The organism is Rugosimonospora acidiphila (assembly GCF_039543385.1).
Lineage (GTDB): Bacteria > Actinomycetota > Actinomycetes > Mycobacteriales > Micromonosporaceae > Rugosimonospora > Rugosimonospora acidiphila.
This window is the reverse complement of record NZ_BAABJQ010000014.1, coordinates 55987-113657: the sequence shown is the minus strand read 5'-3', so window position 1 is coordinate 113657 and position 57671 is coordinate 55987. Positions and strand designations below refer to the sequence as shown.

At 72.2% G+C, this 57671-nt stretch carries 50 protein-coding genes (2 of these 50 only partly in view); 23 read left to right on the top strand and 27 right to left on the bottom strand.

Annotated features, from left to right (window positions below; genetic code table 11):
• The 3 genes from ABEA87_RS23105 to ABEA87_RS23095 form a co-directional block, all read right to left on the bottom strand.
• Window positions 1-3042: the 5' portion of an ABC transporter ATP-binding protein gene (locus ABEA87_RS23105; RefSeq protein WP_345632741.1), read on the bottom strand. Its footprint begins 852 nt before the window's first position; 3042 of the gene's 3894 nt are visible here — the first part of the coding sequence; the start codon lies at window positions 3040-3042; the stop codon falls past the left edge of the window.
• A gap of 76 nt (window positions 3043-3118) precedes the next feature.
• Window positions 3119-3685, bottom strand: a complete 567-nt coding sequence (locus ABEA87_RS23100; RefSeq protein WP_345632739.1) for a GNAT family N-acetyltransferase — start codon at window positions 3683-3685, stop codon at window positions 3119-3121.
• 3 nt (window positions 3686-3688) lie between these two features.
• Complete coding sequence (locus ABEA87_RS23095; RefSeq protein ID WP_345632738.1) at window positions 3689-4267, bottom strand: DinB family protein; 579 nt, start codon at window positions 4265-4267, stop codon at window positions 3689-3691.
• A 93-nt stretch (window positions 4268-4360) separates the two neighbouring features.
• Here ABEA87_RS23095 and ABEA87_RS23090 point away from each other — a divergent pair, with 93 nt between their 5' ends.
• The gene (locus ABEA87_RS23090) at window positions 4361-4936 is read left to right on the top strand and encodes a TetR/AcrR family transcriptional regulator (protein WP_345632736.1); all 576 of its coding nucleotides are present in this window, start codon (window positions 4361-4363) and stop codon (window positions 4934-4936) included.
• Window positions 4933-5772 (top strand): alpha/beta fold hydrolase, encoded by an 840-nt coding sequence (locus ABEA87_RS23085; protein WP_345632734.1) that lies wholly within the window; start codon window positions 4933-4935, stop codon window positions 5770-5772. The genes ABEA87_RS23090 and ABEA87_RS23085 overlap by 4 nt, the downstream gene beginning before the upstream one ends.
• An 11-nt stretch (window positions 5773-5783) precedes the next feature.
• Here ABEA87_RS23085 and ABEA87_RS23080 read toward each other — a convergent pair whose 3' ends face one another.
• Together ABEA87_RS23080 and ABEA87_RS23075 are read right to left on the bottom strand one after the other, a co-directional pair.
• Window positions 5784-6110, bottom strand: coding sequence for a VOC family protein (locus ABEA87_RS23080; protein ID WP_345632732.1), 327 nt, complete (start codon window positions 6108-6110; stop codon window positions 5784-5786).
• Between the two features lie 151 nt (window positions 6111-6261).
• Complete coding sequence (locus ABEA87_RS23075) at window positions 6262-6909, bottom strand: TetR/AcrR family transcriptional regulator (RefSeq protein WP_345632730.1); 648 nt, start codon at window positions 6907-6909, stop codon at window positions 6262-6264.
• 130 nt (window positions 6910-7039) lie between these two features.
• On the opposite strand from ABEA87_RS23075, the gene ABEA87_RS23070 reads away from it, so the two are divergent.
• Entirely contained in the window at window positions 7040-8038 is a 999-nt protein-coding gene (locus ABEA87_RS23070; RefSeq protein ID WP_345632728.1) for an NADPH:quinone oxidoreductase family protein, read from the top strand.
• 43 nt (window positions 8039-8081) lie between these two features.
• Here ABEA87_RS23070 and efeB read toward each other — a convergent pair whose 3' ends face one another.
• The 7 genes from efeB to ABEA87_RS23035 form a co-directional block, all read right to left on the bottom strand.
• Entirely contained in the window at window positions 8082-9419 is a 1338-nt protein-coding gene (efeB, locus tag ABEA87_RS23065; RefSeq protein WP_345632726.1) for an iron uptake transporter deferrochelatase/peroxidase subunit, read from the bottom strand.
• Window positions 9416-10591: an EfeM/EfeO family lipoprotein gene (locus tag ABEA87_RS23060; protein WP_345632922.1), complete on the bottom strand. Its 1176-nt coding sequence runs from the start codon at window positions 10589-10591 to the stop codon at window positions 9416-9418. The genes efeB and ABEA87_RS23060 overlap by 4 nt, the downstream gene beginning before the upstream one ends.
• A 106-nt stretch (window positions 10592-10697) precedes the next feature.
• Complete coding sequence (locus ABEA87_RS23055; RefSeq protein ID WP_345632724.1) at window positions 10698-11579, bottom strand: alkaline phosphatase family protein; 882 nt, start codon at window positions 11577-11579, stop codon at window positions 10698-10700.
• 235 nt (window positions 11580-11814) lie between these two features.
• Entirely contained in the window at window positions 11815-12033 is a 219-nt protein-coding gene (locus tag ABEA87_RS23050; RefSeq protein ID WP_345632722.1) for a hypothetical protein, read from the bottom strand.
• 157 nt (window positions 12034-12190) lie between these two features.
• Complete coding sequence (locus ABEA87_RS23045) at window positions 12191-12703, bottom strand: MarR family winged helix-turn-helix transcriptional regulator (protein WP_345632721.1); 513 nt, start codon at window positions 12701-12703, stop codon at window positions 12191-12193.
• 177 nt (window positions 12704-12880) lie between these two features.
• Complete coding sequence (locus tag ABEA87_RS23040) at window positions 12881-16444, bottom strand: choice-of-anchor D domain-containing protein (RefSeq protein WP_345632719.1); 3564 nt, start codon at window positions 16442-16444, stop codon at window positions 12881-12883.
• Window positions 16445-16769: 325 nt separating this feature from the next.
• On the bottom strand, window positions 16770-17297 hold the full coding sequence (locus ABEA87_RS23035) for a TetR/AcrR family transcriptional regulator (RefSeq protein ID WP_345632717.1): 528 nt from the start codon (window positions 17295-17297) through the stop codon (window positions 16770-16772).
• A 188-nt stretch (window positions 17298-17485) separates the two neighbouring features.
• Here ABEA87_RS23035 and ABEA87_RS23030 point away from each other — a divergent pair, with 188 nt between their 5' ends.
• Entirely contained in the window at window positions 17486-19087 is a 1602-nt protein-coding gene (locus ABEA87_RS23030; RefSeq protein WP_345632715.1) for a beta-N-acetylhexosaminidase, read from the top strand.
• Here the strand turns inward: ABEA87_RS23030 and ABEA87_RS23025 are convergent.
• The gene (locus tag ABEA87_RS23025; protein WP_345632713.1) at window positions 19046-19954 is read right to left on the bottom strand and encodes a helix-turn-helix domain-containing protein; all 909 of its coding nucleotides are present in this window, start codon (window positions 19952-19954) and stop codon (window positions 19046-19048) included. The genes ABEA87_RS23030 and ABEA87_RS23025 overlap by 42 nt on opposite strands.
• 109 nt (window positions 19955-20063) lie before the next feature.
• On the opposite strand from ABEA87_RS23025, the gene ABEA87_RS23020 reads away from it, so the two are divergent.
• A complete protein-coding gene (locus ABEA87_RS23020; protein WP_345632711.1) occupies window positions 20064-21473 on the top strand; it encodes a hypothetical protein in 1410 nt (469 codons plus the stop codon).
• Here ABEA87_RS23020 and ABEA87_RS23015 read toward each other — a convergent pair.
• From ABEA87_RS23015 to ABEA87_RS22995, 5 genes are all read right to left on the bottom strand, one after another.
• Window positions 21460-23265 (bottom strand): glycoside hydrolase family 36 protein, encoded by a 1806-nt coding sequence (locus ABEA87_RS23015; RefSeq protein WP_345632709.1) that lies wholly within the window; start codon window positions 23263-23265, stop codon window positions 21460-21462. The genes ABEA87_RS23020 and ABEA87_RS23015 overlap by 14 nt on opposite strands.
• A gap of 226 nt (window positions 23266-23491) precedes the next feature.
• Entirely contained in the window at window positions 23492-24811 is a 1320-nt protein-coding gene (locus ABEA87_RS23010) for an ABC transporter substrate-binding protein (protein ID WP_345632707.1), read from the bottom strand.
• An 86-nt stretch (window positions 24812-24897) separates the two neighbouring features.
• A complete protein-coding gene (locus ABEA87_RS23005; RefSeq protein ID WP_345632705.1) occupies window positions 24898-25737 on the bottom strand; it encodes a carbohydrate ABC transporter permease in 840 nt (279 codons plus the stop codon).
• 12 nt (window positions 25738-25749) lie between these two features.
• On the bottom strand, window positions 25750-26796 hold the full coding sequence (locus tag ABEA87_RS23000; RefSeq protein ID WP_345632704.1) for a carbohydrate ABC transporter permease: 1047 nt from the start codon (window positions 26794-26796) through the stop codon (window positions 25750-25752).
• A gap of 385 nt (window positions 26797-27181) precedes the next feature.
• A complete protein-coding gene (locus ABEA87_RS22995; protein ID WP_345632702.1) occupies window positions 27182-28042 on the bottom strand; it encodes a CDP-alcohol phosphatidyltransferase family protein in 861 nt (286 codons plus the stop codon).
• A gap of 94 nt (window positions 28043-28136) precedes the next feature.
• Here ABEA87_RS22995 and ABEA87_RS22990 point away from each other — a divergent pair, with 94 nt between their 5' ends.
• The 9 genes from ABEA87_RS22990 (at window position 28137) to ABEA87_RS22950 (ending at window position 37435) form a co-directional block, all read left to right on the top strand.
• Complete coding sequence (locus tag ABEA87_RS22990) at window positions 28137-29117, top strand: zinc-dependent alcohol dehydrogenase (protein ID WP_345632701.1); 981 nt, start codon at window positions 28137-28139, stop codon at window positions 29115-29117.
• A 3-nt stretch (window positions 29118-29120) separates the two neighbouring features.
• Entirely contained in the window at window positions 29121-29519 is a 399-nt protein-coding gene (locus ABEA87_RS22985) for a 6-pyruvoyl trahydropterin synthase family protein (protein WP_345632700.1), read from the top strand.
• Between the two features lie 77 nt (window positions 29520-29596).
• The gene (locus ABEA87_RS22980) at window positions 29597-30658 is read left to right on the top strand and encodes a glycosyltransferase family 4 protein (RefSeq protein ID WP_345632920.1); all 1062 of its coding nucleotides are present in this window, start codon (window positions 29597-29599) and stop codon (window positions 30656-30658) included.
• 134 nt (window positions 30659-30792) lie between these two features.
• Window positions 30793-31674, top strand: a complete 882-nt coding sequence (locus ABEA87_RS22975; protein ID WP_345632699.1) for an SAM-dependent methyltransferase — start codon at window positions 30793-30795, stop codon at window positions 31672-31674.
• Window positions 31675-32005: 331 nt separating this feature from the next.
• Window positions 32006-33028: a lysylphosphatidylglycerol synthase transmembrane domain-containing protein gene (locus ABEA87_RS22970; RefSeq protein WP_345632918.1), complete on the top strand. Its 1023-nt coding sequence runs from the start codon at window positions 32006-32008 to the stop codon at window positions 33026-33028.
• A complete protein-coding gene (locus tag ABEA87_RS22965) occupies window positions 33021-33713 on the top strand; it encodes a RibD family protein (RefSeq protein WP_345632697.1) in 693 nt (230 codons plus the stop codon). Before ABEA87_RS22970 ends, ABEA87_RS22965 begins: the two co-directional genes overlap by 8 nt.
• Before the next feature lie 15 nt (window positions 33714-33728).
• Window positions 33729-34415 carry a GTP cyclohydrolase II gene (locus ABEA87_RS22960; protein WP_345632695.1) on the top strand — a complete coding sequence of 229 codons (687 nt, stop codon included), beginning with the start codon at window positions 33729-33731 and terminating at the stop codon, window positions 34413-34415.
• A gap of 259 nt (window positions 34416-34674) precedes the next feature.
• On the top strand, window positions 34675-36150 hold the full coding sequence (locus ABEA87_RS22955) for a M28 family peptidase (RefSeq protein ID WP_345632693.1): 1476 nt from the start codon (window positions 34675-34677) through the stop codon (window positions 36148-36150).
• A gap of 286 nt (window positions 36151-36436) precedes the next feature.
• On the top strand, window positions 36437-37435 hold the full coding sequence (locus tag ABEA87_RS22950; protein WP_345632691.1) for an aldo/keto reductase: 999 nt from the start codon (window positions 36437-36439) through the stop codon (window positions 37433-37435).
• A 292-nt stretch (window positions 37436-37727) separates the two neighbouring features.
• Here the strand turns inward: ABEA87_RS22950 and ABEA87_RS22945 are convergent, their stop codons facing one another.
• The 5 genes from ABEA87_RS22945 to ABEA87_RS22925 form a co-directional block, all read right to left on the bottom strand.
• Entirely contained in the window at window positions 37728-39008 is a 1281-nt protein-coding gene (locus tag ABEA87_RS22945) for an MFS transporter (protein ID WP_345632690.1), read from the bottom strand.
• Window positions 39009-39277: 269 nt separating this feature from the next.
• A complete protein-coding gene (locus ABEA87_RS22940) occupies window positions 39278-39640 on the bottom strand; it encodes a hypothetical protein (RefSeq protein WP_345632688.1) in 363 nt (120 codons plus the stop codon).
• 76 nt (window positions 39641-39716) lie between these two features.
• Window positions 39717-40580, bottom strand: a complete 864-nt coding sequence (locus tag ABEA87_RS22935) for a DODA-type extradiol aromatic ring-opening family dioxygenase (RefSeq protein WP_345632686.1) — start codon at window positions 40578-40580, stop codon at window positions 39717-39719.
• A gap of 12 nt (window positions 40581-40592) precedes the next feature.
• Window positions 40593-41564, bottom strand: a complete 972-nt coding sequence (locus ABEA87_RS22930; protein WP_345632684.1) for a citrate/2-methylcitrate synthase — start codon at window positions 41562-41564, stop codon at window positions 40593-40595.
• A complete protein-coding gene (locus ABEA87_RS22925) occupies window positions 41546-42700 on the bottom strand; it encodes a CaiB/BaiF CoA transferase family protein (protein WP_345632683.1) in 1155 nt (384 codons plus the stop codon). The genes ABEA87_RS22930 and ABEA87_RS22925 overlap by 19 nt, the downstream gene beginning before the upstream one ends.
• Before the next feature lie 526 nt (window positions 42701-43226).
• Between ABEA87_RS22925 and ABEA87_RS22920 the strand changes: the two genes are divergently transcribed.
• The 3 genes from ABEA87_RS22920 to ABEA87_RS22910 all read left to right on the top strand — a co-directional run bounded on the left by ABEA87_RS22920 (window position 43227) and on the right by ABEA87_RS22910 (window position 46683).
• Window positions 43227-44687, top strand: a complete 1461-nt coding sequence (locus ABEA87_RS22920; protein WP_345632681.1) for an amidohydrolase family protein — start codon at window positions 43227-43229, stop codon at window positions 44685-44687.
• A gap of 86 nt (window positions 44688-44773) precedes the next feature.
• Window positions 44774-45691, top strand: a complete 918-nt coding sequence (locus ABEA87_RS22915) for an IclR family transcriptional regulator domain-containing protein (protein ID WP_345632679.1) — start codon at window positions 44774-44776, stop codon at window positions 45689-45691.
• Window positions 45692-45972: 281 nt separating this feature from the next.
• Entirely contained in the window at window positions 45973-46683 is a 711-nt protein-coding gene (locus ABEA87_RS22910) for a VOC family protein (RefSeq protein WP_345632678.1), read from the top strand.
• Between the two features lie 185 nt (window positions 46684-46868).
• Here ABEA87_RS22910 and ABEA87_RS22905 read toward each other — a convergent pair whose 3' ends face one another.
• Together ABEA87_RS22905 and ABEA87_RS22900 are read right to left on the bottom strand one after the other, a co-directional pair.
• Window positions 46869-47855 carry a threonine ammonia-lyase gene (locus ABEA87_RS22905; protein WP_345632676.1) on the bottom strand — a complete coding sequence of 329 codons (987 nt, stop codon included), beginning with the start codon at window positions 47853-47855 and terminating at the stop codon, window positions 46869-46871.
• A 66-nt stretch (window positions 47856-47921) separates the two neighbouring features.
• Window positions 47922-49055: a glycosyltransferase gene (locus ABEA87_RS22900; RefSeq protein ID WP_345632675.1), complete on the bottom strand. Its 1134-nt coding sequence runs from the start codon at window positions 49053-49055 to the stop codon at window positions 47922-47924.
• 544 nt (window positions 49056-49599) lie between these two features.
• Here ABEA87_RS22900 and ABEA87_RS22895 point away from each other — a divergent pair.
• Window positions 49600-50553: a sulfotransferase gene (locus tag ABEA87_RS22895; RefSeq protein WP_345632673.1), complete on the top strand. Its 954-nt coding sequence runs from the start codon at window positions 49600-49602 to the stop codon at window positions 50551-50553.
• 89 nt (window positions 50554-50642) lie between these two features.
• On the opposite strand, the gene lgt is transcribed toward ABEA87_RS22895, so the two are convergent.
• Window positions 50643-51644, bottom strand: coding sequence for a prolipoprotein diacylglyceryl transferase (gene lgt, locus ABEA87_RS22890; protein ID WP_345632671.1), 1002 nt, complete (start codon window positions 51642-51644; stop codon window positions 50643-50645).
• Between the two features lie 273 nt (window positions 51645-51917).
• Between lgt and ABEA87_RS22885 the strand changes: the two genes are divergently transcribed.
• From ABEA87_RS22885 to ABEA87_RS22875, 3 genes are read left to right on the top strand one after another with little or no spacing between them, the layout of a single operon-like run.
• Window positions 51918-52541, top strand: coding sequence for a TetR/AcrR family transcriptional regulator (locus ABEA87_RS22885; RefSeq protein ID WP_345632669.1), 624 nt, complete (start codon window positions 51918-51920; stop codon window positions 52539-52541).
• Window positions 52538-52993, top strand: a complete 456-nt coding sequence (locus ABEA87_RS22880; RefSeq protein ID WP_345632667.1) for an SRPBCC domain-containing protein — start codon at window positions 52538-52540, stop codon at window positions 52991-52993. Before ABEA87_RS22885 ends, ABEA87_RS22880 begins: the two co-directional genes overlap by 4 nt.
• Before the next feature lie 26 nt (window positions 52994-53019).
• On the top strand, window positions 53020-53763 hold the full coding sequence (locus ABEA87_RS22875; protein WP_345632665.1) for a hypothetical protein: 744 nt from the start codon (window positions 53020-53022) through the stop codon (window positions 53761-53763).
• Between the two features lie 41 nt (window positions 53764-53804).
• On the opposite strand, the gene ABEA87_RS22870 is transcribed toward ABEA87_RS22875, so the two are convergent.
• Window positions 53805-54701, bottom strand: a complete 897-nt coding sequence (locus tag ABEA87_RS22870) for a DUF3419 family protein (RefSeq protein ID WP_345632663.1) — start codon at window positions 54699-54701, stop codon at window positions 53805-53807.
• Between the two features lie 251 nt (window positions 54702-54952).
• Between ABEA87_RS22870 and ABEA87_RS22865 the strand changes: the two genes are divergently transcribed.
• Together ABEA87_RS22865 and ABEA87_RS22860 are read left to right on the top strand one after the other, a co-directional pair.
• The gene (locus tag ABEA87_RS22865; RefSeq protein WP_345632661.1) at window positions 54953-55492 is read left to right on the top strand and encodes a (2Fe-2S)-binding protein; all 540 of its coding nucleotides are present in this window, start codon (window positions 54953-54955) and stop codon (window positions 55490-55492) included.
• On the top strand, window positions 55489-57671 hold the 5' portion of the coding sequence (locus tag ABEA87_RS22860; RefSeq protein ID WP_345632659.1) for a xanthine dehydrogenase family protein molybdopterin-binding subunit. The gene runs 214 nt beyond the window's last position; the window shows 2183 of its 2397 coding nt (coding positions 1-2183); its start codon is at window positions 55489-55491; its stop codon lies beyond the right edge, outside the window. The genes ABEA87_RS22865 and ABEA87_RS22860 overlap by 4 nt, the downstream gene beginning before the upstream one ends.

Below are 57671 nucleotides of genomic sequence, written 5' to 3'. Positions count from 1 at the left end.
GTAGCCGTCGAACACCTGGGACAGCTGCTGCACCGGGGCGAAGAACATGTCGATGTAGAGCAGGTACGCGATGAGCGCACCGGCGGACAGCGTCCCGGCGCGTACCAGCGGGCCGCCCGCGACCATCACCAGCGCCGCCGCCACGCTGGACAGGAACTGCACGAACGGGAAGTACATCGCGATGTAGCGCTGCGCCCGGGCGCGCGAGACGCGGTAGTCGTCGCTGCGCCGGGCGAACCGTCGCCGGTTGTGCTCCTCCCTGCGGTACGCCTGGGTGATGCGCATGCCCGCGACGTTCTCCTGCAGGTCGGCGTTGACGATGCCGACCTTTTCCCGGGCGTCCAGGTAGGCCCGCGACGACTTCGACCGGAACACCAGGGTCGCGACCACCATGAACGGCAGCGTGGCCACCATGACCAGCCCGAGTTCGACGTTGATGACCAGCAGCGCCACCAGGATGCCCAGGAACGTCAGCACGCTGACCGCGGCCTGGGTCAGCCCGGTCTGCAGGAAGCTGGAGAACGCGTCGATGTCGGTCGTCATCCGGGTCATGATGCGCCCGGACAGCTCCCGCTCGTAGTAGTCCAGCCCGAGCCGCTGCAGGTGGGCGAAGGTCTTCACCCGCAGCGTGTAGAGCAGCCGCTCGCCGGTGCGCCCGGTCAGCCAGGTCTGCACCACGCTGACGAACCAATCCGCGATCACAACTGCCAGACCGATAGCCGATACCGTGAGGATGACCGCGAGCGAACCCCGCTGGACCCCGCTGTCCACGCCGGTGCGGGTCAGCACCGGGAGTACGAGCGTGGCCAACGCGTCCAGGGCCACCAGGATCATCGCCAGCGCGAACGGCAGCGCCATCGGGCGCACCAGCCGCGACAGGGTGAAGTGCGCGTCGCCGCGGCGAGCGGCCGACTCGTCGACCGTGGGCACGTCCCGGGCCGGCGGCAGGGCGGCGATCCGCGCGGCCAGTGCCCCGTCGGCCGGCAGCCCCGCCATCGCGCTGGACATCAGCCCGTTCGCGCCCTGCCGCCCGCTGGTCCGCCCCATCCGGCCTATCGCCGCCACGCTGACCGCGCCCGCGCGGGCGGCCGATGACGCCTCGCCGAACCCGGGGACGGCCGCCGGCTCCTCCACCGGCGGCCAGAGGGCGAGCGTGAGACCGCCCGAGCGGGTCGGGTCGACCTCCTCCGGCACCGGCAGGTCCCCGGCGTCGATGCCCTCCGCGTCCGCACCGGGACCCGAGACCAGCAGCCGGTACGCGGCGCACCGGCCGATCAGCTCCTCGTGGGTACCCACGTCGGCCACCCGGCCGGCCTCCAGCACCGCTATCCGGTCGGCCAGCGCCAGCGTCGAGCGGCGGTGCGCGATCAGCAGCGTGGTCCGGCCGCGCATCACGCTGCGCAGGGTGGCGTGGATGGCCGCCTCGACCCGCGCGTCCACCGCCGAGGTCGCGTCGTCCAGCAACAGCAGCCGGGGATCGGTCAGCAGCGCCCGGGCCAGCGCCACCCGTTGCCGCTGGCCGCCGGAGAGGGTGAGCCCCTGCTCGCCCACGACCGTGTCGTACCCGTCGGGCAGCGCCGCGATGAACTCGTGCGCCTCCGCCGCCCGTGCGGCGGCCTCCACCTCCTCGTGCGTCGCCTCGGGGCGGCCGAAGGCGATGTTCGCGCGCACCGATTCGGAGAACAGGAAGCTGGTCTCCGCGACCAGGCCGATGCCGGCGCGCAGCGAGTCGAGCGTCAGGGTGCGCACGTCGTGCCCGCCGACGCGCACCGCACCGGCGGACGGATCGTAAAAGCGGGGCAGCAACAGCGAGATGGTGGACTTGCCCGATCCCGCGGCGCCGATGACCGCCATCGTCTCGCCCGCCCGGACGTTGAGCGACAGGCCGCGCAGCACCGGCTGCGAGGGCAGGTACCCGAACGTCACCTCGTCGAACTCGATGCCGGGTGCGTCGGTGGCGTCCAGCGCCACCGCGTCGGGGGCCTCGGCGATGACCGGTCGGGAGTCGATGACCTCGAAGACCCGCACCACGCTGGCCCGCGCCTGCTGGGCGACGGTGAGCAGGTTCGACAGCTGGCGTACCGGCCCGACCAACTGTGCGAGGTACGCGGAGAAGGCGAGGAACGTGCCCAGGGTGATGCTGCCGTGCAGGGTCAGCCAGCCGCCCAGGGCCAGCACACCCACCTGGCCCAGCGCGGGCACGGCCTGCAGGCTCGGGTTGTACCGGCTGGTCAGCTTCACCATCCGCATCCGGGTCGCGAACAGCAATCGGCTGGCCGCGGAGAGCTTGTCGAGCTCCTGTTCCTCCTGGCCGAAGCCCTTAACCACGCGCACCCCGTTGATCGCGTCGTCGACGACCCCCGCGACCGCGCCCGCGTCCTGCTGCGCCACCCAGGTGGCCGCGAACAGTCGCCCACGGGCGAGCCTGGCGAGCACGTACACCGCGGGAGCCACCGCCACGGCGATGAGCGTGAGCACCGGCGACAGCACGACCATCGCGCCCAGCGACAGGATGAACAGCAGGCCGTTGCCGATCTGCACGGGCAGCGTCTGGAGCAGGCCCTGCACCATGGTGAGGTCGGAGGTCGCCCGGCCGATGATCTGACCGGTCTCCACCTGGTCCTGGCGGGCCCCGTCCATCCGGCTCAGCGCGTCGAAGATCCCATTGCGCAGGTCGTGCTGCACGTCCAGCGCCAGCTTGCCGCCGTAGTAGCGGCGCAGGTACGTGCCGGCGTAGACGACCGCGGCCACGAGCACCATCACCGCGGCCAGCGGCCAGATCGGCCGGCGGTGGGTGATTATCGCGTCGTCGATGATGGTGCGCTGCACCAGCGGGATCGTCGCGGTGGCGGCCATCCCGGCCAGCGCGCCGCCCAGGGCGAGCCCGACCTGACGGCGGTGGCGCAGGCAGTCCCCGGTCAGGCGCCGCAGCCAGCCCTGCGTGCCGGTCCGGGGCGGCGGCCCGGTCGAGCCGGCCGACGGCCGTGCCGCCGATTTCGTTTCCGCCGTTGGACTTGGTGGTGCCGCGGGGGATACGTCCACAGCCTATAAGTCTAGCTGTTAGTTCTTCATCCCTTGGCGGCGACGCCGGCCGGGCGCCGGCCGCGCCCCGGTGCGGCTACGGGTTCAGCGTGCGGCGCACGATCGCGCGGTGCTCGCTGGGACGGGCGATCTCGGCGAAGCCCGTGCGCAGGTACAGGGACAGCGGCCCCTGGAACAGCGTCGCCGAACTGGCCGGGCGCACCGTCGTGTCGATCGGGTACGCCTCGACGATCCGCGCGCCGTGCCGCCGGGCGAGGTCGACCGCCGCGTCGAGCAGCCGCGCGGCCACGCCCCGCCGCCGGTGCCCCACGCGCACCACGAAACAGCTGACCGACCACAGGCCGGGCTCGTCCACTGTCCCGCTCGCCGCCCGGGTGCGTGACAGCCGCGGGTAGTCGGCCCGGGGTGCCACCGCGCACCAGCCGACCGGGCGCCCCTGGTCGTACGCGAGCACGCCGTGCGGCACCGTGGCGGTGGTGACCTGGCGGTGCATGGCGGCGCGGTTGCTCTCCCGGTCGCCGTGGTCGTACGCCCGATCCTGCCGGTAATACTGGCACCAGCAGTGGGACGGGTCGCCCCGCTGCCCCATGAGCTCAGCCAGGTCGTCCCACCGCTCGGCGCTCGCGTCAACGATCGCCACCACGGATCAGCCCGCCTCTCGGGCGACGCTCTCCAGCTTGGCGCGGTGGGCCTCCCACGTCGCCCGGTCGCCCGGGGCCAGGTTGTCGTTGCCCTGGCGCAGGCCGGCCGCCCCGTCGATCAGCTCCCGGATGATGTCGGCGTGCCCCGCGTGCCGGTTGGTCTCCGCGATCACGTGCACCAGCACCAGGTGCAGGGTCACCTCCCGGCGGTCCTCGGGCCACCACGGCACCTGGCCGGTCGCGTCCAGCGCCAGCGCGTCGATCGTCGCGTCGCAGTGCGCCCACGCCCGGCGGTAGAGGTCGATGATCCACTCCCGCGACTCGTCGGCCGTCGCCCACAGGTCGGCGAGCGGGTCACTCTCCGACCACAGCAGCGGCTCGCCGAACGGCCGGCCGAAGGTGTCTCCGAAGTAGCCCAACTCGACGGTGGCCACGTGCTTGACCAGCCCGAGCAGGTTGGTGCCGGTCGGCGTCATCGGGCGGCGGGCGTCGTATTCCGAGAGCCCGTCGAGCTTCCACAGCATGGCCTCCCGGGCGGTCTTGAGGTAGCGGTGCAGGTGGGACTTGGCGTCGGGTGCGGTCATGTCCGGGGAGTGTAGGCAGGCCCCCCGACAATATCCGTCCGACTCTGGTATCTTAGGGCTCCTAAGTTTCTGATTAGGACATGAAAGGTCGACATGCCACGGCAGGGATTGACGAGCGAGCGGGTCTCGGCCGCCGCGGCCGAACTGGCGGACTCGGTCGGGCTGTCGCGAGTGACCGTCGCCGCCCTCGCCCGGACGTTCGGGGTCTCGGACGCCGCGCTCTACGCGCACGTCCGCAGCCGCGACGCGCTGATCGAGCAGGTAGCGGTGCGGGCGGCGGCCGCGTTCGCCGACGAACTGGCGCTCGCCGTGGCCGGTCGGGCCGGCCGGCAGGCCCTGGTCGGATTCGCCGGCGCCTGGCGCGCCTTCGCGACCTCGCACCCCGGGCAGTACGCCGCGACCCAGCTCGACCTGCCGGCCGAGGTCGGCACGAATTCGGCGGGGCACCTGCGCCTGATCGAGCTGAGCTACGCGACGCTTCGCGGGTACGGGCTGGACGAACCGGATCTGACCGACGCCATGCGCCTCGTGCGCAGCACCTTCCACGGGTTCGCGGCCCTCGAAACCGCGGGCGGTTTCGGGCATCCCCGCGACCTCGACGCGTCGTGGAGCCGCATCCTCGACGCGATCCACACCACCCTGAGCAACTGGCCTGAGGAACGGGAATGAACTCTTACGACAGCCACGATGACGACATCACGTCGGCGGACGGCACCCGCCTGGTGGTCCGGCGCGTGGGCGCCGGGGATCCGGTCGTCCTCGTGCACGGATCGGGCGGCGGGCTGCACTCCTGGGCCACGGTCGCGGACCGGCTGGCCGGCGACCACGAGGTGTGGATGCCGGCCAGGCGCGGGTACGGCCCCAGCGACGTGCCGCCCGGAGTCAAGTCGTTCAAGGACGAGGTCGGCGACCTGACCGCGGTCATCGACGCGGCGCGGAAGCGCTCGGGTGGGCCGGTGCATCTCGCCGGAGCCTCCTACGGGGCGACCCTGGCGCTGCACACCGCCGCGGCGGACCCACGCGACCTGCGCTCGCTGGCCGTCTTCGAGCCTCCGCTGTTCGCGGCCGGCCCGGAGATCGGGCCCAAGCTCGACCGGTACCGTGCCGCCTTCGAACGCAACGACGCCGGGGCGATGGCGGCGACGTTGAACGAGGTGACTCGGGTGCCGCCGGAGATCGTCGCCGGCTTCGCCGCGGCGGCGGGCGACCGGAAGCCCGACCCGGTCGAGGCGCGGCGCGCGGCGATCGGCTGGCTGCACGATCTCGAGGCGCTCGCCGGGGACGGCACGGACGTCGCCCGCTGGTCCTCGATCGCAGTGCCGACCCTGGTCATGGGCGGCGCCGACACCTGGCAGCCGATGCCCACCACGATGAGCGCGCTCGCGGCGACGATTCCGGGGGCGCGCCGGGTCGCCTGGCCGGGCCAGTCGCACTTCGTGACCATGACGGCACCCGCCCTGGTCGCCGACGCCCTGCGCCGGTTCTTCGCCGAGGTCTCCAGGTAGCTACGTGGAGGTCAGATTGCGACCGGGTGGCTCGGCTCGTAGAGGCCGAGCTCGCCGCCGCCGGGCAGCCGCAGGGCGGTGCGCAGCCCCCACCGCTCCGCGGTGACCGGGATCGTGAACTCGACGCCCTTCGCCGACAGCTCGGCCACGGTCGCCGCGACGTCGTCGCACATCAGAAACAGTTCGTGGGCCGGCTCGCCGTCGGTCGGGTGCACGGCGACCTCGGCCGGCGGCAGCCCGAAGATGAGCCAGCCGTGACCGGCGTCGACGTGGTGAAAGCCGAGGGTGTCCCGAAGAAAGGCGCGGTCCGCCTCGGGGTCGCGACTGTAAATGATCATATGAGCGCCATTGATCATACGGGGATCATAGCGACGCGGCGGGCGGTGCGGGTCAACTGCGGGGACCGCCACCACCACAGGCCCGGACGCGGGTACGGCAGCGGCGTGGGCGGTGCCTGGGGCAACTGCCGGGTGCCCACTCCCGCGACGGCTACCGACCCGACCTCGATGAGATCATTGCGCGGTGTGATGGTGCGGACGTGAGCGTGTCCCAGGCCGCCATCGCGCAGGTGATGACCGATTCCAGCTCGGCGCGGTCGGCGCCGTCGCGGGCCTGTATCGACAGGCCCTGCACCACGGTGGTGTAGTAGCGGGCGATCGCATCGAGGCCGGCCGCCGGCGCGGTGAGGTCGCCATCGGTGACCCCGCGGGCGAGCCGGTCCTTGACGGTGGCGAACATGTCGCGCCGCAGATCGGCGAGGAACTCCCGGACCGCGTGGTTCTCCACGGCGCCGGTGGGCGCGGCCAGGATGAGCATGCAGTAGTGCGGCGTGTCCGGGCGGGTGATCTCATCGGCGGTGGCGCGCAGCATGTCATGGATCGCGGTGCGCGCGGTTGGTTGTTTGTGCAGCGCGCGCCGGGGCGGCTCGCCCGACGTCGTGCCGTACAGGGCCATGACCTTGCGGAACAGGTTCTCCTTGCTGCCGAAGTAGGAATAGATGCTGGCCGAGGCGATTCCCATGGCCTCGGCCAGATCGTTGAGCGAGGTCCCCTCGTAGCCCCGCTCCCAGAACAGGTCCAACGCCCGGCGCAGTGCGGTGTCCGGGTCGAAGGTGCGCGGCCTGCCGCGAGTAGCCATGTGGATGCGTCTCCAGAATTGTTTGTCGTTCGACAAAGTTTACCTTGACCCGCTCCGGTCGGCCGTGCCAGGGTTTTCCGGTCGTTCGATAAATAATGAGTTCGATGAGCCCGGGAAGGATGTCGTACCCGTGAGCATCCCCGCCACCATGCGTGCCCTGCGGCAGACGTCGCGCAACGGCCCGCAGGACCTGCGCCTGATCACCGACGCGCCAGTACCGAGCCCGGGACCAGGCGAGGTCCTGATCCGGGTCACCGCCGCCGGCGTCAACTTCGTCGACATCTCCCAGTCCCGCGGCACGTTCGCGGGCGGCCCACAGCCGCCGTACGTGGCGGGCATCGAGGGCGCCGGTGAGGTCATCGCCGTTGGCGAGGGGGTAACCGACCCGGGACCCGGTGCCCACGTCATCGGCGCCGGCGTCAACGGCGGCGCGTTCGCCGAGTACCTGGTGCTGCCCGCGGCCGCCGCGGTCCCGGTGCCGCCGGGCTGGGCCGACGAGCAGGCGCTGGGCCTGGTCGTGAACTGGCCCACCGCGCTCGCGGCGCTCAAGCCACTGGGCGGCCTCACCGCGGGGCAGACCGTGCTGATCCACGCCGCGGCCGGCGGGACCGGCCAGGCCGCGGTGAAGATGGCCAAACACTACGGCGCGACGGTGATCGCCACCGCCTCGCCGGGCAAGCACGAGGTGGTACGGGGGCTCGGCGCCGACCACGTCATCGACTCCCGCGGCACCGGCATCGCCGCCGAGGTACTGCGGCTGACCGATGGCGCGGGCGTCGACCTGGTGCTGGAGTCGGTCGGCGGCGCCACCCTCGACGCCAGCCTGTCCGCGACCAAGCGGGTCACCGGCCGGGTCGTCGTGTACGGGGTGGCCGGCGGCGAAACCGCCATCACCAACTGGGACCTGGTCTACAAGCACCAGATCCAGGTCATCGGCCTGAACCTCGGCATCCTGATCCAGGCCGCACCGCGGATTTTCGGCGAGGTCATGGGCGAGTTGTTCGGGCTCCTCGCGGCCGGAGTGCTCGGCCCCGGCCAGCCCACCGTCTATGAACTGGCCGACGGGCCGAAAGCACTCGCAGAACTGGAAGCGCGGGCCACCGTGGGCAAGCTGGCGCTGCGGGCCTGAGTCGACCGCGGCGCCGGGCGGCGGGTACTGCCGTAGTGAGGGCCTACGCGAACAGGCCGGAGCCGAGGTAGTCGCCGGCGTCGCGCACCCCGGGCAGCGCGAAGAAATACCCGCCGCCGGTTGGCTGGATGTAGTCCACCAGCGGCTCGTCGATCAGGCGCTTCTGCACGGCCTCGAACTGCCGGGCGACGTCCTGCTGGTAGCAGCAGAAGATCAGCCCCACGTCCAGGTTGCCGTCGAGGTCCACGCCCCGGTCGTAGTTGTATCCACGGCGCAGGATGCGCTGGCCGTCGGTGTCGCGGGTGCGGGGATTGGCCATCCTGATGTGCGCGGTCAGCGGGATGGCTATGCCGTTGGGATCGTTCGCGTAGTCCGGGACGTCGGACTCGGCGACCCCGTCCAGCGGCGCGCCGCTGTCCCGCCGCCGGCCGATCATCGTCTCCTGCTCGTGCAGGGAGACGCGGTCCCAGAACTCGACGAGCATCCGGATGATCCGTACCACCTGGTAGCTGCCACCCTCCACCCACGCCGGTTCGCCGTTCGCGCCGCCGCGCGTCCAGATCAGCCGGCCGGTCTCGGCTGCGTCGGTGACGTCCGGGTTGGCGATGCCGTCCTTGAAGCCGAGCTGGTTGCGCTGCGTACCGCTCGGGCGGGGCGCCGAGCTGAACCCGTCGGCCTTCCAGCTCAGCTGCATGCCCGACCGGGTGTGCTTGGCGATGTCGCGCAGCGCGTGCATCACGGTGTCCCGGGAGTCCCCGCACAGCTGCAGCGAGATGTCGCCGTGCAGTTCGGTCGAGCCGGCCAGGTTGTCGTTGGGGAACACCGGCATCCGGGTCAGCCGCGCCGGCCGGCGCCCGGCCAGCCCGTACCGGTCGTCGAACAGCGACGCCCCGACGCCCACGGTCACGCTCAGCCCGTCGGCCGGCACCACCGGCCCGAGCGTCGCGCTGTCCGGCGGGACGGCGTCCACCCCGGTGTCCGGCGGCGGCCCGCCCGCGCACAGGAAGCGCGCCCGGTCGGTCAGCGTGCGCAACAGCTCTCGCAGCCCGCCGCGGTCGGTGGCCGTGACGGTGAACGAGGCGAAGGTGGCGGCGGACTGCGGCGGGGTGAGGATGCCCGCCTGATGCGCGCCGTGGAAGGGGATGCGCCGGCCCTCGGGGCCGGTGCCGGCCACCGCCTTCGCGCCGGCGATCCCCGCCGCGCCGAGACCGGCGGTGGCGGCCGCGCCGAGGGCGGTACCGCGCAGGAAGGATCTGCGGCCCACGCCGCGGCGGGCGGTGCCGTCGCTTCGACCGGTCTGGCTCGGCGCGTCTGGCGCCGGGGGACGACCCAGGCCGGTCGGTTCGGCGGCCCCGGGCTCGGGGGTGGTGGTCGAGGTCATGCCGCGGTCCGTTCGTACAGAAGATTGGGGACGACGTCGAGCCGCTCCAGCAGCCCGTCCAGGTCGGCGTCGAGCCGCTGGCGCTGGGGGAGCGGTAGCGCGGTGGCGGCGGTCCAGGATCCGCCGGCGTCGCGGCAGGCCAGCAGGTCCGCCTGGACCGTCTTCAGCCCCGCGTCGATGGCGGCGCGCAGCGCCGGGTTCCGTGCGGTGATCAGGCTGGTCAGCGTGCCCAGCACCGCCTGGGTGCCCTGGGTGTTGGCGTAGGTGGTGGCCAGCGTCGTGCCGCTGCCGTAGTCGGCGTGGCCGCTGACCTGGAACTCCAGCGAGTTTTCCAGGATCTCGTGGGTGCGCAGGGGAAGGTCGCCGGGGTCGATGTCCTCGCTGGCGAAGTCCTGGATCAGCCCGTCGATGTCGGCGACCAGGCCATCGGTCAGCGGCTTGAGGGTGGCTGCGGGCTGGCCGTGCCACAGGCCGTACTCGATGCGGTGGAAGCCGGTCCAGGACGGGTCGGCCACGCCCTCGGGCAGCCCGTCGGCCAGACCGTTGATCTCGGCGTCGAAGTCCTCGAACGAGTTGTACGCGGCGCCCAGGCGCTCGTAGTCCAGGTGTGCGGGCAGCCAGTCCCGTTTGGCGGCGGTCAGGTCGCCGGAGGTCACGTCGGCGGCCAGCCGGGTGGCGTCGCGCAGCAGCCCCGGCAGGCCGTCCCGCACGTAGGTGCGGTACGCGGTCACCGGATCGCCCAGGTCGAGGTCAGGCATGGGCTTCACGCCGGTCACGGCGCCGGGCACCTTACCGGTGAGGGTGTGCGCCGGCGAGGTGAGCACCGTCCCGTCGGTGAACACGCAGCGCAGGGCGTACCGGCCGGCGCCGAGCGTGGTGTCGATCGCGCGCCGGGAGCCGGGCGTCAGGTCCCGGGCCTCGGCGTAGACCAGGTCGCGGCTCGGGTCGATCAGGTACACCTGCACCGGGTTGGGGGCCGCGTCGCGCAGGGTCAGGCTCTGGTGCCCGGCGACCGGCCCGGCCCAGCCGCCGCCGCAGTGCTTCTCGTCCAGCGTCACGACGCGGTGCGACGCCGTGACGCCGATGATCACACCGGCCGCCGCCAGCACGGCCACCACGGCCGCACCCGCCAGCCACCGGCCGCGCCGCCCGGTCCGGCGCCACGCAACCATTCGCACCCCAACCTCCATTGTGGACTCGCGTGTCGTTTCCTTGCCCGACCGGCGGCGAGCCGGTGCCCCGGCCCGCCGCCGTGCGTTGGCAGTGATTCGGCGAGGGTCAGCTTCCGAAGACGCTGGTGATCGGGGTGGCCGACGCGCTAGAACCGACCAGGCCCAGGCCGTACATCTTCTCCAGGGTGGCCAGCAGGTTGTAGTGGTTGACGTTCTGGTTGTAGTGCCCGGTGACGACGTGCTGGCCGACGAGGATCGTCGGGATCTGGTTGCCCTCGGTGGAGTCGTCCTCGTCCCAGGTCACGATCAGCAGGCTGTTGTGCGTCTTGGCCCAGGTGGCGTACGCGGACAGGTGCGAGTTGAGCCAACTGTCGGCCTGCGTGATCGTGCCGTCGTGCATGTCGTCCTTCAGGTTGGGGATGACGAACGACAGGGTGGGCAGGCTCGCGTAGTTCGACGAGGACGGGAAGCTCGTCAGCGGCAACGAGTCGGAGGTGGGTACGTTGCTGAAGTTGATCCAGGGCGAGTGCTTGCGGGCGTACGAGCCGGAGGTGCAGGTCGTCGAGCCGGTCGACGGCAGCCCCTCCGAGTAGCCCTTGAACGTCTTGCCCGCGGCCAGCAGTTCCGAGCCGAGGTTGGCCTTGCTGCCCTCGTTGGTCGGGCAGGCGTCGCTGGACAGCCCGAACGTGCTGCCGCCGAACAGTGCCATGTAGTTCGGCTCGCTCGGGTGGGTGACCGCGTAGGACGACGTCATCAGCGCGCCCTGCGAGGCCAGCGAGTTCATGTAGGGAGCGCTCTTGGTGTTGCCGATGATGTCGGCGTAGGAGTGGTTCTCCTCCATGACCACCACCACGTGGTCGTAGGTCGGGATGGTGGCCGCGTCGAGCGTGACCGGCGCGGCGTGCGAGTTCACGTACAGCGCGGTGGCGCCGACCAGCGCGGCGGCGGCGACGGCCAGGGGGGCGAGGGTGCGGGTCCGGAGACGCATTGGTCCTCCATGATCAGCGGTGTCTTGCCCGCATTCTCATGGTGGTAAATGTCTCGGAGCTGTCGTCCAACCCGCGTATGGGTGAATCGCCGGTGGCCTACGCATCAGCGGCGCAATCACCCATAGCGGCACCACCGGTTGACCGATCGGCCGCGACGCGGTGGACGTCAGGCCGTCGGCGGGCGGGCCGCAGGGGCACCGGCCCGCCGAACGGACTCGTGGGCGGCGTCGGCCCCTAGCTCGCCTGGGTCTCCTGGGCGGGAGCCTCGGCGGCGCGGTGCCGGCGGCGCAGATGAGGGTGGTGGCTGGCGACGGCGAACACGGCGTCCGCGAGCGCCGCGATGGGCTCACCGACCCAGTCGTAGTCGGGCATCGCGATGTGCTCAACCTGCTCGTGCAGCTTCTGCTGGTCACCGCCTAGCGCATCGGGCTGCGACCCGATCCGTCCGGCCATGATGTACCTCCATCGTTGGTCCGGTGGTCACGTCGACGGGTTCGGCGTGCTCCCGTGTCGGGCGTCGCGGCACCCCCCACTGATTACCGCAACACATGCACAGGGCAATTATTACGCTAACGGGAGATGAACGCGAGCCCCTAAGCCGACAGTGGGGTCACCCGATCAGCGAGTCCCCCTCGCCGGACCAGCCGAGCCACCATTCGTGTTCGGGGACCTCGCCCACCGCGTCGGCGACCGAGCGCAGGGCGCCGATGACGGGCCGGTGCCAGGTGCGGGGCATGGCCTCGACGAGCCGGGTGAGCTCCTCGCGCCGGCGGCCGATCACCTGCTCCACGAGCTGCCTACCGGCCGGGGTCAGCGTGAGCCGCACCTCGCGGCGGTCGGCGGACGACCGGTACCGGCGGATCAGCTTCTTGCGCGCGAGCCGGTCGCACATCCGGGTGCCGGTGGACGGGTTGACGCCGAGCTCGTTGGAGATGTCCACCATGCGCTGCGGACCCCGCGAGGCCAGCACGACCAGGGCCCGATATTGCGGCAACGTGACCTCGGCGTCGAGCCCGGCCAGGGAGCGCGCGGCCATCGCCATGACGGCACGACTAGCCGACAGCAGAGCGTCGACCAGATCCTCACGGGAGGTGACGCCGGGCGTCTCCGCACGTCGTGCCATGCCGCATCATCGCACTATTTCGATCTGTGCGCAGGCCCCTAGGGGACCCCCAATCCACTGTGGGCAGACCGGAGTCCCTGGCGGCACCGCCGGTTCTGGCGGCACCGCCGGAGCCCCCGGAGGCGGGACGCGGCGGTGCCGCCGGGCGCGGTCGCACCCGGCGGCACCACGCGGCGGTCAGCTGTTCCAGACCTGGAACTCCGAGAGCTGGCCCGCGGGCCAGCCGGTGTTCGCCGTGAGGTTGAGCCGGAAGTAGCGTTGCGTCGTCGCGGTGAAGGTGATCGTCACCGTGTTGTTCGCGGTCGGGGCGAACGTGTAGCCCGCCGAGGCCTTGACCGTGCTGAACGTGCTGCCGTTGGTGCTGCCGAGGACCGACAACGTCTCGCTGCGCGCGCCCCACGAGGCGGGCAGCTGCAGCACGATCCGGCTCGCGCTGACCGCCGAGCCGAGATCGACCTGCACCCACTGCGGGAACGCGTTGTTGGCGCTCTCCCAGTAGGTGTTCTGGTTGCCGTCGGTGACGTTGGACGACGGGTACACGTCGGTGTGGCTGGACTCGCTCGTCGGCCGGCCGGCCGCGAGGTTGGTGCTCGTGGTGCCGGCCCCGGTGCCGGACAGCGCCACCGTGGTGGGGGAGTTCGTCGCGTTGCTGGCGACGGTGAGCGTTCCCGTGCGGGTACCGGACGCGGTGGGGTGGAAGGCGACGCTGACCGTGCACGAGGCGCCCGCCGCGATCGAGGTGCCGCAGGTGTTGGTCTGGCTGAAGTCGCCGGTGACCGACACCCCCGAGACCGTGGCCGCCGCGGTACCCGTGTTGGACACCGTCACCGACTGGGCCGCGCTGGTGGTGTTGAGCGCCTGGCTGGCGAAGCTCAGCGAGGACGGGTTGGCCGACAGCGCCGCCGAGGTCGGTGGCGTGCCGCCGCCGCTCGGGTACACCTCGAACTCCGAGACCTGGCCGGCCGACCACCCGGAGTTGGCGGTGATGTTCACCCGCACGTACCGGGCGCTGGTGCCCGGTACCGTGATGGACACGGTGTTGCCGGTCGCCGGGTTGAACGTGTACGTGGCCGAGTTGACCGCCGTGCTGAACGCCGAACCGTTGGTGCTGGTCTGCACCGACAGGGTCTGGGTCCGGGTGGCCCACGCGGTCGACGGCGGCAGCTTGAGCGTCACCTTGCCGAGGTTGTACGCCGCGCCGAGGTCCACCTGGAGCCACTGCGGGAACGCCCCGTTGGCGCTCTCCCAGTAGGTGTTGGCGTCCCCGTCGGTGGCCGTGCCCGCCGCCTGCGTCGAGTTGACCTGGCTGCTGGCGGTGGCCGGCCGCCCGGCCGCGAGGTTGGTGGTGGTCCCGATGCCGGCGCCGGAGGCCGCGATGGCGGTCGGGCTGTTGTTGGCGTTACTGGTGATGCTCACGGTGCCGGTGCGGGTACCCGACGCGGTCGGGGTGAACGTGACGGTCACGGTGCAGGACGCGCCGACCGCGAGGCTGCCGCAGGTGTTGGTCTGGTGGAAGTCGCCGCTCGCGGCCACGCCCGACACGCTCGCCGAGGTGGTGCCGGTGTTGGTGACCGTGACCGACTGGGCCGCCGAGGTCGCGCCGACCAGGGTGCCCGGGAAGCTCAGGGCGCTCGGATTTGCGGACAGGATCGGGCCGGGTGCCACGCCCGTGCCGGACAGCGGGATGCTGTTGGCGATGCCGGAGGTGGTGACGGTCAGCGTACCGGTGCGCGAGCCGGCGGCCGTGGGCCGGAACGTGACGGCCACGGTGCACGACGAGCCGGCCGGGATGCTGCTGCCGCAGGTGTTGGTCTGGCTGAAATCGCCGGTGGTGGCGATCGAGGTGACCGGGGCGGCGGCGGTGCCGCTGTTGGTGACGGTCACCGACTGCGCGGCGCTTGCGTTGCCGGTGGCCACGGTCCCGAAGCCGACGGCGGTGGGGCTGATCGAGACCAGCGACCCGTTGTCTGGCAGGTACGGCGGGAACGTCGGGGTGAAGAAGCCGCACTGGGAGCCGGTGATCCCCGAGTTGCCGCCCCCGTCGGTGAGGGTGAACCCGACGCCGCAGTTGTAGATGGCCTGCGGGGCCTGGGTGCCGGTGGCGGTGCTGTTGGTGATGGTCGCCGCGCCGCCGACCTGCTCCTGCACCACGTACGTGCCGGTGTTCTGGATGGTCGCGTTGTTGATGGTCACGCCGGAGATGTTGGAGCCGGACACGAACTGGATGGCCTCGTACGGGCTCTGCTGGATGAGGACGTTGTCCACGGAGACCGCGGCGTTGATCGCCGCGTCCCGCGCGTCGAACCACAGGGCGCCGACGCCGAACTGCCAGTTCGGGTCGAGGCTGCCGTCCCGGATCAGGGTGTTGCGCAGCACGCTGGTCTTACCCAGCGGGGTCGAGGCGAACCGCTGCGCCACGTGGATGCCGCCGCCCTGGGTCAGGCCGGCATCGATCACCCGGTTGTCGCTGACCGTGTTGTCGTGCCCGCCGTAGATGGCGATGCCGTTGGCCAGGATCGGGTACTGCACCGTGTCGTGGTCGAACGAGTCGTTCGCGTCCGCGTTGGTGTCGGCCCAGGTGGCCAGCCCGTCGTCGCCGGTGTTGCGGATGTCGCTGTTGGTCACCCGCGAACTGGTCACGCCGTTGTGGAAGTTGATGCCGTCGGCCGTGACGTCGCGGATGCGCATGCCGGTGAAGACGAGGTTGGTCATCGGCCCGTCCATCCACGCGCCGACCTTCTCGTGCTCGATCCAGATCCGGTCCACAGTGGAGTTGGACAGCGCACCGCCGATCCCGTTGACCTGAGCGGAATCGTTGCGCTCCTGGACGTTGCCGAAGATGGCGAAGTCGGACAGGTGCACGTTGCTGCCGCCGTTGGGCACGTAGCCACCGTAGAAGCCGGGCGCGTCACCGGTGATGGTGGAGTGCCACATGCCGGCGCCCTTGATGGTGATGTTGTTCAGGATCAGGTGGCCCGGAATCTTGAAGGTGCCGTCCGGGATCCACACCGTGCCGCCGGACCCGGCGGCGGCGATGGCGGCGTTGAACGCGGCCGTCGAGTCGTTGACCCCGGTCGGGTCCGCGCCCTCGCTGGTGACCGAGACGGAGCCGGAGGGCTGAGCGAGGTCGCCCGCCACGTTCTCGAAGTCGGCGAAGTCGATGGTGTACGAGCCGGCGGTGTCCTCGGAGTCGACCTGCAGCCGGAACTTGGTGCCGGCCGGGTAGGTGGTGGTGAACAGCCGGTGCACCTCGTCGTAGAAGTGGTGCGGGTTGCTGCCGGGGGAGTTGGTGAACGGGTAGCCGCCGTAGTACCACGAGTACGCGTTGGTGAGCGTGAAGTTGGTCTGCTTCGTACCGTTGACGTACAGCGACAGCGGCGCGGTGTAGACCGACCCGCCGGAGGAGTCGGGGATGCTGTACCGGAAGTCGATGGAGTTGGTCGGGGCCGGCGTGGTGAACTCCACGTACTTGCCGCTGCCCTGCAATGTGACGGCCTTGCGGTAGGACGCCTCGTCGGGAAGCGTCCCGTAGTCGGCGCTGGGGCCGATGATCGTGCCGTTGGTGGCGGAGTTCTCCGCCTGTACCTCGACATAGGGCAGCGTCGCGCCGACGCCACCGGTGGCGGCCGCGAACGCGGGTGCGGCCGTCAGGCCGACGACCCCGGCGGCCAGCAGCGTGGTGCCGGCGATGATGGCACCCATGCGGCGCGCCAGGCCGGGACCTCGGACGGATCGGGACATTGTTCGCTCACTTTCGACGACGTGGGACGTACGACCGTCGGTCACGAGCCTCGCGCGGCCGGATCTGGTGACATCGGTGCGAAGCGGATCGGTGCGGCGCGAGCGGGACGCCGAGCATTGCCTCGCCCGCCCGCGACGGCGCGCCGGCGGCGAGGTGTGGACAGCGGAGGTGCCGGGTGCGTGGCGGGTGGGACGGTTACCAGGGACCGTAACCTGCCCAACACTGGATCGCAATATCTAGACACATCTCTGCGTGATTCTTACTTCGTCATGCAAGAGACCGACCCTCGCGGATCTCGGCGCCGGCCGCGGCGCGCCAATGGTGTTACGTCAGTCGATTTACTAGCCGGCCGGCGATGCCGTCGAGAAGCAGGTCAAGACCGATAATGAAGCGCTCGTCGACGGTCGGGCCGGTGGGCTGGGCGAGCCAGCTGGTCAGATGGGGAACGTTCCCGTCCGCGGCGGCCAGGTCGTGAACGGTTGCGATCGTGGCGGGGGCGGGTGTGGACCAGCAGCGGGTACCGTGCCGCACCGTCATGGCCCGGGTCGCCAAGGCCAGGGCGCGCAGGTCCTCCCGCCAGTCGTCGCTCGGGCGCGCCGGCACCGGAATCTCGGCGACGGCCGCGTCGAGCATCAGGTCGACCAGCCCCTCCTTGCTGTACCCGTACCGGTACAGCGCCATGGGCGAGTAGCCGCCCAGCCGGGCCGCGACCGCCTTCATGGTCACGCCCTCGGGCCCGGCCTCGTCGGTGACGGCGATCGCGGCGGCGACGATTTCCTCCCGGCCGAGCGCGCGTTGCCGGGGCGGGGGCGGCGGCTGGCTCCAGACCAGCGGTGCGAGGTTCCGTGGCACGGGCGACCGATGCGGCCTGACCAGTGCTGCGCGACCGATGCGGCGTCGCCGATCGCCGTGACCGGTACGGCGCGACGGGCGCCGCCTGACAGGTTCGGCCGGCGCCGGTCCGGCAGGCATCGGCTGACCTGTTGCACGATGCTGCTGAGCCTCGTGTGTTCCCGTCCGGCCGCGGCAAGACTCGGCGCATGGATGAGTGGGTACCCGGGCCGAGGTCGTGGCGGCCGGCCGGCGGGCGGCTCAGGCTGCCCGGGGACGCGCGGCTGGTGCTGGACGAGGCCGCCGCGCAGGCGGTTCGTCCCCTGGAGCCCGAGCTGCGCGCGGCCACCGGCCTGCCCCTGCCGCGGGTCTGCGCCGGCCCGGCCGACTCCCGCGACCCGGCGCTACGGGTGCCGGCCGGCGACATCGTGGTGCGGCACGATCCCGCTCTCGACCTTCCGGCCGGCGGGTACACGCTCGCGATCGGCGAGCGGGCCGGCGTCCAGGTGGCCGGCGTCGACCCGGCCGGTGCCTTCTACGGCCTGCAGAGCGTACTCAAGCTGTGCCGGGCCGCCGCCGGCCAAGGCCTGCCGCGCGGTGCCGGGCGGGACTGGCCGGGCGTGCCGGTCCGCGGGGCGATGCTCGACCTCGGCCGCCGGTACTGGTCCCCGGCCTACCTGCGCCGGTTCATCCGCCGCCTGGCCTGGCTCGGCGGCAACCGGCTGCAGCTGCACCTGACCGACTGGAACGCATTCCGGGTGCGGTTGGCCGATCCCAGGTTCGCCGGCCTCGCCGCGCAGCTGCCCGCCGACCGGTCGTACCCGGCGGGAGTGCTGCGCGAGCTGATCGCGTACGGCCGCGAGCTGCACGTGGCGGTGGTACCCGAGATCGACCTGCCCGCGCACGCCACCGCCATCACCCGGCACCATCCCGGGCTGCGCTTCACCGGCCCGGGAGCCGAGGCGGCCAACGACGGCGTCGCGTTCACCAAGCGGCCGACCGATGGTTGGACCATTGACATCACCCGGCCGGAGAACCGCGCCTGGGTCAGGGAACTGCTCGCCGCGTTCGCCACCGAGCTCGACGCCCCGACCGTCCACATCGGAGGCGACGAGTGGCAGGAGGACGCCGAGCTCGCCCGCTGCGCCGACCTCGTGGCGTACGCCCAGTCGCTGAACCCGGCGTACCGGCCGACCGACGCGCTCGTGTGCTTCGTCAACGAACTGGTCGCGCTGCTGCGCGACCGGGGCCGCGAGGTGGAGCTGTGGAGTTGGTGGGAGGTCGCCGGTGGCGGCGAGTGCCGGGCCTGGATCGACCGGGACGCCCGGATCACCGCCTGGCCCCGGGAGGCCGACGGGATCAAGTTCTTCACCGACCACGGATACCGCGTCGTCGCCTCGCCGATGGCCACCCACTACGTGACTCCGCCCGCACCCGGCGGCGGGCCCGGCCGCGTGCCGGACGTCCGCTGGCTGTACGAGCGGTGGGAGCCCGCTCGGGACTCCGGCGTCGAGGGATACCAGCTGGGGGTGTGGGCCGACCACGCGATGGGGGAGTCCGACGCGTACTTCGACGGGCACCTGCGCCGGCCGCTGGCGGTGGTGCTCGACCGGCTGTGGGGCGGGCCGCGCCGCGCGGGCGTCGAGGAGTTCCTCGACGCGATCGAGGCGCTTCCGGAGCCGGCGCCCGGGGCGGCCCCCGACCGAGGCCAGCCCGGCGCGGACCGTCGCCCGGTGGACCCATCGGGCCCGGGCGGCGTCGGCCCGAGTTCAGCAGGGGCTGCGGGCCCGCCGGCGGAAGATCGTGGGTGACACGCCGAACCGCTCCCGGAACTGGCGGCTGAAGTAGTACGGCGACGAGAACCCGATATCGGTGGCGATCCGCCCGATCGGGCGATCGGTGAACTCCAGCAGGGACGCCGCCTTGCGCAGCCGCATGGCCAGCGCCACGTTGACGATCGAGTCGCCGATCTCCTGCCGGAACAGGTGGGCCAGCCGGGATGGGGACAGCGACACGATCCGGGCCAGCGCCTCCACCGACATCGGCCGGGCCAGGTCGGCCGTGATCGTGTCGAGCACCTGCCGGACCCGGGCGTCCAGCGCCGGGCGCTGCTGCGTCTCGTGCTCCGCCACGGCCAGCAGCAGCAGCTCCTCGATGGCGTTGAGTGCCAGCTCGTTGGCCAGTTCGCCGCGCAGCTCCCGGGTGCCGACCGCTACCCGGCCCTGCGGAGTGTCCAATGTGGCCACCATGGCGTAGCGGTGGACCCGCTCGAAGGCGGCGCTCGCCTCCCGGAACCGGTGCGGGCTGCCGAACCGGGTGATGCTGAAGCCCGCTACCAGCTGGGGCAGGCGCAGCCACGCGTACCAGGCCGGGCGGGGCTGGAAGTGCGCCCACCAGTGGCCCCAGACCTCGTTGTCGGACGCGGCGTAGTGCTGCACCGTGCCCGGCGCGATGAGCACCAGGTCTCCCGGGCCGGCGACGGCGACGGAGTCGCCGGCGCGGAAGTTGGCGGCACCGGAAATGGTCAGGCTCAGCATCCAGTTGCGGGCGCCCCGCTCCCGGTACACCGTGAAGCCCGGCTGCTCGTCGAACCGCCCCGCGGACAGCAGATCCGGCGAAGGGAGTTCGGTGTAGACGGTCGTGGACTCGCGCGCGCCGGCAGGATCGTGTAGGACCACAGCCACCACCTGTATTTGTTTTCGGCCCGGCACGACCATACCTTTCGATGCAGTACGACGGATGCGTGGCTCGTGAGCTGCGGCAAACGCGAGAGGGTGGGAGGTCGAGGTGCGTCGACGACTGTGGCGGGCGCTGGCCGTGATGGCGCTCGTGGTGACCGGCGGGCTCGTCGCCGGGGCGAATCCGGCGGGGGCGGCGACCGCCCCCGCGTTGTCCGCGTCCGCGCTGTCCGCGATGAGGCTGACCGACGCGGGCAGCTTCCCCACTATCACCGGGTACCGCAACGCCGTCGAGGCCTCCAGCCGGCCGCTGTCGGTGGTGCGGATGAGCACCCTGATCGCGGGCGGGTACGCCACCCGGGCCGTGTGCCACCCCACCGACCTGCGGGTCACCGCCAGCGTCGCCGGCTTCTGCTGGGACAGCACCGACGACACCACCACCAACTGGTACCCGCAGGGCGTCACCGGCAGCGGCGACGGCATGAACGGCACCGACCTGTACCCGCCGTGCGACGGCTGCGCCGGCCGGAAGGTCGTCGCGGTCAGCTGGCACAGCGGCGCCGGATACACCCCGTACGGCAACGACGGCCTGGCCCGGGTCACCTTCGTCGACGTCACCAACGGGACGGCCGGTGCGCCGTACCGGCACGCCCTGCTGGTTGAGCCGGACAACAGCGCGGCCGGCTACCACGCCATCGAAAGCCACGCCGACGGCATCATGTGGTACGGCAACAAGCTGTACCTCGCCACCGGCGGCGACCAGGGCGCGCCCGGTGCCGGCCGGGTGATCCGGGTGTTCGACCTGACCCACTTCTGGCAGATGAGCAGCACCACCTCCGGGGCGGTCGGGTGCACCGCGACCGCGTGCTCCGCGGCGTACTCGCTGTTCGCCCTGCCCGAGATCGGCTACTACCAGTACCCGGACGGCGCGGTGTGCGACCCGCTGCGCACCGGGGACCCGGCCTCGCTGACGGATCCGTGCTTCAACAGCATCTCGCTGGACCGCTCGACCGTCCCCGACTCGCTGATCGCCGTCGAGTATGACGACCAGGGCCCGCACGGTCGCATCCTGCGCTGGCCGCTGGACGCCAGCACCGCGCTGCTCAAGCCGGGCTCCGACGGCTACGTGCGGCCCGACCAGGGCTGGACCTCCCCGGTCTACCGCATGCAGGGCGCGGTGTTCACCGGCGGCAGCGGGGTCATCGAGGGGCTGTGCCCCAACGGCGCGCCGCCGGTCGTCGGCATGCCCAACGACCCGGCGAACGACGCGATAGTCGATGGCTTCGCCAAGTCGTGCCTGCACAAGGCGACCATCTCCGCGAACGGGTCGCTGGACGTCCACTACTGGACCACCACCATGACCAACGCCGAGAACCTCAGCTACTGGCCGTCCACGGGGCAGCTGTGGCTGATGAACGAGTTCCGGGGGACGACCGACACGAAGGTGAGCCCGCCGGTGGCCTACCCGAGCGACCGCCTGGTGCTGGCCATCCACTGCCCGAGCCTCACGTGTAGCTGATCGCGAGTTCGACGAGCCCGCTGCGCGGCACCGCCAGCCGGGTCAGCCCCGGCTCCAGGCGCCGCGGGCGGTCGTCGACCGCCCGGCCGCGACAGTCCACCATGGACCGGAGGTCTGCCCGTGTCCCCGGGGCCAGGTCCACCACGACGCTCGCGCCGCCCGTCGCGTTGACCAGCGCCACGGCCGGCCCGTCCCCGCCGGCCAGGCGCACCGGCAGGTCGCTGTACGCGGCGGCGACCAGTTCACCCGCGCCCCGGCTGCGCACGAGCGGGTAGCCCAGGTCCGGCCGGATCGGTTCGATCCGGCCGGACAGCAGGGTGTCCGCGTGGTCGTCCATGAACCGCAGCCAGAACGACAGCATCTCCCGCTGCCCGTCGGGCAGGGCGGCCAGGTCGACCGAGACCTGCGGCACCGAGAACAGCGCACCCAGCAGGTGCTCCGCGGCCACCTCGGGCGCCGCCGCCGGGTCCCACAGCAGCGGGTCGGAGTGCACGGTGCGGCCCGGCAACAGCAGCCGCAGGTCAACCGTGCGGGTGCGGTTGTCCACCAGGTCCATCGGGCAGTCGCAGGCGCGGAACAGGTTGCCGTAGCGCTGGATGCGTGGCCCGGTGTAGTTCTGCCGGAACTCCAGCAGCACATCCGGCCGATGCCGGGACAGGTGCTCGTGCAGCTCGCGCAGCCACAGCTCGACCCCGGTCTCCACATCGGACACGTCCGCGCCCGGGCCGGGCGGCGGCGGATCCGCGACCAGCCAGGCGTCCAGGAAGTCCAGCTTGAAGCCGTCCAGCTCGGCGGTTGCCAGCAGCCGCAGGCAGGCGCGGGTCAGGTGGTCGCGCACCTGCGGGTAACGCGGGTCCAGGATGTCCGCGTCGCCCGCGGGCAGCGGGCCCAGCGTGAGGTGGCCGAGGCTGGCCTGCAGCGGGCTGCGCCGGCCCAGCAGCGACGGCGCCAGCCACAGCAGGTATGCCATGCCCTCCGCGCGCGTCGCCCGCACGTGCGCCGCGAGGTCGCCCAGCTTGCCCGGCTCGACCTCCCACTCGCCGCAGTACCAGTATCCGCGCGAGGTGTCCGCGGTCTGCCAGCCGTCGTCCACGATGATGGTGCGGAACCCGAGGTCGTGCGCCAGCGCCGTGGTGCGCTCGATGCCGGCCGCGGTCAGCGTCTGGTGCATGCTGTACCAGGTGCAGTAGGCGGCCTTGCGCCCCTGGGGCGGCGCGGGCGGCTGGGCGCCCAGCGACCGCTCCCACCACCCGGCGACCTCGCGCAGCGCGGTCCAGTACGGCACCGGCCGCCGGTCCAGCCGCAGCACCACCCGGTATGGCTCCTCGCCCGGTGGCACGTGGACCACCGAGGTGCCGCGGAACTGGGTGGTCTCCTCCCGGATCCCCTCCCGCCGCACCTCGATGCGGTGCAGCGTCTCGGACAGCGCCCAGGTGACGACGTTGCCGTCCGCCCCGTCGAGCAGGCAGCCGACCGGGGCCGAGCGCAGCAGGCTCACCGAGCGCCGGGAGGCCCATTCGGCGGGCAGGTGCCGACGCTGCCCCCAGTCCGGCTGCCAGTACACGATCCCGCGGTCGATTGGCGCCTGCCAATCCAGGGTCAGCGGGGTGACGCCGGAGCGCCCGCCGGGCAGCCGCACCGTCACCTCCAGCAGCCCGGGCTCGGGCGAGTCCACTGTGGTCTGCGGGGCCGGTCCGCCGTCGCCGACCCCGGCGTGGAAGGCGATCCCGGCCAGGTCGAGCGAGTCGGCCGGGGGTGGCGCGGTGGTAATCGTCACGGGATCCGTGGACATGAGCTGCTCGCCTTCCTGATGAGCGTCCAATGTGGAATGAGCGGGTCGGGCGCCGCCGGGTCGGCGTCGGGTCGCCGGGCGGTGGATGTCGGGCGGTGGGCTGTCGGGTGGGCAGGCGGCAGCCCCGCGGGTGGTCGGCACCCGCGGGGTCGCCCGGAGCGTGGTCAGCGGTGGCGGATCGCCGGCCGGCCCACCGGTGTGGTGGGCCGGCCCGGTGCGGTGCGGGTCAGCCGTTCTGGTCGATGAGCTGGTTGAGCTGGGTGACCAGGTTGTCGACGGTCTGCTTGACCGGAGCCTGGCCCTCGAACATGGTCTGGAACGAGTTGGTGATGGTCAGCGACGCGGCGTTCCAGACCGGCGTGATCGGCATCGGTACCGACGCGCCGGCCGCCGCGTCCACGAACGGCTGCAGGTCCTGGCCCTTGTTCTTCCAGTAGTCCAGGTACCCGCCGGACAGCGACTTGTTCGCCGGCCACACGTACCCGCCCGAACTCATGATCTGCTGCGACTGTGGGGAGCCGAGCCACTTGATGAGCTCCCACGCCGCCGTCTTGTTCTTCGAGTGGGCATTGAGCGCGAAGGACAGGCCGTTGACGTTGACCACCCGGCCCTTCGGCCCGGCCGGCAGGTTCGTCACCCCGACCGTGAAGTTGCCCTTGGCCACCACGTACAGCAGCAGCGCGTTGACCGCCGGGTACAGGCCGACCTGCCCGCGGTTGAACAGGTCGATCGCGTTGCCGGCCGACGGCGGCGGCGCCACGTGCCACTTGTTGATGAGGTCGACCTGCCACTGCAGCGCCGCCAGCGCCGCCGGCTGGTTGAACGCGAACTTCCCGAACGGGGCGGTCATGAAGTTGCCGCCGTTCTCCGGGATCCAGCTGATGTACTGCGTCTGGTCGTGGTTCTCGGCCATGAAGCCCCACTGCTTGACGTGCTTGGGGTCGAAGCCTGGGTCGGTGGGGTGCCGGCCGTTGGCATCCACCGTCAGCTTCTGCAGGATCGGCAGCAGCGTGCCCGAGCCGTCCGGCGCCCAGGTCAGCTCGGCGGGCAGGGTGACGCCGGCCTTGGCGCACATGTCCTTGTTGTAGACCATCGAGGCGAGACCGAAGTCCGCCGGGATCCCGTAGTGGTGGTTCTGGTACGTGTAGGCCGAGGTGACCTGGGGGTAGTAGGGGCTCAGGTCGTACGAGTCCTTCTGGATCAGCGGGTCCAGGTTCTCGATGACCCCCTGCTTCACCAGTTGCGGGAAGTAGGGCACGGTGTCCCAGAACACGTCCGCTCCGGTGCCCGCGGCCGACTCGGTGATGATCTTCGTCCAGTACTGGGCGTACGGCAGCGACTCCAGTCGCACCTTGATCTTCGGGTTCGCCGCCATGAAGGCGTTGATGGACTTCTGGTATCCGGGCTGCTGCTCCTCGTCCCAGATCCGGAACACCACCGCCCCGCCGTTGTCGCCGCCACTGCTGTTCCCGCAGCCGGCCAGGCCGGCCGCGGCCAGTGCGGCGGCCGGCGCCGCCGCGAGGAGTTGCCGTCGGTTCATACCCATGGCGTTCAAGCTCCTAACCTGACAAAGGGGGGGTGTGGGCAGGAAGGCTCTGTCCGACCGGAGGCCGCCTGGCCGTTCCGGCGGCGCTACCTCATGCCGGTCAGCACGATGGATCGCACGATGGTGCGCTGGAACAGCAGGAAGATGACGATGAGCGGGACCAGCGCCACGAAGCTGCCGGCCATCATCAGGTTGTAGTCGGCGCCCAGGTTGCCCTGCAGCGACGCGATGCCGACCGTGACCAGCTTGGTGCTGTCCCCGCTGGTGATGATGAGCGGCCAGAGGAAGTTGTGCCAGGCGAAGACCGTGGTGAGGATCGCCAGGGTGCCCAGGGCCGGCCGGGACAGCGGCACGAAGATGCGCAGCAGGATGGTCAGCGTACCGGCGCCGTCCATGCGCGCCGCGTCCTCGAGGTCCGAGGGCAGGCTCCGGAAGAACTGGCGCATCAGGAAGATGCCGTACGGCGAGCCGAGGATGTACGGCGCCAGCAGCCCGAACCAGGTGTCGATCCAGCCGATCTGCCGCATGATGAGGTACAGCGGGATCATCGTCACCACGTTGGGCACCATCATGGTGGCCAGATACGCCCAGAACAGCGCCTCCCGGCCGGCGAATCTCAGCCGCGCGAACGCGTACGCCGCGAGCGTGGTGAAGACCAGTTGCCCGGCGGTGAGCACGACGGTGAACAGCACCGTGTGCCACAGGTACGCCAGGAAGCTGATGTCGGCGATCTTGCCGTTGAACAGCCGGGTGTAGTTGCTCAGCGTGCCCGGGATCGCCGGCCGCCACGGGGACATGCCGTTGAGCTGCGGCGCCGTCTTCAGCGAGGTGAGGATCACCATCAGGTACGGGAAGACGGTCAGCAGCGCGCCCGCGATCAGGACCAGGTACAGCAGGGTACGCGAGGTCACTCGCCTCAGGCTCATGGTCGATTCCTCTCAGCCCTGCTCGTAGGTGGTGCGCTTGCGGAAGTAGAGGACCTGGGCCACGGTCAGCACCAGCAGCAGCCCGAACAGCAGCATGGCGATGGCCGACGCGTACCCGTCGTCGAACAGCTGGAACGCGGTGGTGTAGATCTTGAGGTTCAGTACCGAGGTCGCGTCGGCCGGCCCGCCGAGCACCGGTGTGGTCATCGAGTACACGGTGTCGAAGACCTGGAACGAGCCGATGACGCTGGTGACCAGCACGAAGAACATGGTCGGCCGCAGCAGCGGCATGGTGATCCGGAAGAACTGCTGCGCCTGCGACGCGCCGTCGACCCGGGCCGCCTCGTACAGGTGCTCGGGGATGCCCTGCAGGCCGGCGAGGAAGAACAGCATCGTGTACCCGGCGCTGCTCCAGATCCCGACGGCGGCCACCGAGGGCAGCGCGAGCGAGGTGGACTGCAACCAGCTGATGGAGCCCAGGCCGAACACGGACAGGAACGAGTTCAGCGCGCCGTTCTGGCCGTCGAAGATCCAGCGCCAGACCTCGCCCATCACCACCGGTGTGGCCATCCAGGGCACCACGTACACCGCGCGCAGCACCCGCACCCCGCGCAGCCGGGTGTTGAGCAGCACGGCCAGCAGCAGCGCGAGGACCGTCTGGACCGGGATGGTGAACAGCACGTACATGAAGGTCACCAGCACCGAGTGCCACACGCTGTGGTCGTGCGCCATCCGGCGGTAGTTCGCCAGCCCGATGAACTTCGGCGACGACAGCAGGTTCCACCGGAACAGGCTGATCACGCCGACGATCACCACGGGGGCGAGCAGGAACGCGACCACCCCGATCAGGCTCGGCCCGATCAGTGCGTACCCGGCCAGCGTGGCCCGCGTCCGCTGGGCCGCCCGGTTACGACGGCCGTACCGCGGCGCCGCACCCGGCCCGCCGGTCGTTCCCGCGCCGGTTGTTCCCGCGCCGGTCGTTCCCGCGCCGGTTGTTCCCGCGGCCCCGCGCCCGGCGGGGGCGGACTCCACCGATGCGCTCACGTCGATGACCTGCACACAGTTGCTCCTCCTTCCGGCGCCGATCGCTCCGGCGGAGCCCGAGGGCGCGGGAGATCGTTTGGCAACGTCCGAGCTTATTGCCCTCAGAGGCTAGGTTTCACCGGTGCCCGACCCCATGCAGCCAGCGGCCGGCCATTTGCATGATCCTGCTGCGCCCGCGGCCGAAGGCGGCGCGGGACGGGATCGGCGCGGGGCGGGCTCGGCCTGGGATGGGCCCGGCGCGAGACGGGATCGGCGACAGCTGGGCCTGGCGCGGGGCGGGATCGGCGACAGCTGGGCCTGGCGCGGGGCGGGATCGGCGACAGCTGGGCCTGGCGCGGGGCGGGATCGGCGACAGCTGGGCCTGGCGCGGGACGGGATCGGCGACGGATGCGCCCGGCGGCTACCGCCGCCCGGTCAGCGACTCCGTCTCGTCGACGCCGACCCCGTCGATGCCGGGCCCGTTGATGCCGGGCCCGTTGATGCCGGGCCCGTTGATGTCCGCGGCGGCAGTGCGTGCGTAGGCCGTGCCAGCGCCGGCAGTGGGTGCGCCGGCAGTGGGCGCGTCGTCGGTGCGCGTGCGGTGACGCCACAGCCACCACACGTCGCGGCCGAACGACTCCGCGAGCAGGGCCAGCGCCGCGGCCACCACGGCGACGGACAGCGGCCGGGGCACCAGGTCCGCGCTCGCGAACACCAGTACGATGCCCTGTGTCGCCGCGACCACCTTGCGCCAGTACCGGAACGGCAGCGACCCGCGCAGCCACGGCAGCGCCCAGCCCGCGGCCAGGAACGCGTAGCGCATCGCCCCGATGACCAGCGTCCAGGCGCCGATCAACCGGGTGGCGTATACGCTCAGCACCAGGATGAGGAACGCGTCGACCTCCATGTCGAAGCGCGCCCCGAGCGCGGAGACCGTACCCGAGCGCCGGGCCACCGGGCCGTCCACGGCGTCCAGCAGCAGCGCCACCGAGGCCAGCCCGACCAGCAGGGGCACCGGCACGTGCCGATGGAACGAGTCGACGGTCAGCGCCGCCACACCGCCGACGAGCGTGGCCCGGGTCAGCGTCACCTTGTCCGCCGGGCCGAGCGTCGGCGCGCCCGATCGGCGCAGGCCCAGGGTCAGCGCGGCACACGTGATCAGGCCGTACCCGGCTCCGGCCAGGGCGCCCATCGGGCCGGTATCCGCGGCGGCCGCCAGCGCCCCGAGCAGCGCTACCTGCACGACCAGGCCGATCACCGGGCCGGTTCGAACCGCTGGCACCGTGCCTCCGTGACTAGGGTTGTGCCTCGATGATCGAGGACACGCAAAATAAGCGAATTCGGTTCAGTCGACGTTTCACTGGAGGGGAGTGCCCATGACGAGCCAGGAGCGCGCCTTCTGGCTGCGCGAGCCAGGTCTGGGCGAGATCCGGCCGATCACGGTGCCCGATCCCGGCGACGGCGAGGTACTGGTGCGCACCCGGTACTCCGGCGTCAGCCGGGGCACCGAGACGCTGGTGTTCACCGGACGGGTACCGGCCGACCAGTACCAGGCGATGCGCGCGCCGCATCAGGAGGGCGACTTCCCCGGCCCGGTGAAGTACGGGTACCTCAACGTCGGCGTCGTCGAGCAGGGCGCGCCGGAGCTGATCGGCCGCAACGTCTTCTGCCTGTACCCGCACCAGACCGCGTACGTCGTCCCGGCCACCGCCGTGGTCCCGGTGCCCGACGGCGTCCCGCCCGCGCGGGCCGTGCTGGCCGGCACCGTGGAGACCGCGGTCAACGCGCTGTGGGACGCCGCGCCGATGATCGGCGACCGGATCACCGTGGTCGGCGCCGGCATGGTCGGCTGCGCCGTCGCGGCCGTGCTGGCCCGCTTCCCCGGCGTCCGGCTCCAGCTCGTGGACATCGACCCGGACCGGGCCGAGGTGGCCCGGGCCATGGGCATCGAGTTCGCCCTGCCGGAGGATGCCGAGGGCGGGCGCGACCTGGTCGTGCACGCCAGCGCGACCTCCGCCGGGCTGGCCCAGTCGCTGGGGCTGCTCGCCCCGGAGGGCGAGGTCATCGAGCTGAGCTGGTACGGCGACCGGGAGGTCACCCTGTCGCTGGGCGGGGCGTTCCACTCCAGCCGCCTGGCCATCCGCGCCAGCCAGGTGGGCACCGTCTCGCCGGCGCGGGCCGCCCGGCGCGGGTACGCCGACCGCCTCGCGCTGGCATTGGACCTGATGCGGGATCCCGTGTTCGACGCGCTGATCGGCGGGGTAAGCCGGTTCCGGCAGCTGCCCGAGGTGCTTGCCGGGCTGGCGGCCGGCAAGGGTCCCGCGCTCTGCCACCTCATCACCTATACCGGAGAGTGATTCGTGTTCAGTGTGACCGTCCGCGACCATATGATGATCGCTCACAGCTTCCGCGGTGAGGCCTTCGGACCCGCGCAGCGGCTGCACGGGGCGACCTTCGTCGTCGATGCCACGTTCCGCCGCGCCGAGCTGGACGCCGACGGCGTGGTCGTCGACATCGGGCGGGCCGCCGCCGAGCTGGACGCGATCCTCGGCGGGCTCACGTACCGCAACCTCGACGAGGATCCCGACTTCGCGGGCGTGAACACCACCACCGAGGTACTGGCCCGGGCGATCGCCGACCGGCTGGCCGAGCGCGCACACGCCGGCGATCTCGGTGCCGGCGCCCGCGAACTGGCCGGGATAGTGGTGACCCTGCACGAGTCGCACATCGCCTGGGCCAGCTACGAGCGGTCACTGTGAACGGCGCCGCGGAGGTTCGCGCGTCGGGCGGCCCGGCCACCGACAGCGGTGCCGCCGACCATGACCGGCACGGCACCGTGCACGTCGTGCTGCCCAACGACATCGACGATCCGCTGACGCCCAGCGGGGGCAACGCGTACGACCGGCGGATCTGCGACGGCCTGGCCGCCTCCGGTTGGGCGGTGCGCGAGCACGCCGTCCCCGGCTCCTGGCCCCGGCCGGGGCCCCGCGAGTACGACCAGTTCGCCCGGGTGCTCGCGGCGCTGCCCGACGGGTCCGTCGTCCTGATCGACGGGCTGATCGCCTCGGCCACCCCGGACGTGCTGGTCCGCGAGGCCCGGCGGCTGAGCCTGATCGTGCTCGTGCACATGGCGTTCGGGGACGAGGCGGACGACCTGCGGTGCCGGGAGGGCGTGGCACTGTCGGCCGCGACCGCGATCATCGTGACCAGCCGTTGGGCCAGGCGCCGGCTGCTGGACCTGTACGGGCTGCCCGCCGAGCGGGTGTTCGTCGCCGCGCCCGGGGTGGACGCGGCGCCGCTGGCGTCGGGATCGGAGGCCGGCTCCACCCTGCTGTGCGTGGCCGCGGTCATGCCGCACAAGGGGCACGACCTGCTGGCCGAGGCGCTCGCGACGGTGGCTGACCTGCCGTGGCGCTGCGTGTGCGTCGGCGCTCTGCACCTCGATCCGGACTTCGTCGAGACGGTGAAGGTACGGTCCCGCGCGTACGGGCTCGACGACCGGCTGTCCTTCACCGGCCCGCGTACCGGCGACGATCTCGACGCCGCGTACGCCGCCTCCGATCTGCTGGTGCTGGCCTCCCGGGGCGAGACGTACGGCATGGTGGTCACCGAGGCGCTGGCCCGCGGCATTCCGGTGCTGACCACCGCGGCCACCGGGCTGCCCGAGGCGCTCGGCCGGTCACCGGACGGTGGGTTGCCCGGCATGCTGGTCGGGCCCGACGACGCGACCGCGCTGGCCGCCGCACTGCGCCGTTGGCTCGCCGACGCCGACCTGCGCGATCGGCTGCGCCGCTCGGCTCGCGACCGGCGCGGGACGCTGTCGAGCTGGGCGGTCACCTCGCGACTGGTCTCGGGCGTACTGCGGGACCTCCCGATGAGCGAGGTCGAGCGCTCATGACTGCCTCGGAGCGACCGCTTGACCGCGACGCCTCGTCCCTCGGCGCCGCTGGCGGTCGCGGAAGTGCCTCGGAGCGACCGCTTGACCGCGACCCCTCGTCCCTCGGCGCCGGCGGCGTCGCGGGGGAGGAGGTGATGCCCCGGGTCAGCCCGGACTGGCTGGGGCTGCGGGAGGTGGCTGACGCCGCGGCCCGCGCTCCCGAGCTGATCGATCTGGTACGCGGCCACCTCTACGCCGAGGATCGCGCCGGCCCGCATCAGCGCGACGGCTCCGGCCGGCGCCTGCTGCTGCACGATTTCGGCACGGGCACCGGGTCGATGGGCCGTTGGTTGGCCCCGCAGCTACCCGGCCCGCAGCACTGGATCATGTACGACCGGGACCCCGACCTGCTGCGGCACGTCGGCGCCATGGGCACCGCCCTCGACGGCACACCGGTCACGGCCGAGACCCGTCGGCACGACATCACCCGATTGAGCGCGGCCGACCTGCGCGACAAGGACGCGTTTCCCGGCCGCGGCTCGTCCGACGAGCCGGCCCGCCTGGTCACCGCCTCCGCGCTGCTCGACCTGCTGACCGCCGACGAGGTGGAGCGGGTTGCGCAGGCATGCGTCGGCGCCCGGGTACCGGCGCTGCTGACCCTGTCCGTGACCGGCCGGGTGGATCTCCTCCCGCACCATCCGCTGGACGCGCGCGTCGGCGAGGCGTTCAACGCGCACCAACGCCGTACCGTCGGCGGTCGCCGCCTGCTCGGACCCGACGCGGTCGAGGTCGCCGCCACCGCGTTCGCCCGGCGTGGGTCGCTGGTACACGTCCGGGACAGCCCCTGGCGGCTCGGCGCGGACCAGGCGGAGTTGGCTTCCGAATGGTTCACCGGCTGGCTGGCGGCGGCGTGCGAAGAGTCACCGGAGTTGACCCGGGTGGCGGGGGAGTACGGGCGCCGTCGCCTGGCCGAGGCGGCCGAGGGCCGGCTCGGGGTCGTTGTGCACCACAGCGACCTGTTCGTCCAGCATGAATGAACCATGCGCGCGTGATGGCGCGTACGTTGAGGGAAGGAGAGGTTTTCTCAGGGAGGCCCGTTTGCCCAGCGCCCCGACGTTCGTTCCGGGACGGCCGGACCCGGCTCGGCCGGACGTCCCGGTGCTGCGGCGCGCGGCCGAGGCTCCGGCGGTCCGGTGCGCCGTGCCGAGCCAGCGCGGAGTGCAGATCGAGCAGGCAGCGCCTGCCCAGGACACCGCGCCCGTGTGGCCAGCGGCGGCGCTCCGGGACGACGCGCCGGCCAGGGACGCGGCCGAAGCCCCGCCCGTCGGTGAGCCGTCCCCGCCGGGTCGTGCGCCGGTCCGCGCCCGGCTGCTCCGCGCCGCCCGACTGCTCGCCGGCGGAGGCATCCTCGCCTTCCTGATCTGGAGGCTGGGCACCGGTCCGTTCCTCGGCGGGCTGCGCGTCATCGACGGCTGGGTGCTCCTGGCGGCGGTGGGCATCGGCGTCGTGAGTACCGTCGCGTGCGCGTGCCGGTGGAGCCTGGTCGCCCGGGGCCTCGGCGTGCGGCTGCCGGTGGGCGCCGCCGTCGCGGCCTACTACCGGTCCCAGTTTCTCAACACCGTGCTGCCCGGCGGGGTGCTCGGCGACGTGCACCGCGCGGTGCGCCACGGCCGCGACGTGGGCGACGTCGGCCGGGGCATCCGGGCCGTGGTGCTGGAGCGCACCGCCGGTCAGGTGGTGCAGATCGTGATAGCGGTGGTCGTGCTGGTCGCGCTTCCGTCGCCGGTACGCGGATATCTGCCGGCCGTGACCGCGGTGCTGGCCGCGGGCGCGCTCGGCGCCGTGGTGCTGGCCTGGTTCTTCGCCCGCAGGGCGCGGCGGCGCCCGCCCCGGGTCGGGTGGCGTCGGACGCGCCGAGCCACGCCGGCCGAGGTGCCTGGGATGTCACGGCGGGCGCGGGCGCTGCGCACGGCGGCGTCCGACCTGTACGGCGGCCTGTTCGCGGGCCGCAACGCGCCGGGCATCGCGCTCGCGTCGACCGTGGCGGTGGCGTGTCACGTCGCGACGTTCGTCATCGCCGCGTCGTTGGTGGCGGCCCGCTCCGGCGCGGCCGCCTCGGCCCGGCCGGTCTCGCTGGCCCTGCTGGTGCCGTTGGCGCTGCTGGTCCTGCTCGCGATGGGGCTGCCGTTGAACATCGGCGGCTGGGGTCCGCGCGAGGGGGCCGCCGCGTGGGCGTTCGGTGCGGCCGGGCTGTCCGCGACCATGGGGGTCTCCACCGCCGTGGTGTACGGGGTGCTGGCGTTCGCCGCCGGCCTTCCCGGGGCCGGCGTGCTGGTGGCGCAGTGGACCGGCCGGCGGATCGGCCGTCGGGAGAGGGTCGCCCATGGTTGAGCGCCCGTACACCCTGCTCAGCTGCGGCATGTCGCTCGACGGATACCTCGACGGCGCGAGCGATGAGCGCCTGCTGCTGTCCAACGACGCCGATTTCGACCGGGTGGACGGGGTACGCGCTGAGCACGACGCGATCCTGGTCGGCGCGGGTACGGTCCGGCAGGACAACCCGAGGCTGCTGGTGCGCTCGCAGGCCCGCCGGGACGAGCGAGTGGCCCGGGGGCTGCGGCCCTCGCCGCTGAAGGTGACCATCACCGGCCGGGCCGACCTGGATCCGGACTGCGCCTTCTTCGCCACCGGGGACGGGGAGAAGCTGGTCTACTGCGCGAGCGCGGCTGTGGGGGACGCGCGCCGCCGGCTCGGCGCGGTGGCCACCGTGATCGACAGCGGCCAGCCGGTGGACCTGCGCCGGGTGGTCCGGGACCTGTACGACCGGGGCGTGAAGCGGCTCATGGTCGAGGGCGGCGGCATGGTGCACACCCAGTTCCTGGTGGCCGACCTCGCCGACGAACTTCACCTGGTGGTCGCCCCGTTGTTCGTGGGCGACTCGCGCGCCTGCCGCTTCGTCGGCGACGGCCGGTTTCCGTGGAACCCGGACCGCCGGGCGCGGCTGGTGGAGGTGCGCCAGATCGGGGACGTGGCCCTGCTGCGGTACGCCCTGTCGGCGCGGTTCGGCACGGTCTGAGGAATGGGGGAGCCGATGTCCGAAGCACCGCGGTCTGAAGAACCGCTGCCCGAAGAGCCGGTACCCGTCGCCACCGTACGCACCCAGCTGACCGTGCCGCTGCGGTTCGTCGACGGGTACGCCACGGCCGCCCGGGTGTTCTCCTTCGACGGGCTGCGCGACGGCCGGGAGCACATCGCCCTCGGCCTCGGCGACTGGGCGCGGGCGCTGCGCCGGGGCGCGGCCGGCGGTCGGGCTCCGCTGATCCGGCCGCACAGCGAATGCCTCACCGGGGACGTGTTCGGCAGCCAGCGCTGCGACTGCGGCCCGCAACTGCGGGAGGCGGTCGAACGCATCGCCCGGGCCGGCGGCTTCCTGCTGTACCTGCGCCAGGAGGGCCGCGGCATCGGCCTGTACGCCAAGCTCGACGCGTATGCGCTACAGGACGCCGGCCTGGACACGTACGAGGCGAACGTCGCGCTCGGCCACGCGGAGGACGAGCGCGACTACACCGTGGCGGCGCAGATGCTGATCGCGCTCGGCGTGCGGCGGGTGGCCCTGCTGAGCAACAACCCGGACAAGGCCGAGCAACTGGCCCGGCTCGGTGTGACGGTGACGCGGCGGGTGCCGACCGGCGTGCACCTGTCCCCGGACAACGCGGGCTACCTGGCGGCGAAGGTGAACCACAGCTCGCACACGCTCGACCTGCCGTTCGTGGGCTGATCCACCCGCTCGATCATTCCCCGGGGAATCGTGGCTGGCGGTCTCCGATCGCGGCGGCTGGTGGCCGGCGGCGCCCGGTTCGCGGCGCCCGGTTCGCGGCGCCCGGTTCGCGGCGCCCGGTTCGCGGCGCCCGGTTCGCGGCGGGCGGTTCGTGGTGCGCGGCGCCCGTCGGCATGGCCGGCGGGCGCGGGCGGGTAGGGCTTCGCATAGGGTATCGATTTCTGGACATGTATCGGTGGCATCGCGAGGATGCGAAGACATGGAGCTTCACGGAGAGCAGCCCAGCGAAGCACACAAGACCTCGACGCGACGGGCGTTCCTGTCCGCCGGCACGGCCGCCGCGGTCGCCGCCACCTCGGCGCCGCTCATCGCGGCACCCCTGATCGCCGACCCCGCCTACGCCGGCGGCTCCGGCAAGAACGGCGCCGCACCGGGACCGGGCGGCCCGGTGCACCCGCAGCGACCCGACCGCGAACTGCGCAAGCTGCTGAGCGAGGTGGACCGGCACCGGATCGAGGCCACCGTCAACCGGCTCGTGGCCTTCGGCACCAGGCACACCTCGTCGACCCAGACCGACCCGGTCCGGGGCATCGGCGCGGCCACCACCTGGGTCTACAACCAGCTGTCCGCGTACGCTGCCGCGTCCGGCGGGCGGATGACGGTGGAGAGGCAGTCGTTCCTCCAGCCCGTCTCCCCGTCGATCCCGGTACCCACCCAGATGACCAATGTGATCGCGACCCTGCGCGGCGACGTCTCGCCGGAGCGGATCTACGTGGCCACGGCGCACCTGGACTCGCGGGTGACCGACGTGCTCAACTTCACCGACGACGCCCCGGGCGCCGACGACGACGGCTCGGGCGTGGCGGTCCTGCTGGAACTCGCCCGCCTGCTGGCCACGCGCCACGTGAAGGCGACCATCATCCTCGGCATCGTGGTCGGTGAGGAGCAGGGGCTCTACGGCTCGGCGTTCATGGCGAAGCAGCTCAAGGCGGCCGGCGCGAAGATCCAGGGCATGTTCAGCAACGACATCGTGGGTGCCAGCAGCGCCTTCGACGGCACCCCGCCGGACCCGCACACGCTGCGCCTGTTCGTGGAGGGCGTGCCGACCTCGGAGACGCCCGGCCAGGCCGCCACCCGGCAGTCGGTCGGCGGCGAGAACGACGGGCCGTCCCGGCAGCTCGGCCGGTTCGTCACGAGCGTCGCCGACAACGACGACACCGACATGCGCATCCGGGTGATCTGGCGGCGCGACCGGTACCTGCGCGGCAGTGACCACGTCTCGTTCCTCCAGCAGGGCTACCCGGCCGCGCGGTTCACCGAGCCACGGGAGAACTACAACCACGAACACAACGACGTGGCGGTGGTCGACGGCGTCCAGCACGGTGACCTGCCGCAGTTCTGCGACTTCGCCTACATGACCCGGGTGGCCAAGGTGAACGCCACCACGCTGTGGTCGCTGGCGCAGGCGCCGGGCACGCCGGCAAACGCCCGGATCGTCGCCACCACGCTCACCAACCTGAGCACGCTGACCTGGACTCGCGGCACCGAACCGGACCTGGCCGGGTACGAGGTGCTGTGGCGGGAGACGACGGCGGACGACTGGACGAACGTGATTTCGGTCGGCGACGTCACCACCGCCACCATCGACCTGGTCAAGGACAACGTGTGCTTCGGCATCCGCGCGGTGGACACCGCGGGGCACCGCAGCCCGGTGGCCTCCCCGCAGCCGAGCTAGTCGGCGGACCTCCACCCGCATCGACAGCCCCACGACACCGGTGCGCCGGGCCGATCCGATGGCCCGGCGCACAGTCGTACCGGTCGCCATCGGGTACGCCACCCACGGGCACCCCACCCACGGCTGCGCTTCCGCCATCGGCAGGCCCCGCTCAACAGTGTGAGAGACCGACGGCGGCCGAGGGAACGAGATCGCCTGTGGCGGCGCACGCCCACCGGCGACCGGTCGGTTGACGGAATGCGGATTAGTGTTGCTCCGGATCAACCAGTGTTGAGGAGTAGCACCTATGAAGCACGTCTCCCTTGGTGGCCTGGACGTCTCCCAGCTCGGCCTCGGATGCATGGGGATGTCCGCCTACTACGCCGGCGCCGGCAGCGACGACGCGGAGTCGATTCGGACCATCCGGCGCGCGATCGACCTGGGCGTCACGTTCCTGGACACGGCCGAGATCTACGGGCCGTACACGAACGAGGAGCTGGTGGGGCGGGCCATCGCCGGCCGGCGCGACGAGGTGGTGCTCGCCACCAAGTTCGGCCAGATCTCGCACCGGGGCGGCAACCCGCAGCCCACCGGCGACATCAACAAGATCCGGAAGCTGGACAGCTCGCCGGAGAGCATCCGGATCGCCGTGGACGGATCGCTCAAACGGCTGGGCGTCGACCACATCGACCTGTACTACCAGCACCGGGTCGACCCGGGCACGCCGATCGAGGACACCGTCGGCGCCCTCGCCGAGCTGGTGGCGGCCGGCAAGATCCGGTACCTCGGGCTGTCCGAGGCGTCCGCCGACACCATCCGCCGCGCACACGCGGTGCACCCGGTCGCGGCGCTGCAGACCGAGTATTCGCTGTGGACGCGGGACCCGGAGCAGCAGATCCTGCCGCTGACGCGCGAGTTGGGCATCGGCTTCGTGCCGTACTCGCCGCTGGGCCGAGGCTTCCTCACCGGGCGGTTCCAGTCCCGCGCCGACCTGGCCGACGGCGACTTCCGCAGCAGCAACCCGCGGTTCGCGGAGGGCAACTTCGACCAGAACCTGCGCATCGTCGAGGAGGTCCGGGCGGTGGCCGCCGAGACCGGCGCGACCCCGGCCCAGGTCGCGATCGCCTGGCTGCTCGCGCAGGGCGACGACATCGCCCCGATCCCGGGCACCAAGGCGGTCTCCCGCCTGGAGGAGAACGCCGGGGCCGCTGGCATCACGCTCAGCGCGGCCCAGCTTTCCCGGCTGTCCGCCATCGCGCCGCCGGTCGGCGAGCGCTACGCGGACATGTCCTCGATCGACCGGTAACGGCCCGCGGCGCGGGGCGGCCGGCACGGGCCGCCCCGCTCCGTCCGCCGGCGTGCCCGGTCGATTCACCGGCTCCGGTCCGCCTCCCGCGCGGCGGTCGGCGGCGGCCTCGCGGTCGGCGCGGGGCTTCCCGCGCCGGCGCTCGGCGACGGCTTGCGCCGCGGCGCTCGGCGCCCGGGGCTTCGGCCGCAGTGGTTGGCGAGACCTGCACCGCGACGGTGGCGGGGCTTGCGCCGCGACGGTCGGCGACGGCTGCCGCCGCGACGGTCGGCGGCGGCGCGGTGGCGGAAAGTCAGGAGCGCGCGGACGCGGCGGCCGGTTCGGCCGCGCTCTCGGGAGCGGGAGCGGGGTGGCCCCGGTCGAGGCGGGCCAGCAGCGGGTAGGTCACCAAGCCGACGACGAGGGTCGGTACGCCGCCGACCAGCAGGCTCGAGCGGGCACCGAAATGCTCGCCCGCCCAGCCGATGATCGGGCCGCCGATCGGCGTGGAGCCCAGCCAGGCCAGCGCCCACAGCGCCATCACCCGGCCGCGCATCTGCGGTGCCGCCGCCAGCTGAAGCGCGGTCTTGGCGTACGAGTTGAAGGTGACGCTGCCGTACCCGACGAACAGCAGCACGCCGAACAGCACCGGCAGCGTGGGGGACAGCGCCGCCGCGGTGATGGCGATGCCCCAGCCGATCGCGGCGGTGGCCAGCCCGCGCATCCGGACCCGGCCCTTCGCCGCCGACACGAGCCCGCCGACCACCGCGCCGGCGCCCATCACCGATGTCATGGCGCCGTACATGCCGGCCCCGCCGTGGAACGTGTTGTCGGCCACCAACGGGAGGCTGACCTGGAACTCCCAGGCGAGGGTGCCGATGATCGCGATCATCATCAGCGGCAGCGCGAGCTGTGGGGTGCTCCGCACGTAACGAAGCCCGGCGCGCAGCTGCCCGCGTTCCCGGCGCGGTCGTGGCGACTGCCGCAGCTCGCCGCTGGACATCATCGCCAGGGTGATGAGCACGGCCACGAACGACACGGCGTTGAGGCCGAAGCACAGCGCGAGGCCCAGGCCCGCGGCGATCACACCGCCGAACGCCGCGCCGAAGATGCGGGCCATGTTGACCATGACCGAGTTGAGCGTGACGGCGTTCGACAGCTGCTCGGGCGGGACCAGCTCCGAGATGATCGACTGGCGGGCCGGGTTGTCGAAGACGTTGACGAAGCCGAGCATGCCGGCGAGCACGTACACCATCGGCAGGTTGATGACGTGGGTACCGACCAGCACCGCGAATGCCGCGGCGAGCAGCCCCGAGGCCGCCTGGGTGACGTAGAGCACACGGCGCTTGTCCAGCCGGTCGGCGATCACGCCGCCCCAGGGCCCGAACAGGAACATCGGCGCGAACCGCGCCGCGGTGGTCAGGCCGAGCGCCGTTCCGGAGTGGGTGAGCTGCAAGACGAGGAACGACTGCGCGACGGTCTGCATCCAGGTGCCGCTGACCGAGACGAGCTGGCCGATGAAGTACAGGCGATAGTTACGGGTCGACAGTGACGCGAAGGTGGCGCGTCCCATCGTGCCGAGCCGTGACCTCATGAGCTGGTCGGGATTTGCTGCAGCACGTACGGGCCCTCCGCCAGGTCTCGCACCCCTTCATGGCCAGAAACACTCGGCGCGGGTGGCGCTCGATGACGTCAGTCCCCAAGTCCCCAAGCCCCGGGCAGATGCCCGCGCGGCCGAGTCATGATTCAGTATATCGGATATATTCCGGCCGGAACGGGGCGCCCCCAGTGGCATCCAGCACGTTGGGCCGGACGCCGGAGGCTTGTGGCCTCCGGCGTCCGGTGGGGGGTGGGGAGCAAAGTTCAGGTGGCGATGTCCGGATAGGGCAGCGTGAAGTGGCTCAGTTTCCGCGCGTACTCGCGCTGGAACGCGAGCGGCTCCTCGTGGTCGCGCTCGAACATGGCGATGAACAGCGTCAGCGTCAGGAACGGATGCGCGCCCAACTCGAACAGTCGCGGATAGTCATGCGTGCCGAGCGCCTCGCGCTCGGCGTCGGTCAGGCGTAGCCAGGTGCTGGCCTCCGCGGGGTGGCAGTTCAGCAGGGCGTTCGCGCGCTCGGCCTCCCACCACGCGACGGTGCCGCGCGGGTCTTCCCGGTACCGCTCCACGAGTTCGGGATCCCGGTCGACGGTGTAGAGGAACTTGTCCAGCAGGTAGCGGCTCATGCCGGATCCTCGCTCCGCTGCGGTCCGGCATGAGGCACAGTCGCACTGCAATTCCGAATCGCTCGCTCACGCTCGCTCATGCCGGCGCTCCGTTCGGGTACCAGGTGAAGTAGGCCTCCATGGTGTGGAACAGGTCGAGGGTGTCGACGTAGTCGGCCTTCGCCCCGGCCCCCGCCACGCCCATCATCAGCATGAAGTCCATGAAGCCGTGGGTGGCGTTGCCCGGCCCGTGCAGGCTGTCGAGGGTCACCTCCGACAGGCAGCCGTCCAGGTCGCCGGTCGCGATCCACTCGACCGCCCGCCGGTCGAACTCCGGATCCGGCCCGTGCGGCCCGAACTGGCGCGGCCCGCCCAATTCCAGCGAGAGGTGGCCGGTGCCGATGATCGCCACCCGCAGCTGGCTGGGCCAGGACTCGACAATCTCGCGGATGGCGCGGCCGAGCGCGACGAACCGTCCCGGCCGTGGCAGCGGCGGCGCGAAGATGTTCGTGTAGATCGGCACGATCGGCAGGTCCGCCTCGGGCCGCAGGGTGATGATCGGGCAGGTCACGCTGTGGTCGATGCGCAGCTCGTTGCTGAACGCCAGATCGAAGCCGGCGTCGAGGCCCTCGCGCAACAGGTGGGCGGACAGGTCCTCCTGTCCGCGCAGCAGCATCCGGGGCAGGCCGAACTCGCGCTCCTCGTTGTACCAGTTCGCGTCGTAGAACGGGGCCTTGCCGACCAGGAACTGCGGCATGTTGTCCAGCCACAGCTGGTGGAAGTGGTCGGAGCCGACCATCACGAGCACATCGGGTTTCGCCCGGGTCAGCGTCTCCCGGAACGCGTGAATCTTGCGTACCCACTCGTCCGCGAATGGCGGCCGGTCCTCGCCGGTGGCCGTGCTGGCCCGGTAGTAGAACGGGTGGTGGGTGGAGGCGATGACCGCGACGACGGTGGCCATGGCCGGCTCCTCTCAGGCGCCTGAAGCGTTCTCCGGCGGGACGACGGGACTGTTCGGGGGCTCGTAGCGGGCGTTGCGGTCGACGGCCAGGTAGATGTCCATGCCGATCGGGTTGCGCCGCTCCTCGGCCAGGTGGCCGAGCAAGCCGGCCGCGCGGGCCAGCAGCGCGAAGCCGCGCAGCAGGTCGATGGGCAGACCGAGGTCGGCGAGGGCCGCGCCGCACACCCCGGCGCCGTTGAGCGGAAGGGTACGGCCGAGTACCCGCGGATGGACCCGGCCGATCGCCTCGAACAGGCGCAGGTGCGGGCCGCGCAGCCCCTCCTCGTCGGCGATCCGGATGAGGGCGGGCGTGCGCGGGTCGCCGCCCTTGTGGACGGGGTGGCCGAGCCCGGGGATGAACCGGCCGGCGGCCCGCGCCTCGGTGACGGCCGCGAGCGCGACGGCGTCCCAGCGGGCATCGTCCCACCCGGCCCAGTCCGGGGCGCCGTCGTCCGGCTCATCGCCGTGCGGGTTCATGCCGTGCGGGTTCATGCCGTGCGGCTCGGCCCCGGCCCCGGCGCCGGCCGGATCGCGGCCGTCCGCGGCCGGATCGGTGAGCCGCGCGTCCGCGGCCGGATCGCTGAGCCGCGCGAGCGCGTCGGCGAGGAACCGCCCGCAGTCCTCGGTCACGCCGAGGAAGCGGGAGCCCCCGCCGAGCAGCCCGGCGGCGAACGCGCCCTGAAGCGCCTCGGGTGCGCTCAGGTAGGTCAGCCGGGCGGCGATCGCCGTGGGGGTGAAGCCGTGGTCGGCGAGCGCCACGAGCACCGTCTCGAAGACCCGCACCTCGCCCGGGGTTGGGCGGCGGCCGGCGACCAGCCAGTACGCGAGTTCGCCGAAGCCCACCTTGCCCATCAGGTCCGCGGCGAGGTCCTGCCCGAGCAGGCGGATAGTGGTCGCGTCGGACGTGCCGATCGACGTGGGGAAGCTCAGTCGCTCGTCAGCCACCTGCGGATCTCCTCACCGTGTTCGTCGAGCCCCGGCGGTGGCAGCTCGTACCGCGCCGGCGTTTCCGAGAAGCTGATCGGGTTGCGCACGCCGGGCACCGCCGACGGGCCCTCGCCCACCGTGACCACCGGCCGCAGGCCGAGCTCCTCGGCTAGCGCCACGCCACCGTCGATGGTGTTGATCGGCGCGCAGGACACTCCGGCGGCGAGCAGCTCGCGGAACCACTCATCCTTGGTGCGCGTGCGCAGCCGCTCGACCAGCAGCGGCCGCAGCTCGTCGCGGTTGGCGGTGCGATCCTGATTCCGGCCGAACCGCGGGTCGTCCGGTAGCTCGGGCAGGTCCAGCACCTGGCACAGCCTCCGGAACTGCCCGTCGTTACCGGCGATGACGATGAGCTCACCGTCGGCGGTCGGCAGCGGCTCGTACGGGAACAGGCTGGGATGCGCGTTGCCCATCCGGTACGGCACCACGCCGCCCGCGACGTAGCCGCTGCTGTGGTTGACCAGACCGGACAGGGCCGACGAGAGCAGGTTGACCTCGACGTGCTGCCCGCGCCCCGACTCGGTGCGATGGTGCAGCGCGGCGAGGATGCCGATGGCCGCGTGCAGCCCGGCCATCACGTCGAAGACCGAGATGCCCGCACGGTACGGGGGGCCGTCCGGGTCGCCGGTGAGGCTCATCAGGCCGGAGATCGCCTGCACCATGAGGTCGTAGCCGGGGTACGCGGCGCCCGCGCCGGTGCCGAAGCCGCTGATCGAGGCGTACACGATGCCGGGGTTGCGCGCGGAGACGGCCTCGTAGTCCAGCTCAAAGCGGTGCAGGCCGCCGGGGCGCAGATTTTCGATCATCACGTCGGCCCGATCCGCCAACGCCCGCGCGACGGCCAGGTCCTCGGGTGACTTCAGGTCCAGCGCGATCGAGCGCTTGTTGCGGTTGACGCCGAGGTAGTAGGTCGAGACGTCGTCGCGCACCGGGGGCATCCAGGTGCGGGTGTCGTCGCCGCCCGGGCCCTCTACCTTGATGACCTCGGCGCCGAGGTCGGCCAGCAGCATGGTCGCGTACGGTCCGGCCAGGATGCGGGAGAAGTCGGCGATCAGCACTCCGCTCAGCGGCCCGCCGCCCCGTGCCTCGGTCATGGTCGCGCCTCCGGCACACCCCGCGTCGCTGCCGCCGGTCGCGTCACGGAGCGTCGCTCGGGCGCGCTCGCTGCTCGCGTCATGCTCGCTGCTCGGTCACGGTGGGGGCTCCGTCATGGTCGGTACGCTGGAATCCGCTCGGGTGCGGTGCGGTGCGGTGCGGTGCGATCGGATCCGATGGTTGCGCGGGATCCGCTCGCGACGCTGAGTTCGCCGGTGGATCGGGTCGGGTCGGATCGGGTCGTGGATCGAATCGGTGCGTCGATCGGGTCGGGGCGTCGATGGTGTCCGCACTGCGGACCACTGTCCGTCGCAGCCAGTCTCTGCCGCCCCGGGCGCCCTGTCAATCGCTTGACGCGACCACGCTCTGCAACTGTAGAGGCCACGCGTCGCGGGCGCGAACGGTGCTCAAGGCCCCTTGACGTCGTCGGCGGCCGGGATGACACTTGGCGTCACTCGACCTCCGACCGCGCAGCGGACGGCTGTCCGCCCCGCCGGTACTCATTGTCGAATTGGAGTGAGCGGGATGAGTTCAAGCGACGAGCGGGAGCCGGTAGCCGGCCGCCCGGTACTTTTTCGTAACGGCCTGGTCCTGACGATGGATGACGCGCACACGGTCCTGCCGGGAGCGGATGTGCTCGTCGTCGGGGAGCGGATCGCGGAGGTCGGCGTCGGACTGGCCGCGCCGGACGGCGCCCTCGAGATCGACGCCTCCGGCGGCATCATCATGCCCGGGATGATCGACACCCACCGGCACATGTGGCAGACCGCCATGCGGGGGTACGGCGCGGACTGGACGCTGACCCAGTATTTCGTGTGGTATTACCTCGAGTCCGGCAAGCTGTTCCGGCCCGAGGACGTATACGCCGGCAACCTGCTGGCCGCCATCGAGTCGATCGACGCCGGGGTCACCACTACCGTCGACTGGTCGCACGGCCTGCAGACGCCGCAGCACGCCGACGCGGCCGTCGACGCGCTCGAGGCCGTGCCCGGCCGCTTCGTGCTGGCGTACGGCAACATTCAGCAGGGGCCGTGGGAGTGGGCGACCAGCCCGGGGTTTCGCGACTTCGTCGAGCGGCGCGTGCACCGCGGCGACGACATGCTCGGCTTCCAGCTGGCGTTCGACGTCACCGGTGACCCAGCGTTCCCGGAGAAGGCCGCCTTCGAGGTCGCCCGCGAGTTGGACGTGCCGGTCACCACCCACGCGGGCGTGTGGGGCGCGACCAACGACGACGGCATCCGGCTCATGCACGAGGGCGGCTTCATGACGCCGTCGACCGTCTACGTGCACGCCGCCACGCTCACGCCCGACTCGTACCACCGGATCGCCGCCACCGGCGGTTCGGTCTCGGTGTCCACCGAGAGCGAGCAGAGCGCCGGGCAGGGATACCCGCCCACCTGGCAGCTGCGCCATCACGACATCCCGGTGTCGCTGTCCATGGACACCAGCGTGTGGTGGAGCGGCGACCTGTTCTCGGCGATGCGGACCACGCTCGGTGCCGACCGTTCCCGCGAGCACCTGGAGGCGCACGGTCGCCAGGAGACCATCACCCACTGCCACCTGCGTGCCGAGCAGGTCGTCGAGTGGGCCACCCGAGGCGGCAGCAGGGCGCTGGGGCTCGACGCCAGCGTGGGCAGCCTGGAGGCGGGGAAGAAGGCCGACGTGGTGCTGATCAAGAATGATCACTCGCCGGCGATGTTCCCGATCCTCAACCCGTACGGCCACGTGGCCTTCCAGGCGCAACGCGGTGACGTGCACTCCGTCGTGATCAATGGTCGCCTGGTCAAGCGCGAGCACCGGCTCGTCGGGATCGACCTGGCGAAGGCGCGCGACGGCGTCCAGGCCACGATCGAGCACCTGATGTCCAGCATGGGCGCCGACGCATGGACGAAGGGCATGAACCCGGACATCCCGGCGACGAAGGTGCTCGACAACCCGTACACGTACACCGCGTGGGACGCGGGCACCGCCCAATGGAAGCATTAGCCTTCGGTTTTCCGGGCTGACGCGTTCGCGGATCGGCGGATGTGCCCGGGTCGGTGGCGATTCGAGAACGGACGGTAGACGGCGCGATGGCACGGGAGACGGGACCCGACTTCATCGAAGCCCTGGCTCGCGGGCTCGACGTGCTGCGCTGTTTCCGGCCGGGGGAGCCGGTCATGACGCTGAGCGAGGTCGCCGCCGCGACCGGCCTGGCCCGCCCGACGGCCCGGCGCATCCTGCTCACCCTCGACGAGCTCGGGTACGTGCGTGCCGCCGATCGTGGCTTCGCGCTCACTCCCCGGGTGCTCGACCTGGGCATGGCCTACGTCAACTCGCTGGGCATGTGGGACATCGCCCGGCCGCACATGCGGCGCCTGGTGGAGCAGACGGACGAGTCGACCTCCGTGGCGCAGCTCGACGGCAGCGACATCGTCTACGTCGCCCGGGTCGCGGTACCGAAGATCGTCACGCTGGCGGTCACGATCGGCACCCGCTTCCCGGCGCCGGCCACGTCGATGGGGAAGGTGCTCCTGGCCGCCCTGCAACCGGCGGAACTCACCGACGTCCTCGCGAACCCCAGCCGGTCGGGCATCGCCGCCCGGTGGCAACCCGAGCGCGATGAACTCGACCGGACGCTTCGCGAGGTCCGCGCACGCGGCTGGGCACTGGCGGATCAGGACCTGGCCGCCGGCATCCGCTCCGTCGCCACCGGCGTACGCGACGGCGACGGCCGGGTGGTCGCGGCCATCAACGTCACCGTCCACGCGGCGGAGACCTCGATGGAGAAGCTCACCGGGGAGCACCTGCCGCGCCTGCTGAGCACCGCCGCGGACATCAGCCGGGACTGGGCCCTGCGGGACACCGTGCCGATCATCGTCCAGGAGTCCGCTACCCGCCACGCCGCCAACCGTCGCAACACCGGGGGCGCGACCGTGGCCGGGGGTGCCGACCCCGAGGCCCCGGGAGGCACACCGGTCCGGGATGCCGTCTTCGACCCCGCGCGTTAGTGCCGGAACCAAATCCGGGTCGAGTGTCCGAGCTGGTGTGATCGGGTCGCCCGCCGAGGTCGGGTCGTCGTCGCGTGCCGGGCCGCCCGTCGCGGTCGGGGTCATCTGCCGCGGTCGGGTCGTCTGCCGCGGTCGAGTCTCCGCTGCGGTCGGGTCTCCGCTGCGTCGAACGAGGCGGCAACCGCTGAGGGGCCGCTGCCCAATTCCGGCCCGGTCCACCGTCCGGAGGACGGGCGAGCCGTTTCCGGGCATGATGAGGTGACTCAGGAGGGGAGTGTCCGATGATCGGCACGTTGCGCGCGGTGGTGGTCGACGCACCCGACGTACGGCGGCTCGCCGCGTTCTACACCGCTCTCGGCGGGTGGACCGAGCAGTACGCCGACGAGGGCTGGATCGCGATGGATACCGGGGACGGGTGGCGCGTCGCCGCCCAGCGCAGCACCGACCACGTGCCGCCGCGGTGGCCCGACCCGGCGTACCCCCAGCAGGCGCACCTGGACCTGCGCGTGCCGGACCTCGACGCCGGCGAGGCGTTGGCGGTCGAGCTGGGCGCCCAGCCGCTGCGCAAGAGCGAAAACTGGTACACGCTGGCCGACCCGGCCGGGCACCCGTTCGACCTGTGCCTGTTTCCGGCGAAGCAGGAGACCACGCTGATGGGCGTGATGCTCGACTGCCCGGACGCCAAACAGCTCAGCACGTTCTACGCGGAACTCCTCGGCAAGCCCGTCACCTACGAGGGCGAGGGCGTGGCGATGATCGGTGAGGACGGGGCGCAGCCGGTGATGTTCCAGCAGATCACCGAGTACCACGCGCCGCGCTGGCCCGACCCGGCGCACCCGCAGCAGTTCCATCTCGACGTCACCGTGGACGACGTCGACGCGGCCGAGGCGGCGGTGCGCAAGCTCGGCGCCACCTCGCTTTCCTTCAGCGGAGTGAACTGGCGGGTCTACGCCGACCCGGCCGGCAAGCCGTTCTGCCTCTGCTGGGACTGACCGGATCCCGTTGCGTCGATCGAACGGTCGCCGGCCCCGGCGAGCACAACCGCGATCCGACCGCGCTGCGACGACGCGGCCGGATCGACGCCCCAGACTCCGCCCGCGCCGGGCCGGCGCGGCGAGTCCGGGGAGGCGAGTCCGGCCGGGCGAGTCCGGGGAGGCAGCGATTGGCGGGGCGGGGCTCAGACCGCTTCGGCTACCTTGTCGAGACGTGCCAGACCGGCCGGGGCGACGTTGCCCCCGGACAGCACCAGCACCGTCGTACCGGTACCCGTACCCGTAGCGCCGGCGGTGGGGTCGACCAGCCCGGAGCGCAGCGCGGCGAGCCCCACCGCGGCCGACGGCTCGACCAGGAGCTTGCTCGCGTCCAGCAGCTCCCACCAGGCGCGCAGGATGGCGTCCTCGGGGATCTCGATGATCTCGTCGACCAGCGCGCGCACGTGCGCCAGCGTGTGCTCGCCCGCGAACGGGGCGGTCAGGCCATCGGCGATGGAGACCGGCCGGGACGGCAGCGGCGCGGGCGCGTCCATCCGCAGCGCGTAGGTCATCGCGTTCGACGTCACCGGCTCCACCCCGATCACCCGGGCGCCGGGCCGCAGACCCTTGACCGCCGCCGCCACGCCGCTGATCAGCCCTCCGCCGCCTACCGGCACCAGCACCAGGTCGGCGTCGGGCGCGTCCCGAATGATCTCCGCGCCGACCGTTCCCTGGCCGGCGATGATGTCCGGGTCGTCGAACGGGTGCAGCAGCGCGTACCCCCGCTCGCGGGCAACCTCCTGGCAGGTGCCGAACAGGTCGTCCGTGAACACGATCTCGCCGCCGTACCGGCGGACGGACTCGACCTTCGTGACCACCGCGTTGGGCGGCATGCACACGACCACGGGGAGCCCGAGGGCGCTCCCGCCGAACGCGGTGGCCGCGGCGTGATTGCCGGCGGAGAACGTGGCGACACCCTTGGGCAGTTCGCCGCGGGACTGCCGCGCCAGCAGGGCGTTGAAGACGCCGCGAACCTTGAAGCTGCCGGCATGCTGAAGGTTCTCCGCCTTCACCGCGACGGGTACCCCGAGGGTCTGGCTCAGCCGGGAGGAGGGCAGCAGGGGAGTGGGTACGATCCGGCCGTTCAGGCGGGCCGCTGCCGCAGCGATGTCGTCGATGCTCACCAAGCGCATGGGTGCACGATACGTCCGCGGCGCCGAGACGGTGGACGGCTACCTACGGTGGAGGCGCCACAGCCGCTACCCCGCCGAATACGTGCGTCCCTTCCAGGCGCCGCCGCGTCCCCGGTAGTGCTGCACGGCCGAGTCCACGGTCATCGCCAGGTACAGCGTCGCGGTGAACGGCAACGCCAACGCCGCCGGCCACGGCTGCCGGTAGTAGCGCAGCATCGGCGCGTACGTGGCGGCCATCAGCAGCCAGCCGGCGGCCCCGGCCGCGAGCACCGGCACGTCGCCGGTGAGCGCACCGACCACAGTGGACACCGGAGGCACCAGGAACACCAGTGCCAGCCCCAGCACGGTACCCGCGAGCACCACCGGGTTGTAACGCAGCTGCGAGTACGCGCTACGGGACACCATCCGCCACAGGGTGTCCAGGTGCGGGTACGGCCGGATCGAGTCGACCCGGTCGGCGAGCCCGAGGAAGGTGCGCCCACCGGCCCGCTTGAGCAGCCGCGCCAACGCCACGTCGTCGATGACCGCGCCCCGGATCCCGTCCAGCCCGCCGGCCCGCTCCAGGGCGGCCCGGCGCACCAGCCCGCAGCCGCCGGCCGCCGCCGCCGTGCGGGTACCGGGCCGGTTGCTCCACCGGAACGGGTACAGCAGGGCGAAGAAGTACACGAACGCGGGCACCACCACGCGTTCCCAGGCGCTGGCCACGCGCAACCGGGCCATCTGCGAGACCAGGTCGAGGTCGTGCCGCTCGGCGGCGCGCACCAGGGCGGCCAGCGAGTCCGGCCGGTGCGCGATGTCCGCGTCGGTGAACAGCAGGTAGTCCACCGGCCCGGCCTCGGCCACGCCGGCCCGCAGGGCCCAGAGCTTGCCGGCCCACCCGGTCGGCGGCTCACCCGGATCCACGATGGTCACCGTGGGCCACCGCTCGGTGACCAGCGCCCGGGTGCCGTCGGTCGAGTTGTCGTCGGCCAGAATCACCCGCACCGGGCCCGGATACTCCTGGCCGGCGAGCGTGGGCAGCGTGCCGGGCAGGATGGCCGCCTCGTCCCGCGCGGGTACGACGACGGCCACCGACGGCCAGTGCTGCGGGGCCGCTCCATCCGGCAGCCGGACGTCGGTGCGCCAGAACATCCCGCGCGCCAGCGCCAGCCAGACCCAGGCCAGCAGCGCCACGCCGGCCAGTACCAGGAGGATCGCCACACCGGCAGCCTGCCAGCCCGCGAGCCGCCGATGGCCGCGGGGGCGGGGCCGGTGCGGTGGAACCGGCGGCGGGAACGGGGCGGCGGCACCGGCGGCGGCAACCGGGCGGCGGCAACCGGGCGGCGGCACCGGGCCGGTCGTGGCGCGGGCGAACACGCCGGTGCCTTTCGGGCCAGACCCCCATCAGACGGATCACAGCGGGCTTTGAGTTACTATCCACCGTGCCCGCAGCATGTTTTGAGCTATGAGGTCGAGTATCGGCTACACGCCACGCGCCGCCGTCTCGCCGGCCGGCCCGTGGTCGCCGCTCGGCGACAGTGGCATCGAGCGGGCGAACGGATGACCGGCGGAGCAGGGGGCGGCATGCAGCCACGGGCGACCCGCGTGCCGACCGTCTCCGATCGGCGCCCACGGGCGCGCCGGCCGCGTGCGGCGGAAGGTCATCACCGCCCGTGAGAATCCTTCCTCATGTCGCTGCCCACCCGTGCGGGCCGCCGCGCTCCGGCACCGTCAGCCCTGGCGAGAACCTACCGGGAGAGTCATTGTGAACACCGCCTCCGTACCCGCCGGAAGCCCCGAGCGCGGCTCGCTGACCAAGGTGGTCTACATCCTCGGTCGCGGTCGCAGCGGGAGCACCACCCTCGGGCAGGTGCTCGGCGCCGGCAACGGCTTCTTCTACGCCGGTGAGATCCGGTACCTGTGGGATCCGGTGCTGACCCACAACACCCCGTGCGCCTGCGGCGAGCAGCTGTCCGAGTGCCCGGTGTGGGGCAAGGTGCTGGCCGAGCTGACCCACATCGATCTCGACCAGATCGTGCGTTACCAGCGGGAGGTGCTCCGGGAGTCGAACCTCGTCCGGCTGATGCGCACCCGCCCGGACCAGGCCTGGCCCGCCCTGGCGGCCTTCCGGGACGCCACCGACGACCTCTACTCGGCCATCGCCAAGGTGACCGGCTGCCGGGTCATCGTCGACTCCTCCAAGCGGCCGTCGCACGCCCTCGTGCTGCGGTACGCGCCCTCCCTGGCGCCGTACTACGTGCACCTGGTGCGTGACCCGCGCGCGTCGGCGTACTCGTGGCGCAACCGGCAGTACAGCGGCGGCGCTGGCGACCAGATCCGGCAGCGTTCCTCCTTCGACGCGACGCTGCGCTGGCTGCTGCTGAACGTGAGCTCGGAACTCATCACGTACCGGACCGGCCGGGAGCGCCTGCGCCGGATGAGGTACGAGGACTTCATCGCCGCCCCGCGCGACACGATCGCCGAGCTGGCCGACTGGGTCGGCGAGACCCTCGACGAGTCCAGCTTCGCCGACGAGCGCACGGTACGCGTGCCGGTCAGCCACGCGATCGCCGGCAACCCGGTGCGCAGCCGCACCGGTGAGGTGGTGCTCAGGGACAGCGGCGAGTGGCAGCGCAGCCAACCGTCGCGGGACCGGCTCATCGCGACCACCGTGGCGGCGCCGGTGCTGCACCGCTACGGCTACCCGTTCAAGCCCTGAGCGCGGTCAACACCCTGGGCGCGGTCCAAGCCCTGGGCGCGGTCAACACCCTGGGCGCGGTCCAGGCCCAGGGCGCGGTGGCGCGGGTCTCAGCCCGCCTCGGGTGAGACCGGCCCGACTCCGCCCCGCACGCGCGGCCGGGCGTTGCCGTCGGTGCCGCTCCCGCTCCCGCCGTCCGGTTCGTCCCCGCCGTCGTCGCCCGCCTCGGTGGCGGCCCGCCCGCCGAGGTCCGGGCCCGCCGAGGCGTCCCGGAGGAGTCCTTCGGACTGTTCGCCCACGCCACCACCCGGCTCGGCCGGGTCGCTCCGGCGCCCCCGCTGCAGCAGCGCGAACCAGGCCAGACCGGCCGCGGTCAGCACCGAGGCGATGTAGAAGTTCAGCCGCAGGCCGAGGAAGTGCTGCGAGGGGTCCACGCGCAGCGTCTCCTCGAAGATGCGAAACGCCGAGTACCCGGCGACGTACAGCGCGAACAGGCTGCCGGTGCGGACCCTGCCACGCCGGCCGAGCCAGACCAGGAACCCGGCCAGCGCCAGATCCCAGACCAGCTCGTACAGGAACGTGGGGTGGAACGTCGGGTCCTGGAGGAATCCGGCCGGACGGTGGGCGGGAGAGATCTCCAGGCCCCAGGGCAGGTTGGTCGGTCCGCCGGTCAACTCCTGGTTGAAGTAGTTGCCGATCCGGCCGATCGCCTGGGCCACCAGCAGCGCGGGCGCCAGCGCGTCCATCATGGCGGTGACGCTGACCCCGGCCCGGCGCAGCCGCCAGACGCATACGAGTGTGCCCAGGGCCACACCGCCCCAGATGCCCAGGCCGCCGTCCCAGACCGCGAGCGGACCCCACCAGTGCGGCGGGATGAACTGCGGCGTGGTCAGGTCGAAGTAGATGCGGCCGCCGACGATCCCCGCCGGCACGCCCCACACGGCCATCTCCTCGATCAGGGACGGATCGCCGCCCATCGCGCGCCACCGGCGGCGGCCGATGAGGATGGCCAGGGCGATGCCGACGAGGTACATCACCCCGTAAAAGTGGACGAAGAGCGGTCCCAGGTGGAAACCGTTCTGCGACGGGCTCGGGATGGATGCAAGCGGCATAGTCCGAGGGTATTGCGTGATCCGCCGAAGCCGCCCCCGCCGCGGGGCGCGGCGATCACAAACTAATTTCGCTACTCTAGTTGCGTAATTGGCGCCGGCCGGGCTACCGTCGCGTCCACTGACGCCGCCCGGCGGGCGGGGCCGCAGGCCGGTCCGCGCGGGCCAGAGCCGGTCCGGGCGACGGGACCGGTCCAGGTGACGAGGCCGGGCCGATCCGGGCCGGTCCGGGCTGCGGGCGACGGGCGACGGGCAGATGAGCGGAGCGGGGGGCGCATGGTGCGGGGACGGCCGCGGGACGCCACCGTGGCGGACCGGGTGGTCGCCGTGGCGGCGCAGCTGCTGCGCGAGGGCGGGTACGCCGGCTTCACCATCGACGAGGTCGCCGTCCGGGCCGGGGTGGCCAAGACCACGCTGTACCGGCGCTGGCCGAGCCGCGACCATCTGGTCGCCGAGGCCGTCGCCGCCCTGATGGCGGAGGTGTCGCTGCCGGACACCGGCGACGTCCGCGCCGACCTGAGGCGGGCCACCCTGGCCGTCGCGGCCGGGCTGCGCGAGCCGCGGACCCGTGCGCTGATCGCGGAGCTGGTCGCCTACGGCGCCCGCCACGACGACCTCGGGGCGTTCCTGCGGGAGCTGTGGGCGCGCCGGCGGCAGGCCACGGGCGAGCTGATCGAGCGCGGGATCGCCGGCGGCCAGCTGCCCGCCGGTACCGATCCGGCGCTGCTCATCGACGCGCTGACCGGCCCGCTGTACTACCGGACCCTGATCACCGGGGAACCGATCACCGACGAGTACGTGGCCGCGCTGACCGACGCGGCCCTGGCCGGGGCCGGTTCGCACCGCGCGGGCACGCGCGACGCCTCCGGCGTGGCCGGCGAGTGCCGGGAGGCGCGATGAGTCTGCTGTCCTACGAGGTTCGGGCCGAGGCCGAGGTGGCCGCCACCGCCGAGGAGGTCTGGCGGGTGCTGACCGACCTGCCCGGCTACCCCGACTGGCACCCGGCCATCGTGGAGACCAGCGGAGCGCTGCGGGTCGGCGCCCGCCAGCGGGAGGTGGTGCGCGCCGGCAACGGGCGCACGCTCACCTTCCGGCCGGTGCTGACCGTCGTGGCGCCGGGCCGGGAGCTGACCCGGCGCGGCCGGCTGCTCGCGCCGGGCATCTTCACCGGCGTACACAGCTACCGCATCGAGCCCGCCGGAGACGGCCGGGTACGGGTCATGCAGGCCGAACGGCTGAGCGGAGTGCTCGTACCGTTCCTGCGCGGACGGCTGGCCACCGACACGCGGGCACAGTTCGAGGCGGCCCTCGCCGGCCTGGCCGCCCGGCTGGAAAAAGATCGCCGGCGGTAGATTGTCCGCGACCGAAGGGAGGCCGGATGGGTGACATCGCGGTCGCGTCCGGACGTGAGGCGGCGCCCGAGGCGGCCCAGCCCCTGGACTACTACCTGGTCCTCGCCGAGGGCGGGCCGGCGGCCAGGCCCGACGGGTTGGTGGTCGAGGAGTTCGTGCTCGCCGAGGACCATTCGGCGCTCGCGCTGGCCAGCGCCGGGTGGGGTCCGTCCGACGACCGCTGGTGGAGCTCGGCGGCGCTGAGCCGGACCATGCGTACCGATCCCGAGCTGCGCGCCCGGGTGGTTCCGGTCGACCGCGACGATGCCGGGGACGTCTACCGCCGGCTCGGCGGCGGTGAGCTGCCGGACGAGGAGACGCTGCGGACCCACTTCAGCGACCAGGCGAGGCTGGCCGATTCGGCGCCGCTGTGGCTCGGCACCGAGGCGCCCCCGGACGGGTACCGGGAGAAGCGGGTGTACCGCGTCCTGTTCGCCAAGGAGTTGACCGCGCCACGGCTGGCGGACCTGTCGGCGCTGTGGGGGCTGGAGCCCGCCGGCGACGTGCGCGACCCGGGGACCCGGGTGGTCGGCACGGCCCGGCGGGCGCGGGACGGCGACCTGTTCACCTGGGACCTGCGCCGGATCGGCGAGGACATCGCGTGGTGCCTCGACGTGACGGCGTACCTGGCGACCGGCCCGGGACACTCGATCGGGCACCTGCTGTCGGAACTGCGGGCGGCGATGCGCCGCCAGGGGCTGATCCCGGTGACCATCGAACGCTTCGCCTGACCCCGCGCCGGCGCCGGCGTGGATCGCTTGCCGCCGGGGCTTCAGGCTTCGATCGCCACGTCGGTGACCGAGCCCCACAACACCGAACGGTCGGGCAGCGCTCGGCCGGCCAGCGGCGGGCGGTCCCGGAAGCTGCGCACGACGACCGGGCCGCCGGGCCGCAGGGCGTGGCGCAGCGCGGCGCGCAGCCGCTCGGTGAAGGCCGGTGGCGGCCCGTCGAGCACGTTGGACAGGGTCACCGCGTCGTACCCGCCGGCCGGCGCCCGCTCCAGGTGCTCGATCACGTCGGCGTGTACCCACTCGATGTCCGCACCCGGCGCCGCCGCGGTCGCGGTCGCCGGGCCGGGGCCCTCGCGGCCCAGCAGCAGCCGCCACACCCACGGGTTCGTCGCGTTCGGGTAGCGCCCGACGGTGGCCTCGATGCGCCGGCGCAGCACCACGTCGAACCGCGGCGGCACCAGCCGGTGCAGCCCGGCACGCAGGATGCCGGCCAGCGGCCCGGCCGGTCGCAGGCCAACCCCCATCAGCGCCCGCAGCAGCGGCCGGTCCAGCTCACGCCGCCACCGCCGGGCCTGCTCCGCGGGGTCGTCCAGGGCCAGGAATTGGGCCATCGCGGCCGGCCGCCAGGCCGGGACCGCGGCGGCGGCCGCGGCGCGCCCGATGGCCATCAGCCGGTCGGCCGTGCCCGTGACGGTGGGCCCGCCGGCCACCCGGGCGCGGGCGTAGGCGAGCTGGATGGGGTTGATGTCCACGGCCGTGACGCGATGGCCGGCGCGGGCCAGCGCGGCGGCGGTGTCGCCGGCCGACGCGATCGCCAGCACCCGGCTCGCGGGCGGAAACAGGGCCAGCTCGACCGCGTGGTCCTCGTACATCCGGCCGAACAGCACCTGCGGTCGCCGCCCGGGCGTCAGCCGCCCCGCCTCCCACGGGCTGTCCATCCGCCCCTCCGTTCCGGCCGCGGCTCACACGCGGCCACCCGCCACCCGATCCCGTTTGACGCAGAGTAGCCGGGAGGGCGGGGCAGCGGACGCCGGGATGCTGCCCACACCCATCGACCGCCGTACTATCACCTGTCACCCGTAGTGACGGAATGAAACATGTTGGTAACGGCTCCCGTTGCGGTGAACGATCGCCGGGCGGCGGTGCGTGCCTCACGATCAGAACCGCCCAGGTACACAAGGAGTTGAATGTGCCAACCCCTCTGACCCGGAATCTGATCGTGAATGGCCGGCGGCGCAAGGTCTCCGTGCCCGATGACGCCGAGCCCCTGCTGTACGTGCTGCGGGAGCAGTGCGACCAGCGAGGGCCGAGGTTCGGCTGCGGTGTCTCCCAGTGCGGAGCCTGCACAGTCATCGTCAACGGCACGGTGACCCGATCCTGCGTCACCGATCTGAACACCGTGCCGGACGGGGCGTCGATCCAGACGCTGGACGGCATCGGCACCGAGCAGCGGCCGCACCCGTTGCAGCAGGCGTTTGTGGACCAGCAGGCGGGCCAGTGCGCGTTCTGCATCAACGCCATGGTCATGGGCGCGCTGGGCTGGATCGAGTCGCGCATCGCCGAGGGCAACCGGGCGGTCCCGTCCCGGCAGGAGATCACCGACTACCTGTCCGGCGCGGCACCCGGCTCCACACTCAACTACCTCTGCCGGTGCGGCACCCATACCCGCATCGTCGAGGCCATCCATTCCGGCGCGGCCCAGATGGTCAGAGAGCGGGTGAAGCGGTGAGCGCGGCCGAGCTGTCCCGCCGGGGATTCCTGAAGGGCGCCGGGTCGCTGGCCGTCGGGTTCGCCCTCGTGCCGGCCCTCGGGCTGCGCGATGTCGCGGTCGCCGCGCCGAGTGGCAAGGGGCCGAAGGGCTCCGGACCCGGGCACGACCGCCAGCTGCGGGTCGACCCGGTCACCCACGCGGGCGCCGACGACGCCTGGCTCATCCTCACGCCGGGCACGACCACCATCTACAGCGCCAGGGTCGAGCTGGGCACCGGTGTGCAGACGGCGCTGACCCAGATCGTGCTGGAGGAACTGCGGCTCGGCCTGCGCGGGGTGAACTTCGTCCAGGGCGACACCATCCTCACCCCGTCGGCGTCCACCACCGGCAGCAAGTCCATTCAGGACGGTGGCCCGCTGCTGCGGCAGGCCGCGGCAACGGCCTACCAGGCACTGCTCGGCCTCGCCGCCGAGGATCTGCGGGTCGCGCCGAACCAGCTCCGGGCCCAGGACGGTGAGTTCGTCGTCATCGGCTCGAAGCGCCGGGTCAGCTATGACCACCTGCTGGGCAAGGCGCACCTCCTGCTGACGTCGGACGCCATGGCCCCGGTCGTGGCCCCGTCGAACTACCGGATCGTCGGGCAACCCGTGTCGCGCGCCGACCTGCCCGGCAAGGCCCACGCCACGTTCGCGTTCGTCAGCGACGTGGTGGTCCCGGACATGCTGCACGGCAGGGTGATCCGGCCGACCGGGCGGAACTCGACGTTCTCCTCGATCACGCCGGACTCGCTGGCCCGCGCGCAGGCCATTCCGGGCTTCGTGAAGGTGGTGCAGCGGGGCAACTTCGTCGGCGTGGTGGCCACCTCCGAGTACGCCGCCTCGGTGGCCGCGGCGCCGGCCACCGGGATCGTGGTGGAGTGGGAGCCGGGGCCGGCGCTGGCGCCGCAGGAGACGCTCGACGCCGCGCTGCGCGACCCCGACAACCACTACCTGGACTACACCGACCAGAACGTCGGGGATTTCGCCACCGCCTTCGCGGGCGCGCAGCGGCAGCTCACGGCGCAGTACTTCAGCCCGTTCCAGATGCACGGCGCGATGGGCGCGTCGTGCGCGGTCGCCGACGTGCGCGCCAAGCCCGATCCGGTCACCGGAGTCCAGGCCACCATCTGGTCCGGCACCCAGAACGTGTACGGGCTGCGGGGAGTCCTCGCCGCGCTGCTGTTCGGCTCCGCCGACGACGTCGAGAAGGTGTACGTCAGGTACGAGGAGGGCTCCGGCTGCTACGGGCACAACGGCGCCGACGACGTCTCGGCCGACGCGGCCCTGCTCTCGCAGGCGGTGGGCCGGCCGGTCCGGGTGCAGTGGACGCGGCAGGACGAGAACGGCTGGGAGCCGCTGGGCGAGGCGGCGTCCCACGACCTGGAGGCCGGCATCACCGGCGGCGAGATAGTGGCCTGGCACCACCGGCTCTACGCGCTGACCGCCAACAGCCGGCCGGGCGCCAACAACCCGGGCACGGTGCTGGCCGGCACGCTGATGGGCTTCCTACCCAACGATCTGCCGAACAACTCCCACGACTCGTCCGGCCGCAATTCGCCGGTCACGTACGACTTCGCGAACGTACTGACCGACGCGAAGCTCGTGCGCAGCTTCAACACCGACCCGGCCAGCCCGGCCAAGGCCACGGCGCCGCTGACCTACCGGTTCCTGCGCACCACCGCCCTGCGTTCGCTCGGCGGCTTCTCCAACTCGTTCGCCAACGAGTCGTTCCTCGACGAGATCGCCCACGCCACCGGGCGAGACCCGTTGCGGCTGCGGCTCGACTCGCTGTCCACGGATGCCCGGGCGCACGCCGTCGTCGCCGCGCTCGAGCCCTACTGGGACAAGCGCCCGGCCGGCGGGCACGGGATCGGCGCCGGGATCGCGTTCCACCAGTACGAGGTGGCGTTCACGTACGTCGCGGCGTACGTGGAGGTCCGGGTCGACCCGGCGAGGGGCGTGATCAAGGTCGACAGGGTGGTCGTCGCGCACGACTGCGGCCTGGTGATCAACCCGGACGGGCTGCGCAACCAGATCGAGGGCAACGTCATCCAGGGCGTGAGCCGGGCGCTGAAGGAGCAGGTCACGTACGGGCCGGTGAACGGTACCGCGCACACCGGCGTCACCAGCGTCGTGTGGGAGACCTCGTCGTTCCACCC

Bases quoted from the DNA above. Each gene is read 5' to 3' on its own strand.
- ABEA87_RS23095 (WP_345632738.1), bottom strand. From the start codon at position 4,267: ATGACCGCACCCGACGCCAAGTCCCACCTGCACCGCTACCTCAAGACC.
- ABEA87_RS23090 (WP_345632736.1), top strand. From the start codon at position 4,361: ATGCCACGGCAGGGATTGACGAGCGAGCGGGTCTCGGCCGCCGCGGCC.
- ABEA87_RS23085 (WP_345632734.1), top strand. From the start codon at position 4,933: ATGAACTCTTACGACAGCCACGATGACGACATCACGTCGGCGGACGGC.
- ABEA87_RS23080 (WP_345632732.1), bottom strand. From the start codon at position 6,110: ATGATCATTTACAGTCGCGACCCCGAGGCGGACCGCGCCTTTCTTCGG.
- ABEA87_RS23075 (WP_345632730.1), bottom strand. From the start codon at position 6,909: ATGGCTACTCGCGGCAGGCCGCGCACCTTCGACCCGGACACCGCACTG.
- efeB (WP_345632726.1), bottom strand. From the start codon at position 9,419: ATGACCTCGACCACCACCCCCGAGCCCGGGGCCGCCGAACCGACCGGC.
- ABEA87_RS23060 (WP_345632922.1), bottom strand. From the start codon at position 10,591: ATGGTTGCGTGGCGCCGGACCGGGCGGCGCGGCCGGTGGCTGGCGGGT.
- ABEA87_RS23055 (WP_345632724.1), bottom strand. From the start codon at position 11,579: ATGCGTCTCCGGACCCGCACCCTCGCCCCCCTGGCCGTCGCCGCCGCC.
- ABEA87_RS23050 (WP_345632722.1), bottom strand. From the start codon at position 12,033: ATGGCCGGACGGATCGGGTCGCAGCCCGATGCGCTAGGCGGTGACCAG.
- ABEA87_RS23045 (WP_345632721.1), bottom strand. From the start codon at position 12,703: ATGGCACGACGTGCGGAGACGCCCGGCGTCACCTCCCGTGAGGATCTG.
- ABEA87_RS23040 (WP_345632719.1), bottom strand. From the start codon at position 16,444: ATGTCCCGATCCGTCCGAGGTCCCGGCCTGGCGCGCCGCATGGGTGCC.
- ABEA87_RS23030 (WP_345632715.1), top strand. From the start codon at position 17,486: ATGGATGAGTGGGTACCCGGGCCGAGGTCGTGGCGGCCGGCCGGCGGG.
- ABEA87_RS23015 (WP_345632709.1), bottom strand. From the start codon at position 23,265: ATGTCCACGGATCCCGTGACGATTACCACCGCGCCACCCCCGGCCGAC.
- ABEA87_RS23010 (WP_345632707.1), bottom strand. From the start codon at position 24,811: ATGGGTATGAACCGACGGCAACTCCTCGCGGCGGCGCCGGCCGCCGCA.
- ABEA87_RS23005 (WP_345632705.1), bottom strand. From the start codon at position 25,737: ATGAGCCTGAGGCGAGTGACCTCGCGTACCCTGCTGTACCTGGTCCTG.
- ABEA87_RS22990 (WP_345632701.1), top strand. From the start codon at position 28,137: ATGACGAGCCAGGAGCGCGCCTTCTGGCTGCGCGAGCCAGGTCTGGGC.
- ABEA87_RS22975 (WP_345632699.1), top strand. From the start codon at position 30,793: ATGCCCCGGGTCAGCCCGGACTGGCTGGGGCTGCGGGAGGTGGCTGAC.
- ABEA87_RS22965 (WP_345632697.1), top strand. From the start codon at position 33,021: ATGGTTGAGCGCCCGTACACCCTGCTCAGCTGCGGCATGTCGCTCGAC.
- ABEA87_RS22960 (WP_345632695.1), top strand. From the start codon at position 33,729: ATGTCCGAAGCACCGCGGTCTGAAGAACCGCTGCCCGAAGAGCCGGTA.
- ABEA87_RS22955 (WP_345632693.1), top strand. From the start codon at position 34,675: ATGGAGCTTCACGGAGAGCAGCCCAGCGAAGCACACAAGACCTCGACG.
- ABEA87_RS22950 (WP_345632691.1), top strand. From the start codon at position 36,437: ATGAAGCACGTCTCCCTTGGTGGCCTGGACGTCTCCCAGCTCGGCCTC.
- ABEA87_RS22945 (WP_345632690.1), bottom strand. From the start codon at position 39,008: ATGAGGTCACGGCTCGGCACGATGGGACGCGCCACCTTCGCGTCACTG.
- ABEA87_RS22940 (WP_345632688.1), bottom strand. From the start codon at position 39,640: ATGAGCCGCTACCTGCTGGACAAGTTCCTCTACACCGTCGACCGGGAT.
- ABEA87_RS22935 (WP_345632686.1), bottom strand. From the start codon at position 40,580: ATGGCCACCGTCGTCGCGGTCATCGCCTCCACCCACCACCCGTTCTAC.
- ABEA87_RS22925 (WP_345632683.1), bottom strand. From the start codon at position 42,700: ATGACCGAGGCACGGGGCGGCGGGCCGCTGAGCGGAGTGCTGATCGCC.
- ABEA87_RS22920 (WP_345632681.1), top strand. From the start codon at position 43,227: ATGAGTTCAAGCGACGAGCGGGAGCCGGTAGCCGGCCGCCCGGTACTT.
- ABEA87_RS22915 (WP_345632679.1), top strand. From the start codon at position 44,774: ATGGCACGGGAGACGGGACCCGACTTCATCGAAGCCCTGGCTCGCGGG.
- ABEA87_RS22910 (WP_345632678.1), top strand. From the start codon at position 45,973: ATGATCGGCACGTTGCGCGCGGTGGTGGTCGACGCACCCGACGTACGG.
- ABEA87_RS22905 (WP_345632676.1), bottom strand. From the start codon at position 47,855: ATGCGCTTGGTGAGCATCGACGACATCGCTGCGGCAGCGGCCCGCCTG.
- lgt (WP_345632671.1), bottom strand. From the start codon at position 51,644: ATGCCGCTTGCATCCATCCCGAGCCCGTCGCAGAACGGTTTCCACCTG.
- ABEA87_RS22885 (WP_345632669.1), top strand. From the start codon at position 51,918: ATGGTGCGGGGACGGCCGCGGGACGCCACCGTGGCGGACCGGGTGGTC.
- ABEA87_RS22880 (WP_345632667.1), top strand. From the start codon at position 52,538: ATGAGTCTGCTGTCCTACGAGGTTCGGGCCGAGGCCGAGGTGGCCGCC.
- ABEA87_RS22875 (WP_345632665.1), top strand. From the start codon at position 53,020: ATGGGTGACATCGCGGTCGCGTCCGGACGTGAGGCGGCGCCCGAGGCG.
- ABEA87_RS22870 (WP_345632663.1), bottom strand. From the start codon at position 54,701: ATGGACAGCCCGTGGGAGGCGGGGCGGCTGACGCCCGGGCGGCGACCG.